This window comes from Amycolatopsis halotolerans, from assembly GCF_042647905.1.
GTDB classification, from domain to species: Bacteria; Actinomycetota; Actinomycetes; order Mycobacteriales; family Pseudonocardiaceae; genus Amycolatopsis; species Amycolatopsis halotolerans.
In genome coordinates, this window is sequence record NZ_JBHRWI010000028.1 from 53,829 (window position 1) to 110,594 (window position 56,766).

Sequence of the window (56,766 nt, forward strand, 5' to 3'; positions counted from 1 at the left end):
GGCGTCGGTGAGGCGCGCCGCGTTCTGGCCGTTCGCTCTTCGCATCGCGTCCGCCAGCGCGTCTCGCGAGAAGAACAGGAACACGGCTCCGGCGACGCCGACGAGGGTCGCGGCCACATACGCCCAGAAGGCGCCGGCGATCGCCGCCGGACGCGGCCGCGCTCCGGCCGGATCGGCGGAATGTCCAGCGGAAGGGGATGGATAGGCAGGGAGATCAGTCATGGGGAAAAGGTGGCACAGCTCGCGGAACTTCGCGCGGCAAAGAACGGAAAAGTGGACCGGAAAACCTCGCTGAGGGTCCGTTGGATCTCATTTCCCGCAGTTCTGGTTTGGCGCCTCCGGCCGGTGGGTAGTCGATATTCTCAGGCAAGGGGAACGGACGACGTGCATTCGAGCAGGGGGCTCGCCGGGGGAGCGACTGGGGTGGAGCGGGCCCAGGAGGAGGTCAAGCGTGAGTGTCGACGAGGCTCAGCACAGCCGGTCGCCCGCGGGAGCGGCGCCGCTGCGCTTGGCGTTGGACCAGGATTTCGCGATGCTGCGAAGGATCCGGGACCGGGCGGCGGCGTTCGTGCGGCGTCATCTCCCGCACGCCGGCGCGGACGCGGTGGCCGACGTGCGCCTGGTGCTCGACGAGATGGCCTGCAACGCGCTGCGGCACGCCCGCCCGCCGTGCGAGCTGACCCTGTCGTTGCGGGGAGACCGGATCCTGATCGAGGTTTCCGACTCTCTCGCGGACCTCGCCAGGTACCGGGAAGGCTACGAGGGCGGGGGACGCGGTTTGGCCTTGATCGACGCTATCGCCGACCGCTGGGGCCAGACGCCGCTGCCCCGGGGCAAGACCGTCTGGGCCGAACTGGCTCTCTGCTCCGATTCCCGCCGGACGGAGTCGCCGGAGCCGCGGTGAAGCTCAGCGCGCGCCGGACGGGACGGCGGATGTGCAGCTCGGCAGGGGGTTCCGCCTGCCCTGACTGTCCACTGTGGATTCTCCCGTTCGCCCGGACACCGCCAAGCGGGGCGGAGCTCACGAGCTGCGGGCCCTGTCATCGGCCGTCGCCCGCCCGGTTCGGCCCGGTTGGCCCGTTACGCCGGTTCAGGGGCGGGTAGCGGAAGCACGACGGAAACATTCCGGTAACACCGCGCGGTTAGCTTGATCGGCCGGACGAGACGACGAGGAGAGTCCGACCGTGGTCGATACCGGAAGCACGGCGTGGTTGCTGGTCAGTGCCGCACTGGTCATGCTGATGACACCGGGTCTCGCGCTGTTCTACGGCGGGATGGTGCGCGCGCGGAGCGTGCTGAACGTGATGGCGATGACGTTCGTCTGCCTCGCGACCGTCGGCCTGGTCTGGGTGGCTTACGGGTACTCGCTCGCGTTCGGCCCCGACTGGTTCGGCGGCCTGCTCGGCACCTTGGGGCTGGCCGGGCTGCACGGGCTGGCCGACCAGACGACCGGGCCCGCGGGAAACCAGGTGCCGTTGTTCGCGTTCGTCGCCTTCCAGATGATGTTCGCGGTCATCACGGTGGCGCTGCTGGCCGGCGCGATCGCCGAGCGCGCCCGGTTCTGGACCTGGACGGTGTTTTCCGTCGTGTGGGTCACCGTGGTGTACCTGCCGGTGGCGCACTGGGTCTTCGCGCCCGACGGGTGGATCGCGGCGAAGCTGCACGTGCTGGACTTCGCGGGCGGCACCGTCGTCGAGGTGAACTCCGGGGCGGCCGCGCTGGCGCTCGCGATCGTGCTCGGCCGCAGGCACGGCTGGCCGAAGCAGGCCGTCCGGCCGCATAACCTGCCGTTCGTGATGTTCGGCGCCGGGCTGCTGTGGTTCGGCTGGTTCGGGTTCAACGCCGGTTCCGCGCTGGCCGCGAAGAACCTCGCGGCCACCTCGTTCCTGAACACCACTGTCGCGGGAGCGGCCGCGGTGCTGGGCTGGCTGGTCGTCGAGCAGTTCCGCGACGGGAAGCCGACCACGCTCGGCGCCGCGTCCGGGGCGGTGGCCGGGCTGGTGGGGATCACGCCCGGATGCGCTTACGTCGAGCCGATCGGCGCGATCGCGATCGGCGTCGCGGCGGGCGTCGTGTGCTCGTTCGCGGTGGGCCTGAAGTACCGGTTCGGCTTCGACGACTCGCTCGACGTGGTCGCGGTGCACGGTCTCGGCGGGTTTGTGGGAACGCTGCTGATCGGCCTGTTCGCGACCGTGGGCGTGGCTCCCCAGGGCGCGAACGGCCTGTTCTACGGCGGCGGGTTCGACCAGCTGTGGCGCCAGACGGTCGGAACGCTGGCGGTACTAGGGTATTCGCTGGCGATGACCTTCCTGATCGGCTGGGTCATGCACAAGTTCATGGGATTCCGGATCGACCGCGAAGCCGAGATCGACGGCGTCGACGAGGCCGAGCACGCCGAAGGCGCGTACGAGCTGGCAGTCCAGTCCGGACGCCGGGGGAGCGCGCCCGCCGGTGTGCTCGGATCGCACCGGCCAGCGCGCGAGGAGAACCGATGAAGCTGCTGACCGCCGTCGTCAAACCGTTCGTGCTGGACGACGTCCGGATCGCGCTGCAGGAACTCGGCGTCGCGGGGATGACCGTCAGCGAGGTCCGCGGATACGGCAGGCAGAAGGGCCACACCGAGATCTACCGGGGCGCGGAGTACGCGGTCGACTTCATCACCAAGTACCGCCTGGAGATCCTCCTCGACGACGACCAGGTCGACGCCGCGCTGCGGACGGTGCAGGACACCGCGCACACCGGCAAGATCGGCGACGGCAAGATCTGGGTCACGCCGGTGGAGACCGTCGTCCGCGTCCGCACCGGAGAACGCGGCCGCGACGCGCTGTAGCTCGCGCCGGACGGTCAGTCGCCTTGGGGCACGCGCACGACCTCGCCAGGGCGGATGAGGTTCGGATTGGTGATCGTGCCGGGGTTCGCCGCGACGAGCCGGTAGTAGAGGTTGCCGGAGCCGTAGTACTTCCTGGCGATGCTCCAGAGCGTTTCGCCTTGCGCCACGGTGTGTTCCAGGTAGTTGCGGTAGCCAGGAACGATTTTCGGGCCGAGGACGACGGGCGTGACGGCCTTGTCCAGTTCGGCGCCGTCCTTCGGGGAAACGTGGAAGACCTCGACGAAGAGTCGGTTGAGCTGGAAAGCCGCGCGGCTGACGTCGACGACGTGCTGGAACTGGTTGTGCCCGCCCGAACCGTCGCCGGCCAGGAAGCTGCCGGTCACCTCGTCGTGGCCTTCGTGGACGCGGTAGGCGAAACCGGCCTCGAACGCGCCGCCGGCCACGTGCCGCTCACGAGCTTTCCGGTCGGTGAGGGGAACCCCGAGGGAATCAGAGTCCCTCGGGGTTCCCCTCACGGACGGCGTCAGGAGCGGGCCAGGTACTCCGCCGCGGCGCGCAGGCTCACGTAGGAGCCGCTGAAGGTGTCGAGCCGCGGCCCGGCACCGGTTTCCGGCCCGGGGACCCCGGTTTCGACCCGGATGTAGTCCACAGTGGACAGGCCGGCCAGGAACTCCCGCACCGCCGGATGCCGGTGCGCTTCCCGGGTCACCACCACGACGCTCTCCACCGACGAAGCCTCCGCCACGACCGTCGAGACGTCGTCCGGCGAAACCGACAGTGTCCGAGTGCCTGGCACCAGCTCCGCCAGGTGAGCCCCCAGTCCCCACGGCATCGGCCCAGCGGCGATACCCGGTTCGGTCTGCACATCCACCACGAGCGCGCGGCCCTTGAGCCGCGGCTTGCCGGTGACCCGCAAGGCGGCCCGCGCAGCGGACAGACCGAGCGAGTAGTCCACCGGCTGCACCGTCGCCGGAGCCGGGGCGGTGCCCAGCGAAGCTGTCCGGACAGCGGCGTCGGCCAACCGCTCCAGGGGAAGCCGCCCGCTGGCCACTGCGGCGACGATCGCCGCCGCGGTCCGGTCCAGCGTCTCGGCGTCGAACGGGGCCCCGCCGAGGCAAAGCGCGTCAGCGCCGCCCAGGAGAGCCCGGACCGAAGCCTCGCCGATCCCGTCGTGCCGCCCGTACGCCCCGGAGATGGCCCCCATCTCCAACGCGTCCGTGATGACCGTCCCGGTGAACCCCAGTTCGCCGCGCAGCACGTCGACGAGCGCGGTCCGGTTGAACGTCGCCGGCTCGTCGCCCCATTCCCGGACCACGAGGTGCCCGGACATGACCGTCCGGACGCCCGCCTCGATCGCCGCGGCGAACGGGACCAGTTCGACTTCCCGGAGCTCGGCCGCGGTCCGCGGCAGCACCGGCAGCGAGAGGTGCGAATCCTCGGTCGCCGCGCCGTGGCCGGGGAAGTGCTTTGCGCACGCGGCGACGCCGTACTTCTGCATGCCGGTCACGAACGCCGCGACGTGCGGCGAAGCCGCCACCGGATCCGAGCCGAACGCCCGCACGCCGATGCCCGGGTCCTCCGCGGCGAGCGTGAGGTCCGCGCACGGCGCGAGGTTGACCGTCACGCCGCACGCCGCCAGCCGCTCGCCGAGAGCGGCCGCGACGGACGCGGTCAGCTCCGGGTCCCCGGCCGCGCCCAGCGCGAGCGGGCCGGGCACGAACGAGCCCTTGCCGACGTCGAGGCGGGTGACGTCGCCGCCTTCCTCGTCGATCCCGACGACCACGTCGTCCCGCTCGGACCGCAGCGCGGACGTGAGCGCGGCGACCTGCTCGTCGTCGACCACGTTGCGGCCGAACAGGATCACGCCGCCGAGGCCCTCGGCGAGCCGGCGGCGCACCCAGTCCGGCGCCGTGGTGCCGGCGAATCCGGGCAGCAGCACGGCTTCGGCGAGCCTGCGGGGGTCGGACACCCCGGACACCTCGGAGAGGTCAGCCACCGTCATCCCTTCACCGCGCCGGCGGTCATGCCGGACACGAGTTTCCGTTGCACGATCAGGAAGAAGATCACCGCGGGGATCGCGTAGATCACCGAGGCGGCCATAACGCCGCCCCAGTCGATCGAGAACGCCGTCTTGAACGACGACAGCCACACCGGCAGCGTCTGCTTCGACTGGTCCCGCATGAACACCAGCGCGAACAGGAATTCGTTCCACGCCGTGATGAAGCTGAACACCGACGTGGTCACCAGGCCCGGGCCGAGCAGCGGCAGCGTGACCCGGCGGAACGCGCCGGCCCGGCTGCAGCCGTCGATCATCGCGGCTTCTTCGAGGTCGTACGGGATGCCGTTGACGAACCCGTAGAGCATCCACACGGTGAACGGCAGCGTCGTCGCGAAGTACATCAGCAGCAGCGACGGCAGCGTGTTCAGCAGCCCGATGTCGCGGATCAGCAAGTACATCGGGATGAACAGCGCCGAAAGCGGGGCCAGCTGCGCGATCAGGATCAGCAGCAGGAACCCCTTGCGGCCGCGGAAGCGGAAACGGGCCAGCGGGATCGCCGCCAGCACGCCCACGATCAGCGCGGCCAGCACCGCGCCGAGCGTCACGATCAGGCTGTTGGTCAGGTACGTGACGAATCCGGGCTTGGTGAGCGCCGACGCGAAGTTCGACAGCGTCGCCGAGGTCGGGATCAGGTCGTACTTCGACGACAGCACGTCGCCCGGCGTCTTCAGCGACGTCGTGAACATCCAGTACGTCGGGAAGAGGAACAGCAGCGCCACGAGAACGCCGGCGACCGACACCAGCGTTCGGGCGGCCAGGGACTTTTTCACGCGATCTCCCCGTCCTTCGTCCGGACCAGCAGCTGCACGTACCGGCCGGTGACCAGCAGGAGCAGCACCAGCATGATGGTGGCGATGGCCGCGGCCGAGCCGAAGTGGCTGCCCGCGATGCCCTTGAGGTACTGCAGGATCGCCAGCGTGGTGCTCGCGCCGTCCGGGCCGCCCTGGCGGATGGCCCACACCTGGGCGAACATGTTGAAGTCCCACAGGATCGACAGGAACGTCACCATCGTCAGGATCGGCCGGATGGCGGGCCAGCTGACCGCGCGGAACGTCTGCCACGGCCCGGCCCCGTCGATGCCCGCCGCCTCGTACTGCTCGCGCGGCACGCCGAGAAGGCCCGCGTAGAGCGTGAACGCGACGAACGGCACGGCCTGCCACAGCACCAGCAGCCCGATCACCACGAGCGTGCTCGTGCCGGTGGAGAACCACGAGTAGCCGATGAACGAATGGAAGCCCAGCCGGTCCAGGGTTTTGTTGAGGATGCCGTACTGCTGGTCGAAGATCCACTGGAACACCGTGGTGGTGGCGATGACCGGCACCGCCCACGCGAGCACCAGGGAAATCTGCACCAGGATGCGCAGCACCGGGTTGAGGTGCCGCATCAGCACCGCGATGAACAGCGCCGCCAGCAGCGTGCCGGCGACCATCGCGCCGGTGAAGAGGACCGTGCGGACCGTGACTGCCCAGAACTCGGGGTCGGACAACACGTCGGTGTAGTTCTTGAAGCCGATCCACACCATCTTGCCGGTCACCAGCTCGCGCAGGTCGAGCTGGCGCAGGCTGATGCCGAGCATCTGGACGGTGGGCCAGCCGAGCAGCACCAGCACGGCGGCGAGCGCGGGAAGGATCAGCAGGTACGGCATGAGCCGCTCGCTGAACCAGCCGTTGCCACGCCGTCGTGCTGCCCCGACGTGCGCCGATGCCGGCGGGGTGGCCCCCGCCGGCATCGGCTTGTCCTTCGTCGCGGTCATCCGCCGATGATCTTGTCGAGGGCAGTGTTCGCGTCAGCCGCGGCCTGGTCGAGGGTCTTCTTCCCGGTCAGGTAAGCGGTCAGCATGTCCTTCAGCGGGTTCTGGCCGGATTCGACCTCGCCCCACTTCGGGCTGGCCGGCATCGCGTGGCCGGTCTTCGAGGCCTTCGCCATCACCGAGCCCAGCGGGTCCTTGTCGAGCGCGCTGAGGTCGGTGGAGGTGCCCGGCACGTAGCCGCCGGCGGCCAGCTGCGTCATGTACTTGGTGCTGGTCAGCAGCTTCAGGTAGTCCTTCGCGAGGTCCTGGTGCTTGCTGTTGAGCGGGACGACCAGGTTCGAGCCGCCGAGGAACACCGGCGCGCCCTGGCCAGCGGTCTTCGACGGGATCGGGAACGCACCGGTCTTGGCGGTGATGCCCGGGTCCGTCTTGGCCGCGGTGGCGACCTCGTTCGGGGTGCCGATGAACATGGCGACCTTGCCCGCGGCGTAGATGCCGGCCTGCTGCGGAGTCGCCTCGTCGTTGTCCTTCGGCGCGGTGGTGCCCGAGCTGTCCACGAGCTTCTTGTAGAACTCGAGGCCCGCCTTGGCTTCCGGCGTGTTCAGCGAGGACTTGAAGGACTTGCCCTCGCCCTTGGCGATGTCGCCGCCGTTGTCCCAGATGAACGACGACAGCGCGTACCAGTTCTGGCCCGGCATGTAGAGCGGCTGGAACTGCGGGTCGCTGCCGAACTTCGTCTTCAGCTTCGCGATGTCGGCGAGCCATTCGTCGTTCGACGCGGGCGGCTGGGTGATGCCTGCCTGCTCGAACATGTCCTTGCGGTACATCACGACGCGGTTCGCGGCGTAGAACGGCACGCCGACGGTTTTGCCGTCGTACTGGCCGGATGCCTTGAGCCCGGCGAGCCACTGCCCGCCGTTGAGGTTGTTGACGTCGCCGGAGAGGTCGGCCAGCACGCCCTGCGCGGCGAACGCGGGGGTCTGGGTGTTGCCGACCTCGATGACGTCCGGCGGCGTGTCGCTCGCCAGGGCGGTGGTCAGCTTCTGCTGGATGCCGTTCCACTGCTGGATCTGGTAGTCGACCTTGACGCCGGGGTGGGCGGCCTCGAATTCCTTGTTCAGGGCGGCGGTCAGGCTGTCCGGCGCGGAGCCGGTCATCAGCCAGACCGTCAGCTTGCCGTCCTGCGCGCCCCCAGCGCTCGAGGCGTTCTCACTCCCGCCGGAGCCGGCACACCCGGCCGTGGCGAGCGTGATGGCGGCGGCTCCCGCCGCCAGCTTGAGCCAGCGCTTCACGTGTCTCGTCCTTTCGGTGCCCGGTCGTCGGCGACCGGGGCTGAATGACAAATGGTGTAGACCAATGTCCTGCAGGGTGGTCCGGACCACAGCCGGTGTCAAGCCGGTTGCCAAGATGTTGCGAAGACGTCTGCCTGGTTGACGCTGTGTGGCCGGGCGATTACCGGCGTCCGGGCGGAAAGTGCTGGTAGCGGCCGGTTTCCGCAGTGCGGGCAAGGGTTTCCGGCGCGGGGGAGTTGTTCGTGAACGGCTCGCCGGGCCGGGCGTGTCGCACTGCCCGGGCGAGTCCCCGGCGGCGCCGGACGACCGACCTTCGGCCCTTGTGCGATGACAAAACCGCGCGCACGCGGTGTCCGCCGTTCGGCTCACCGGCGTTGCTCCGTTCCGGCCGCGGCACCGTGATTACCCACTGCGACGAGTACTGGGCTCACTGCCGACAGTGACCCGGGGTGGGTGAGTTTCATCCCGCCCCGCAGCGTGCGTACCCCCGGTGACCTCGGAAAACCTCGTGTGTACCACGCGTCACATCACTCCCAGTGGTTTACAGCCGTCCCGCGTGTCACACACACTGGGGCTCGCCCAGGTGATCCGGTTCCGCTCTTGGGGAAGAGACGCGGACGGCCGGAGCGCTCCCAGGGCAGGAAAAGAAGAGGGAGTAGAGGATGACGGGCTCCGGGCGGATAGCGGCTCGGGCGGGTGCGATCGTCGCGGCGGCAGCGGTAGCTGCGGTCGGAGCGTTGGGGCTGCTGCACGCGCCCCAGGCGGCGGCAGCGTCTGCCGAGGTGCCGGGCATGGACGTGTCCGGGCACCAGGGCAATGTGGACTGGAAGGGCGCCTGGAACGCGGGCGCGCGCTTCGCCTACGTCAAGGCGACCGAAGGCACCGGGTACCTGAACCCGTACTTCGCGCAGCAGTACAACGGTTCTTACAACGTCGGGATGATCCGCGGCGCGTACCACTTCGCGCGTCCGGACGTGTCCGACGGCGCGACGCAGGCCGACTACTTCGTCGCGCACGGCGGCGGCTGGTCCGCGGACGGCCGCACCATGCCGCCGATGCTGGACATCGAATACAACCCCTACGGCTCGACCTGCTTCGGCCTGTCGCAGTCGGCGATGGTGTCGTGGGTGCGGTCGTTCTCCGAGCGGCTGCACGCGAAAACGTCGCGCTGGCCGATGCTCTACACCACGACCGACTGGTGGAAGACCTGCACCGGCAACTCGAACGCGTTCGGCGACACGCATCCGCTGTTCATCGCCCGGTACGCGCAGAGCGCGGGCCCGCTGCCCTCGGGCTGGCGGTACTACACGGTGTGGCAGTACTCGGATTCCGGCGCCAAGCCCGGCGACCAGGACTCGTTCAACGGTTCGATGGAGCAGCTGATCAAGTTCGCCGGCGGCGAGGCTCCGAAGAGCGAGGCCCCGGCCCCGCCGAAGCCGACGACGTCGACGAAGCCGCCGACTTCGGCCACGCCGACCACGAGCGCGCCGCCGAACTCCTCGGCGACCAAGACTCCGACCAAGACGCCGACGAGTTCGGCCACCACGTCGCCGTCGACGACCACGAAGACGAGCCCGACGACGTCCAGCAGCCCGGCGTCCTCGAGCACCTCGGCGAGCAAGCCGCCGACGTCGACTTCCTCGGCCACGCCGAAGAAGGACATCAGCGGTCTCGTCTGGGCGGGCGGCAAGCAGGCGAACCCGCCGGGGTCGCTGTCGGATGCCAAACACGCCGACTCGCTCACCGCCTGGGTCCACGAAGTCGCGAAGGTGACGCCGAAGGCCTCGGCTCCGGAGAAGGTCACGACCAGCCAGCCGACACAGACCTCCGCGCCGGAAGCTTCGCAGCCGAAGCAGCAGGCACTGGCGAAGACCGGCGTGAGCACCCCGCGGCTCGCTGTGTTCGGTGCGGCGCTGCTGGTGTTCGGAGCGATCCTGATGACGCTGTCCCGAATGGTGGCCCGACGCTGAGTGCGGCCGGGTCCGCGACTCCGCGCACGGAGCGCGGGCCCGGCCGTTAGGCTCCCAGCGTGACCACCACTCGACCCGAATTGCGCGGTTTCCCCGGCGCGGTGCTCGTCATCCGCTTCCTGACCGAACTGGCGCTGCTCGCCGGTCTCGCGGTCGCCGGTGCGCGGCTCGGCGGGAATGTGTTCCTCGACATCCTGGCGGCAGTGCTGTGGCCGGCGCTGGCGGCGGTGATCTGGGGGCTCGTGATCGCGCCCCGGGCGAAGCGGCGCAGTCCGGAGCCGACGCGGTTTTTCCTGGAGTTCGGGCTGTTCGCGGTGGCCGCGCTCGGGCTGATCGCGTCCGGGTTGCTGGTCGCGGGGATCGTGCTCGGCGTCGTCGGGATCGCCGTCGCGGTGGCCGTGCGGGTGTGGGCGAAGGACGGCTGAGCGGATTTCCGGCGGGGATCGCTTGTCCGGGCAGTGCCGCGATGCGCGGCTGACCGGTCGTCTGTCCACTTGAGATCGCGCAAGCCGCCTGCCCGCACCGCGCCGAAGTCTCTCGCTGCCGGTCCTGCTTGCGCACGCCGCGCCCGTGGATGAGACTCCCGCTATGCCGAGCCCGTTCAGCGCCGAAACGGCGGAAGCGATCCAGCACGCCCGCCAGCATTCCGTCGGGGATCTCCTGCGGCGCACCGCGTTGCGCCACCCGGACAAGCTCGCGATCGTCTCCGGCGAACGACGCGCGACCTACCGCGAGTTCGACGCGGCGGCCAACCGCTGCGCGCACCGGCTCGCCGAACGCGGCCTCGCGAAGGGCGACCGGCTCGCGCTGCTCAGCCGGAACTGCTGGGAGTACGCGGTGCTCGTGTTCGCCACGGCCAAGCTCGGCGTGGTGCTGGTGCCGGTGAACTTCATGCTCGGCGCGGAGGAGGTCGCGTTCATCCTCGGCCACGCCGGGGTGTCCGGGCTGATCGCCGAGGGCGCGCTGCTCGACACCGCTTCGGAGGCGTTGAAGCGCTCCGGCCGCACCGACGTCGTCCGCGGACGGATCGGCGGCGAGGGCGACTGGGAGAGCGTCGCGGACTGGATCGACCGGCCTGGCGACGAAACCGCCCCGGCGGTGCTGGTCGCGGACGACGATCCGCTGCGGCTGATGTACACCTCCGGCACCGAATCGCGGCCGAAGGGAGTGCTGCTGTCGAGCCGGTCGCTCATCGCGCAGTACGTGTCTTGTGCGATTGACGGCAGCATGACCGGCGACGACATCGAGGTGCATTCCCTGCCGCTCTACCACTGCGCGCAGCTGGACTGTTTCCTGTCGGTCGACGTCTACCTCGGCGCGACGAGCGTGATCCTGCCCGGCCCGGACCCGGCGGCGCTGCTGGCCGCGGTGGAACGCGAACGCGCGACGAAGCTGTTCGCGCCGCCGACGGTGTGGATCTCGCTGCTGCGGCACCCGGCGTTCGACACGACGGACCTGTCCAGCCTGCGGAAGGGCTACTACGGCGCGTCGCCGATGCCCGCCGAAGTGCTGCGCGAGCTCTCGCGGCGGCTGCCGGACGTGCAGCTGTGGAACTTCTACGGCCAGACCGAAATGGCCCCGCTGGCCACGATCCTGCGCCCGCACGAACAGCTCGCGAAGGCGGGTTCGGCGGGCCGGGCGTCGATCAACGTCGAGACCCGGATCGTCGACGAGGACGGCCGCGAGCTGCCGCCCGGCGAGGTCGGCGAGATCGTGCACCGCAGTCCGCACGCGACGCTCGGCTACTACGAGGACGAGGAGAAAACCGCCGCGGCCTTCGAGGGCGGCTGGTTCCATTCGGGCGACCTCGGCGTGCTCGACGACGAGGGCTATCTGTCGGTCGTGGACCGGAAGAAGGACATGATCAAGACCGGCGGCGAGAACGTCGCGAGCCGTGAGGTCGAGGAAGCGCTGTACCTGCTCGACGGGATCGCCGAGGTCGCCGTGTTCGGGGTCTCGCACCCGCACTGGATCGAGGCGGTCACGGCGGCGATCGTGCCGCGCGAGGGGGCCACGCTCACCGAAGCCGAGGTACTCGCGCACGCCCGCGAACACCTGGCGGGCTACAAGTGCCCGAAGTACGTGGTGTTCGTGGACGCGCTGCCGAAGAACCCGAGCGGGAAGATCGTCAAGCGCGCGCTGCGGGAAGGACACGCGGCACTGGCGCAGGGATGATTCCCGCGGGAAAATGAGCTGTGTTCCTGACGATCGGCAGCGAGACTGGGCCGATGATCCGTCTCGCTGAGTCGCCCCGTCTTGTCCTGCCCACGGTTGAGGTGCGGACGTCGTACCTCGTCGGCGAGCAGGTGGACTGCCTGCTCGAAGGCCGCCCGACGGAGTGGCTGGACGCGGCGAGCGCCGACTTCGCCGAGTTCGTCGCCGCGCGGCGCGGGGTGCTGCCGCGATGGGGAGTGCCTTCCACGCTTTTCTGGTACGTCTCCGGCGAGTACTACCTGGGCACTTTGGTCGTCCGGCACGAACTCACCGCCGACCTCGCCGAGGCGGGCGGCCACATCGGGTACCACGTGGTGCCCCCGTGGCGCGGACAAGGCCACGCCACGCGAATGCTGACGGCCGGGCTAGCGGAGTGCCGCCGCCTCGGGCTCGACCGCGTGCTGCTGACCTGCGAGACGGACAACGAGCGTTCCCGCCGGGCGATCCTCTCGAACGGCGGCGTGGCGGACGGCCGGAGACGCGGCGAGGACCGGTTCTGGATCGAGCTCGGCTCGGACGCCGCCGCGTAGCCGATCAGCGGATGCGTCCCGCTCGGGCGCGCGCTGCGCGAGGGGCACGCCGGACTGGCGCAGGCGTGACGTTTCTGGGTCGGTGCCCGGTCGTCGGTCGTGAGGGGAACCCTGAGGGACTCTGCTTCCGTCAGGGTTCCCCTCACGGACAGTCGCAGCGCCGGACCGGGCACCGTCGGCACCGCGCCTGCTGTGGGAAAGCCCCAATGCGGCATTGGGTGCGTGCGACGCACCCAATGCCGCATTGGGGCGCTGGCCCGACATTCGCGGTCCCCGGCCCGCACGGCCGCAGTCAAGCCACTGGAGCAGCCACCTCGCTGCGAAGCCGAACCGCCGCTGTCGTACTCAGCTTTGGCCTGTCACCGTCCCGAGAAGTCCGTGAGGGCCACCTTCACGGACTCTGATTCCGTCAGGGTTCCCCTCACGGACCCGAAGATCAGGCGAGCGTGGCCCCGTAAGCGGCGAGCACCGGCGGCAACGGCTGGAAGAAGCTGACCTGGTTGTTCCCGCCGGACAGCACCCCGTACCCGACCCCGGCGTAGAACAACGGGCCGCCGCTGTCGCCCGCCCCGACCGGGATGTCGGTGGCGATCGTGCCGACGACCTGCTTGCCGTCGCCGAAGTTCACGGTCTGGTTGAGGCCCAAGACCTTTCCGCAGGTCTTCTTCGTGGTCATGCCGCTCCGGCACACCAGCTGTCCCACCGCCGGGGTGCCCGCGCGCAGGATCCGCTGGGTGCCGCCGTCGTAGAGGTCGACCTGGCTGTGCCCGGAACCGGACGGGTTCTCGACGCGGCCGTAATCGGTCACCGGGAAGTGGCTGTCCACGTTGCGGCCGATGTCTTTCCAGTCGAGCCCGTGCTCGGTGCAGTGCCCGGCGGTGAGGATGTACCGGACCTCCTTGACGAGGATCGCGAACCCGGCGGAGCAGTAGTACGGCTCGCGGCCGGGCCCCGGCGACACGGTGTACATCGCGTCGCCGCCGTTCACCGCCGCGGTGACCGCCGAGGCGGGAGGGCTGACCAGCAGGGCGGCCGCGGCCGCGGCGATCAGCACTCCGGTCAGCTTGCGGCGCGAGCAGCGAGACATCGGCAGGTCCTTCCGTCCACATGAGACTGGCTACGTCCGGCCAGTCCAGCGCCGAGCGGGCGGACGCACAAACGGAGTCAGCCGACGGTCCCGGGAGTGCCTCCGAACGGGTGACAACAACACTGGCCGGACGTCTGTCCGCACGGCACACTGACCCGGGCCGCGCGACTGCCGGTGACCTGCGCGAACAGTGCGAACTCCAGGGGGAGGTGCGAAGTCGGCGATGTCTCACGATCCGGGACGGGCACCGCCGTCGTGGTGAATTTCCTTCAGGTTCTTTACTGTCACGTCGTCAAGTAACGCTGATCTGCATAGGGAACCGTTGTCCGACATCCTGTCCCCGGGCGGTGCCGGGGTCCCGGCGGCCGCACCGGCCTCCCGGAACCTGTGGCGCGCGCTGCGGCACGACCGCTGGGCCCAGGCCAGCGCGGTCGTCATCGTGCTGGTGATCGTCACCGCTCTAGCGGCTCCTCTGCTCGCCCTGATCGAGGGCCAGGATCCGTACACGTACCACACTGAACTGCTCAATCCGGCCGACGGCACCGGCGCGGGATTCCTCGGCGGGATCAGCGGAAGCCACTGGTTCGGCGTCGAACCGCTGACCGGGCGGGACCTCTTCGCGGTCGTCGCGTACGGCGCGCGGACGTCGTTCCTGATCGGGCTCGCCGCGACCGCGGTGTCGATGCTGCTGGGCGTGCTGCTCGGGGCGAGCGCCGGGTACGTCGGCGGCTGGTGGGACACCGTGGTGAGCCGGGTGACCGACGTGCTTCTCGGGTTCCCGCAGCTGATCTTCATGATCGCGCTCGGCGCGGTCGCCCCGCAGTCGATCCCCCGGCCGCTGCTGCTGATCGCGGTGATCGGCCTGTTCGGCTGGCCGCGCGTGGCCCGAGTGGTCCGCGCGCAGACGCTGAGCCTGCGCAACCGCGACTTCGTGAAGGCGGCCCGTGCGCTCGGCGCGGGCGGCGCGCACGTGTTCCGCCGCGAGCTGCTGCCGAACCTGTGGGCGCCGATCATCGTGCTGGCGACGGTGAGCATCCCGGCCAACATCGGCCTGGAAGCGGCACTGTCGTTCCTCGGCGTCGGCATCCCGCCGCCGACACCGAGCTGGGGCCGGTCCATCAGCGACGCGATCAACTGGGTGCAGACAGATCCGATGTTCCTCATTTTCCCCGGCGCCGCGCTCTTCATCGCGACGCTGGCGTTCAACATGCTCGGCGACGGGCTGCGCGACGCGCTCGACCCGAAGACGGCGGTGCGCCGGTGAACCGCACTCTGCGTTTCGTGGGCGTCCGCCTGCTGGGCATGCTCGGCGTGCTGCTCGTGGTCAGCTTCGGCACCTTCGCGGTGTTCTACCTGCTGCCCACCGACCCGGCGTTCATGTCCTGCGGCAAGCCGTGCACGCCGGAGAACCTGGCGCTGGCGCGGGAGTTCATGGGCTTCGACAAGCCGTGGATCCAGCAGTACTTCGACTTCCTCGGCGGCATCTTCACCGGCCGCACGTTCGGCACCGGCGTGACCGCGATCGTCTGCTCCGCGCCCTGCTTCGGGTATTCGTTCCAGCAGAGCGAACCCGTGCTGGCGCTGATCGGGGACCGGTTGCCGATCACGGTTTCGCTGGCCATCGGCGCGTCGGTGATCTGGCTGATCGCCGGCGTCGCGACCGGCGTGTTCTCGGCGCTGCGCCGAGGCAAGTTCGCCGACCGGGCCGCGATGACGGTGACGCTCGCCGGGGTGTCCGCGCCCGCGTATCTTGTGGGGCTGCTGGGAATTCTGCTGTTCGGCTTCACGCTCGACGTGGTGCCGGTGAGCGGTTACGTGACCTTCGCGCAGAGCCCGGTCGACTGGGCTTGGCACCTCGTGCTGCCGTGGCTGGTGCTGGCGTTCATCAACGCCGCGGTGTACGCCCGGCTCTCGCGCGGCCAGATGCTCGAAATCATGGGCGAGGACTTCATCCGCACCGCGCGGGCGGTCGGCCTGCCGGAACGGACCGTCGTCGGGAAATACGCGCTGCGCAACGTGTTGCTGCCGGTCGTGACGGTGTTCGCGGTCGACCTCGGCGCGCTGCTCGGCGGCGCGGTGATCACCGAGCGGGTGTTCGCGCTGCCCGGTCTCGGCGGGCTGCTCGTCGACGCCGTGCACCAGGTGGACCTGCCGGTGCTGATGGGCGTCAGCCTGTTCGCCGCCTTCTTCGTCGTCCTCGCGAACTTCGCGGTGGACGTGCTCTACGGGGTCCTCGACCCCCGTGCTCGGCTCGGTTCTTGAGAAAGGGAACGGAAAAACCATGGATCGCAGGGACTTCCTGAAGGCGCTGGGCATCACCGCCACGGTCACCGGGGCAGGGGCGTTCCTCGCCGCGTGCAACGCGAACGAGCAGTCCGCCGGCGGGGGCGCGGTCGAGGCGGCGTCCGGCGGGACGCTGTACATCCTCAGCGACACCACGTCGCAGCACCTCGACCCGGCGAAGAGCCAGAACCTGGCGATCACCACGATCAGCCTGATCCACCGGCGGCTCACCGCGTGGAAGACCGCCGAGGACGGCCCGGCCACCGTGGTCCCGGACCTCGCCACCGACACCGGCCGGGCGAGCGCGGACGGCAAGACCTGGACGTACACGCTCAAGGACGGCCTGAAGATGGCCGACGGCACGCCGATCACCAGCGCCGAGATCAAGTACGGCATCGAGCGGTCGTTCGACTCCGCGTTCTCCGGCGGCCTGAGCTACCACAAGAACCTGCTCGCCGGCGGCCCGGACTACAAGGGCCCGTTCAAGGGCGGCGAACTGGCGTCGATCGAGACGCCGGACCCGAAGACGATCGTGTTCCGCCTGGCCCGCCCGTACGGCGACTGGCCGTGGATCGCGAGCATGCCCGCGTTCGCCCCGGTGCCGAAGGGCAAGGGCACCGACGCGACCTACGACACGAAGCCGGTCGCGTCCGGTCCGTACCAGGTCGAGTCGTACCAGAAGGGCGTGCAGGTCAAGTTCGTCCGGAACCCGAACTGGGACGGCAAGACCGACCTGGCGCGCACCGGCCTGCCGGACGCGGTCGTGATCCAGATGGGCCAGGACACCGGCGTCGTCGCGAAGCGGCTGCTGGCCAGCCAGGGCAACGACGCGTTCGCGTTCGGCTCGTCGTTCGTGAACCCGGCGCAGCTGGCGCAGATCCGCACGAACCCGGCGGCGAAGAACCAGCTCGTCACGTCGAAGTCCGGCGCGCTGGCCTACCTCGCGCTGAACACCAAGCGCGGCCCGTTGGCCAATCCCAAGGTGCGCCAGGCGTTCCAGTACGCCGTGGACAAGACCGCCTACCAGGTCGCCGCCGCGGGCAGCGCGGATCTGGCCGGTCCGATCGCCACGACGCTGATCACCGAGGGCATCGCCGGGCGCGAGGCGTACGACCTCTACCCGGCCCCGCCGAACGGCGACGTCGCGAAGGCGAAGCAGCTGCTCGCCGAGGCGGGCTTCCCGAACGGCATCGACAACCTGGACTTCCCGGTGTCGACGGCGAACAACGAGGCGGACAAGGCGCAGGCGATCCAGGCCGCGCTGCAGCGGGCCGGGATCCGCACGAAACTGCGCCCGCTCGACGACGAGGCGTGGACGACGCTGGTCACCGGCAACGACGGCAACTACGACCTGACCCTCGGCTCGTGGCAGCCGGACTTTCCGAGCGCCAACGCCAACATCGAACCGCTGTTCGGCACCTCGGAGATCGGCAACGGCGGCTACAACGAGGCGCGCTACTCGGTGCCCGAGGTGGACGCGCTGATCGCGCAGGCGCAGGGCACGGTCGACCCGGCCGCGGCCGGGAAGCTGTGGGCGAAAGCGGACAAGCGGATCATGCAGGACTCGCCGGTGATCCCGCTGATCTACACGCGCAACTCGTTCCTGCACGGCGCGAAGGTCGGCAATTTCGCGATCGGCGCGTTCCCGGCGTACCCGAACTACCTCCAGATGGGCCTGGCGAAGTAATCCCGTGTCCGAGCAGCTGCTGTCCCTGCGCGACGTCTCGATCCGGTTCGGCGACACCGCCGCGGTGCGCGAGGTGGGCTTCGAGGTGAACCCCGGCGAGGTCGTCGCCCTCGTCGGGGAATCCGGTTCCGGCAAGTCGGTCACCGCGCTGTCGCTGCTCGGCCTGCTGCCGGACACCGCGACGGTGACCGGCTCCGCGGTGCTCGACGGCCGCGACCTGTACACAGTGGACGGTCCGGCGCTGCGCGCGGTGCGCGGCGGCGAGATCGGCATGGTGTTCCAGGAGCCGATGAGCGCGCTGAACCCGGTGTTCCGGATCGGCACGCAGCTCGTGGACGCGGTCCGGGCGCATCGCAAGGTGTCCCGGGCGGTGGCGCGGGAACGGGCCCGGGAGCTGCTGGAGCTCGTGGAGCTGGACGCGCGGCGCGTGCTGCGGGCCTACCCGCACGAGCTGTCCGGCGGGCAGCTGCAGCGGGTCGTCATCGCGATCGCGCTGATCCACGACCCGAAGCTGCTGATCGCGGACGAGCCGACCACCGCGCTGGACGTCACCGTGCAAGCCGGGATCCTGCAGCTGCTGCGGTCGCTGCGGGACCGGCTCGGCACGGCGATCCTGCTGGTGACCCACGACATGGGCGTCGTCGCGGACGTCGCGGACCGGGCCGTGGTGCTGCGGGAGGGCCGGGTCGTCGAGCAGAACACCGCGGCCGGGCTGTTCGCCTCGCCGCGAGCCGACTACACCCGGGAACTGCTGGATTCGGTGCTGTCGCTGGGCTCCGCTCCCGCGGGTGCGGTGCGGCCGACGTCGGCTCCGCTGGTTTCGGTGACGGATCTGGCGGTGACCTACCGGGTCGGCGGCGGCGCTCCGCCAGTGCGCGCGGTCGACGGTGTGTCCCTGACCATCGGGACGGACGAGGTGCTCGGCCTCGTCGGCGAGTCCGGTTCGGGCAAGAGCACGATCTCGTCCGTGCTCACCGGCTTAGTCTCGCCGTCGGCGGGCACCGTGCAGGTCGCCGGCGTGGATATCGCGCGGGCGTCGGCCCGGCAGCGGCGGGAGATCCGGCGGCAGATCGGGATCGTGTTCCAGAACCCGGCCTCCGCGCTCAACCCGCGCGCGACGATCGGCGCGAGCATCGCCGAGCCGTTGGTGGTGCACGGCGAACGCGGCGAACACCGGGAGCGCGTCGCGGAACTTCTCTCCGCCGTGCGCCTGGATCCGAGCTGGAGCGGCCGGTACCCGCATGAGCTGTCCGGCGGGCAACGGCAGCGGGTCGGGATCGCGCGGGCATTGGCGCTGCGGCCGCGGCTCCTGATCGCGGACGAGCCGACGAGCGCGTTGGACGTCTCGGTGCAGGCCTCGGTGCTCGACCTGCTGGCGGACCTGCAACGGGAGCTGGCGTTCGCGTGCCTGTTCATCAGCCACGACCTGGCGGTGGTGGAGCGGGTCGCGGACCGGGTCGTCGTGCTGCATCACGGCAAGGTGGTCGAGGAGGGCCCGGTGGCGTCGGTGCTGGGCTCGCCGCGGGAGGACTACACGCGGCGGCTGGTCGCGGCGGCGCCGGTCGCGGACCCGGAACGGCAGCGGGAACGCCGCGAGGCCTGGCGCGCGCTGTCCGGCTGACCGATGAGTTTTCGGGTCGCCCGGAGTCGGTACCGGGAAACCGACACGGAAGGCACGACATGGGAAAGCTGCTGTACTCCGCCGCGATGTCGCTGGACGGGTACATCGCCGGGCCGGGCGGGGACATGGGGTGGCTCGCGCCCTACACCGGGGACGCCTCGGCGGACGAACTGGCCGCCGAGGTCGGCGCGCTGCTGGTCGGCCGCCGGACCTTCTCCGGCGACGACCCCTATCGCGGCACCGAGGCCGAGGGCAAGGCTTTCGGCGGCTTGTGGGACGGGCCGCAGGTGGTGCTGACGCGGGGTGTCGCGCCAGCGGTGCCCGGGGTGACGTTCTGCTCGTCGTTGGCTGAAGGCGTCGCGGCAGCTCAGGCGGCGGCGGGGGAGAAGACGGTGAACGTGCTGGGCGCTTCGGTCGGGCGGGCTTGCGTGGAGGCCGGTCTGCTGGACGAGGTCGCGGTGATGGTGATGCCGGTACTGCTCGGCGATGGGGTGCGGTTGTTCGAGCGGGCGGGTTCGCCGGTGCGGTTGGAGTTGCTGGCGCAGGAAGGGACGAGCCTCCGGTACCGCGTGCTGCGGTGAACCGTCAGCGTTCCCCGAACCGGGCGATCGCTTCCAGAACCGCCGTTCCCATCGACGGGCTGCCAGTGTGTCCGGCGTCTTCGATCACGACCAGTTCGGCGTCCGGCCAAGCCTGCGCCAGCTGCCACGCCTTCCGCAGCGGGGCGCTGAGATCGGCCCGCCCGTGGATCAGCACCGCCGGAATGCCATGCAGCAGGTGGATGTCGCGCAGCAACTGGTCGTCCTCGAGCCAGCCGTGGTGGCCGTAGTAGTGCGCGCAGAGACGGGCGAGCGTGATCAGCTCGTCGTCGGTGCCCTCGCTGAACTGGCCGGTGCGGCCGCCGACCCACTCGTGCGAGATCACCGCGTCTTCCCAAGCGCACCAATCCCGCGCGGCGCGCAGCTGCACGGCGCGGTCCGGGCTGGCCAGGAGCTGCGAATACCCGGCGAGGAGGTCGCCGTCCGGGTCGGGCGCGCCAGCGCGGAACGCTTCCCACTGCGCGGGCAGCAGCCGCCGGATGCCGCGGTAGAGCCAGTCGACCTCGTCCGGCGAGGAGGTGAACGCGGCGACCAGCAGGATGCCGCTGACGCGTTCCGGATGCCGCTGCGCGTAGGCCAGCGCGAGGGTCGCGCCCCAGGAACCGCCGTAGAGCAGCCATTTTTCGACGCCGAGGTGGACGCGCAGCTTCTCCATGTCGGCGATCAGGCGGTCGGTGGTCTGGTGCTCCAGGCTCACCGCCGGGTCCGCGACGTTCGGGGTGCTCCGTCCGCAGCCGCGCTGGTCGAACACGATGACGCGGAACTGCGCCGGGTCGAAGCCGGTCCGGCCGAAGTTGCCGCCGCCTCCGCCGGGGCCGCCGTGCACGGACAGGACCGGTTTGCCCGCGCCGCTGGCGTCCCAGTAGATCTGCTGGCCGTCGCCGACGTCGAGCATGCCGCTGGCGTCGGTTTCGACCGAAAACGGCCGCATCGCGGGCCTCCTCTCCGTGGCGGAAACCCGTCGAGCGTACTGGATCACGCTCGAGGCGGGTCTCCAGCGCCAATGCCGGGAGCTTGAGCCGCGTGACCTCGGCCTGCTGACCGTCCACAAAGGACGACAACGGCACCGGAATGCCCGATGTGGGACCATCTGACCGTTTGCTGAAGTCCGTGAGGGGAACCCTGAGGGAATCAGAGTCCCTCAGGGTTCCCCTCACGGACGCCTGGGCCCGCCCAGATCCTTCGACCTGGGCATCTTGCACGCGGAGCGTGCAACCGCATCGGCAGCGCCGCCTTGAGTCCCTGGCATGGGACCACTGCCCGGCGTCCGTGACCGGGGCCGCGGCCCACCGCGACCCGCCCTCACCCGGATCGAGCCAGCCGAGTTGGGGAGACACGGCAGCAGTGCGTCCACATCACAACCTTGAGTTCCCGGCATCGGGTTTACAGCGCGGACCGGGGGTCCCTAGGATCTGCGGCGCCGGAAGTGCCGCGGACGCGCGGCCCCGGCGGGGTGGAGGTCTGGATGGGGAACCCGGAGTCCGGCAGCGACCTCGAGTCGGTCGCGAATCTCGTGCGGCTGTCCGAGACGGCGCCGATGCCCCGGATCGACGGCAGCGAACCCCCGCCGCTGGTGCGCCGCCGGGCCGAGAGCGCCGCGGAAACGACCTCGGCGTTCGGCGGGGTCCTCGACGTTTCGACCGGTTCGCCGGCCGAACAGCTCGCCAAACGCGGCCCGCTGCCCGCGGCGGATCCGCCCGCGCAGACCGCGCCTCCGGCCGAGCGACGGCCCGTGCGCTACGGCGTCTTCGCCGGGGCGGCAGTAGTGCTGTGCGCGGGGCTGGGCTCGTGGGCGTTGTGGCCGTCGGCGTCCGGCGGGACCGGCCCGCAGCCGGTGCAGCCGCCACCCGCTCCGGTTCATACTTCGTCGTCGGCGCCGCCCGCGGTGAGCACGCTGAGTGCGTCCCCGGCCCCGGCCAGCGGCCAGGTGCGCGACACGATCGTCCGGGCCAGCAGCCGTCCCGCGACGACCGCGCCGCCGCCGCGCGTCCAGCCGACGCAGAACCCGCGGCAGGACGGCGGAGACCAGCCGCGCGACCCGATGGGAGACGCGTTCCGCTCGGCGGTCAGCTCGTACATGGAGCACTGGGGCGGCGACAACGGCGACAACGGCGACCAGCCGCGTCGCTGGCACGGCTGAGCGGCGGCAGTACTACTCTGAGTAGGTCACTGCCGACCGACTGCTCCGCGAGGTGTCCATGACCGGCCCGTCGTCCCCGTTGTCGCCCAGCCAGGTGCCGGTGGGGGTGGACCCGAACCGCCCGAGCATCGCGCGGATCTACGACGGGTTCCTCGGCGGGAGCCACCACTACGAGGTGGACCGCGCGGTGATGGAGAAAATCAGCACGGCGGTGCCCGAGGCGGTGCACATCGCGCGCGGCAACCGCGGCTTCCACAACCGCGTGCTGCGGATGCTGGCGAGCCAGACCGACATCCGCCAGTTCCTCGACTGCGGTTCCGGCCTGCCGACGGCCGAGAACACCCACCAGATCGTGCAGCGCTACCACCGCGACGCGCACGTGGTGTACGTCGACAACGACCCGGTGGTGCTCGCGCACGGCCGCGCGCTGCTGGAGGACAACGACTTCACGCACATGGTCGAGGCCGACATCTTCGAGCCGCAGGCGGTGCTGCAGCACGAAACGGTGCGCGAATATCTCGACTTCTCGGAGCCGATCGCGCTCCTGCACATCGGCACGATGCACCACTACGAGGGCGACGGCGCGGTCGACGTGATGCGCGAGTACATCGACGCCCTCGCGCCCGGTTCGTATGTCGCGATGGCGCATTTCTACGACCCCGAGGTGCCGGAGCTGACGGCGGTGGCGAAGCGGATCGAGGAGATCCTCGTGTCCGGCCCGCTGGGCGCGGGGCGGTTCCGGACGCGGGCGGAGATCGAGGCGATGCTGCCCGGTCTGGAGCTTCTCCCGCCGAGCCGGACGGACGGGCCTGGTCTGTCGGTCGCGGACGAGTGGTGGCAGGACGGGCCCCGCCTGAAGCCGCTGAGCGACGCGGCCCGATGTGTCGCGGGCGTGGTGGGCCGGAAGGTCTAAGCCGTGGTCGGCTGGGGGATTTCCGCGGCCGGCGCGGGTTGCCGACGGGCGATGAGATACCCGACGAACCCGAAACCGATCAGCACCGCCAAGGTTCCGGCCGTGAACAGCTCGAAGGTCAGCCGCGACACACCCCACGTCGCCTCGAAGTCGTACGGCACCCCGAGTGCCCGGTCGAGCACCCCGGGCACCACCGTCTGCCAAGCGCCGAGCAGGATCCACGCGTAGATCAGCACCGAACTCACCCACAGGCCGACCCGTCCGCCCGGCACCCGGAACGGACGCTCGACCGACGGGTATTTCCGCCGCAGCACCAGGATTGTCGGGAAGATCAGCAAGTACGACAAGAGCAACGTGCTCACCGCGATGTTGAGCACCACCGCGAACACCGCCGAAGCCGAACTGCTCTGCACGATCGTCGCCACCACAGTGAACACAGTCGCGACCACGCCGGAGAGCAGGTTGACCCGCAACGGCGTGTTCAGCTTCGGATGAAAAGCCCCGAACCACCGCGGAAACGCACCGTCGACGGCGGCCATCGCCTGAATGCGGTCCGAAGCGATCATCCACGAGCAGCCCTGGTTCAGCAGGACGAAGACGAACACGACAGCGGCGAGCGTCAGCATCGCGCCCGAAGCGCCGCCGTACACAGAGAACACCTGCCGCACCGCGTCGAGGAAACCGCCGAGCCCGTTGATCTTGTCCGCGGGCATCACCAGCACGATGCCGAACACCGGCACCAGGTAACACAAGGCCGACACCAAGCCCGAAACGCCGACGGTGACCGGGACATCGCGCCGTGGGTTGTGCATCTCCTCGGCGGCGCCATTGGGCGCCTCAAAACCCACTAGGGCGAACATCAAAACCGGGACTACGGCGAGGAATCCGCCGATGGTCGGCGAGAAGGCCAGCGAGCCGTGGACGCCATGGCGGGCCGCATAGATCGCCGCGGTGACCGCGAAGAGCACCACGAGACCGACCTTCAGCAGCGCCCCGGCGGCGATGAACCACTTCCCGTACCGCAGGCTCACCACCGCGCCGAGGATCGCCAGCCAGATGAAAACCAGCTTGAACGCGTAGTCCGCGAACCCGCCCGGCGAAGCGGGAACCAGATACTGCTGCCAGGTCGCCGCGGCGAGGAAGGTGATCGATCCGCCCAGCCACACCGGGTTGGTGATCCAGTACAGCAGCGTGCCGAGCGCGGCGGGCAGCTTCCCGAAGGCGAGCCGCAGCCAGACGAACGGCCCGCCTTCGGCCGGGAACGCGCTCCCCAGTTCGGCCATGACCAGCCCGTACGGGAACAGGAACAGCACCAGGAGCACGGCGGTCCAGGTGACCGCCTCCGCCCCCGAGGTCGCGATCTGGCCGATGGTGTCCACCGAGATGATGGCCGCGATCGCGAGGAAGATCGAGTCGATCCGGCGCAGATTCCGCCGCAGGTTTCCGGATTCGCTGTTGACGAAGGTGGGTTCGGACACGCTTCACCGCCTTTGGTGAATCGGGAGGGGGGAGGAGTCAGGCTTCGGTGTTCTCCAGGTCTTCCTTGTGCAGCAACGGAGTTCCGACGGTCTCGCGCATCGAAAACGCGGCGATGAGACCGACCGCCGCCGCGACCATCAGGTACGGCCCGGGCACGAGAGTGCTGCCGGTAGCGGAAATCAGGACCGTCATCAGGTACGGCACGGTGCCGGCGAACAGCGCGGCGGTGATGTTGTACGCGATCGAGAGTCCGCTTTGCCGGGTGCGCGTCGGGAAGATCTCCGCGGACCACACCGCGTAGGTGCCGAGGATCGCCGCCAGGATGGCGCCGAGCGCGAGCCCGCCGATCCAGGTGCCGACGAGCCCGGTGCGCATCAGCAGGTACGCGGGAGTGGCGAGGACGAACAGCGCGATGCCCGCGCCGATCAGGATGGGCCGTCGGCCGACTCGGTCGGAAAGGCGGCCGAAGAACGGTACGAGGAACAGCCCCACGAGCGAGATCACCGTGGACAGTGCCGCCGCGCTGCCGGACGAGTGGCCGAGGTAGTCGGTTTCGTAGGTGACCAGGTAGGTGAGCACGGCGTAGAACGGCACGTGCATCATGGTCATCAAGCCAGCGGCTTGGAGCAGCTGCTTCTTGTTGTGGCGGAACAGTTCCCGGACCGGGCTGCGGGGCACGTTGTCGGTCGCTTCGAGCGCCCGGTACTCGGGGGTGTCCTCGATCTTGCTGCGGATGACGAACCCGATGATGCCGAGCGGCGCGGCGATCAGGAACGGGACGCGCCAGCCCCACGACGCCAGCTGCGCGTCCGTCAGGCCGACCGACAGCAGCAGGAACACGAACGAACCGGCGAGGAATCCCAGCAGCGAACCGACTTCCAGCCAGCTGACGCCGAACCCGCGACGCCGGCGCGGCGCGTACTCGGCCAGGAAGCTCGCCGCGCTGCCGAACTCGCCGCCCGCCGCGAGGCCCTGCAGCAGGCGCAGCAGCACCAGCAGGATCGGGGCCGCGATGCCGATCGTCGAGTAGCCCGGCAGCAGGCCGATCACCAGGGTCGCGCCGGACATCACGAAGATGACCACCGACAGCGTGCGCTTGCGGCCGATCTTGTCGCCCAGCGGCCCGAAGATCAGCGCGCCGACCGGCCGGATCCCGAACGACACCGCGAACACGCCGAACACCGCGAGCAGCCCGGCGGTCGAGTTCCCCGCCGGGAAGAACACCGACGCGATGGTGCCGGCGAGGTAGGCGTAGGCGGCCCAGTCGAACCAGTGCACGAAGACGCCGACGGCACCGGCCGCGACGCTGCGGCGCAGCGTGGCGGGATCGGCGCTCTGTTCGGCGAGGTCTGGCGCCGGAGAGGCGTCGGGTGCGGTCATGAGTGGCCTCCTTGGACCGGTTCTCCGGGAGGACGCTAAGAGCGGCCCACGGCATCTAACAAGAAGTAATAAGCAAAGCAATGCATCTGTTCGGCTTATGCAGAAGCGCTGAGCTGCGCCGACACGAGGGTCTGACGGCGGCGAAACACAGCGTTCACGTGCGGGACGGCCCGCCGGTGAGGGCTTGCGGGGTGGTCAGCGCGACGACCTGGGCGTCGGTGAGCAGCTGCCGTTCCCGCACCAGTTCCAGTGCCGGACGGCCGGTCTGGTGCGCTTCCAGCGCGAGCGTGCACGCGGTTTCGTAGCCGAGCGCGGGGCTCAACGCGGTGACCAGCCCGGTCGAGGTAGCGACGAGGTCGGCCAAGTGTTCTCTGCGCGCGGTGATGCCGCGTACACACTGCTCGGCGAGCACTCGGGCACCGGCCGTGAGGTGGTCGAGCCCGGCGGTCAGCGCCCGCGCGATGATCGGTTCGAAGGCGTTGAGCTGCAGCTGCCCGCCTTCGGCGGCGAGCGTGATCGTGACGTCGTTGCCGATGACCTCGAAGGCGATCTGGTTGACCGCCTCCGGGATCACGGGGTTGACCTTGCCCGGCATGATCGACGACCCGGCTTGCCGTGCGGGAAGCGTGATCTCGCCGAACCCGGCTTGCGGTCCGGACGAGAGCAACCGGAGATCGTTGCAGATCTTGGACAATTTGACCGCCACGCGTTTGAGCACGCCGGACAGCTGAACGAACACGCCGACGTCCTGCGTCGCCTCGATCAGGTCGGGTGCGGAGACGAGCGTCGTGATCCCGGTCAGCTCGCGCAGGTGCGCAACAGCCCGTTCTCGGTACCCAGGACGCGCGTTGAGGCCGGTGCCGATCGCGGTGCCGCCGAGGTTCAGCTCGTGCAGTAGCAGCCGGGCTTCGGCGAGCCGTTGTTCGTCCTCGCCGAGCGTCGCGGCGAACGCGCCGAATTCTTGGCCGAGTGTCATCGGGACGGCGTCCTGTAGCTGAGTGCGGCCCATCTTGAGGACGTCGGCGAACTCGATCGCCTTGTCCGCGAACGCTTCCCGCAGTCCGGAGAGCGCGGCGAGCAGTTCGGCGAGATGCCGGTCGAGCGCGAGTTTCACCGCGGTGGGGTAGACGTCGTTGGTGCTCTGGCCGAGGTTGACGTGGTCGAGCGGGTGCAGGCGCGCGTAGTCGCCGCGGGCGTGCCCGAGCAGTTCGAGGGCGCGGTTGGCGACGACCTCGTTGGCGTTCATGTTCGTCGAGGTCCCGGCCCCGCCCTGGATGAGGTCGACGACGAACTGGTCGTGCAGGCGGCCGTCCCGGATCTCCGCGCACGCCTGAACGATCGCCGCGGCCCGTTCCGGGGAGAGCGCGCTGACCTCCGCGTTGGCGCGCGCGGCGGCTTCCTTGACGGTGGCCAGCGCGGTGACGAGATGCGGCCGGTCGGCGAGGGTTTCGCGCGTGATGGGGAAGTTGACCAGCGCGCGGGCGGTGTGCGCGCCGTAGTAGACGTCGTCGGGCACGCTGATCTCGCCGAGCATGTCGTGCTCGGAACGGGTGCTGGACATCGGTGTCCTTCCCGGTTCAGGGGGTCAGAAAGTACAGTCCACGCCGGTCCACGCCAGCGCGATCGCTCCGTCGAGCAGGGCCCGTTCCGCCGTGCCGCCGACGCAGTGCGCGGCGAACTCGCGCTGGTGGTTGATCGCGGGCAGCGACCCGATGCCGATGTAGGGATGAATGGCGGGCACGACCTGCGAGACGTTGCCCATGTCGGTCGACGCGCGGTTCATCCGCGAGGCCGTGCCGTCCGGAGCGAACTCGCGGCCGAGTTCGAGGGCGTTGGCGCGATAGGCGGCCAAAGCGTTTTCGTCGGCCCGGAATTCGGCGTACGGCTTGCTTTCCGGCTCCACGCTCAGCTCGCAGCCGGTGGCCAGCGCCCCGGCCTCGAAAGCCCGCATCACGCGTGGCTCCAATGCGGACAGTTCCGCCAGCGTTTCGGCCCGCACATACCACCGGCCGGACGCGTGCTCGGGGATCGCGTTGGGCGCGTCCCCGGCATGCGTGACGATGCCGTGTACCCGCGCCGAGGCCGGAAGTTGCTGCCGCAGAAGGCCGATCGCGACCTGGGCGACGGTGAACGCGTCGGCCGCGTTGATGCCGGCCTCGGGGTAAGCGGCGGCGTGCGCGGACTTCCCGGTGTAGGAGATCTTCGAGTGGCTGACGGCGAACGGCCGCGCTTCGGCGACGTCCACCGGTGCCGGATGCACCATCATCGCCAGGTCTACGCCAGCGAAAGCGCCGCGTTCCAGCAGCTCGATCTTCCCGCCGCCGCCCTCTTCCGCCGGGGTCCCGTAGACCTCGACGGTGATCCCGAGGTCGTCGGCGACCGTCGCGAGTCCCAGTGCGGCACCGATGGAGCTGGCCGCGATGAGATTGTGCCCGCAGGCGTGGCCGAGGCCGGGCAGCGCGTCGTACTCGGCACACAGCGCGATCCGCTGGGGCCCGGAGCCGAAGCTGGCGTGGAACGCGGTGTCCAAGCCGAGGTACTTCGAAGTGACGGCGAATCCGTTCCGGTCGAGCAGCTCCGGTACCGCGGCCGCCGCGCGATGCTCTTCCCACGCGGTCTCCGGATCGGCGTGCAGCCGCTCGGACAGCTGGATCAGCTCGTCGGCATGCCGTTCGACCGCGGCGCGGGCCGCCGCTTTGGGGGCGGCCATCACTCGTCTCCCGGCACGCCGTACGACGGCGCGGCGGCGGGGTTCAGGCCGCGGGTGACGTAGTCGTCGCGCTGGGGGAGCCAGACGTCGACGAGTTCGGCGAGTGCCTCGATCGGCTCGTCCGCCCAGTCCACGCGCAGATCCGTGACCGGCCACTCCGCGGCGGACACCACGACGAGCCCGGCGGACCGCACCGGACCCTCCTCGCCGCCCGCCGCGAGCCCGGCCCGCATCGCCGCGACGAGGCGCTGTTCCAGCTCGCCGGTCGCGTCAGCGAAAGCGTCCGCCATGGACTGGGGGATGTGCTCGCCAGCCAGCATGTTGCCCGCCACGACCACGCCATCCGCCGTCGCCGACGCGTGCGTGCCCAGGGTTTTCGAGCCGCTGTAAGCAAAACCGGGCCCGGTCTGGCCGAGCACGGTCAGCTGCCGGTACTCGATGTGGTCCGCCGACGACGTGACCTCGGCCAGTGCCTTCTCCGGATCCCCGTGTTCGGCGAGCCGGTCCAGCAGCCGCCCGCCGAGCCGCGGGTCGGTGATGTTCTGCGAGGCCGCCGCGCCGAGACCCGGGCGCAGGTGCGCGACACGGGCGACGACTGCGGGGCTGGACGAACTGGCCGCGATGCCGAATCGGACGGTGCCGCCGGACGTGTCGCGGGCGACGATCGAAAAGGTCACTTCTCCTCCTCCGGGATCACCGCGATGGCGTCGATCTCGCACAGCCATTCCGGCCGGGCGAGCGCGGACACGACCACGCCGGTCGAGATCGGGTGCACGCCCTTGGTCCAGCGCCCGACGGTGCGGTAAACGGCCTCGCGGTAGCGCGGGTCGACCAGGTAGATCGTGAGCTTGACCAGGTGTTCCATCCGGCTGCCCGCTTCTTCGAGCAGCATCCCGATGTTCGCCATCGCCTGCTCGGCCTGCGCGGCGACGTCGCCGATCCCGACCGATTCGCTCGTGTCGAGGTCCTGCCCGATCTGGCCGCGGACGTAGACCGTGCCGTTGGCGACGACGGCCTGGCAGAGGTCGTTGTCGAGGTTCTGCTCCGGGTAGGTGTCCCGCGTGTTGAACGGGCGGATGCGACGGTGGACAGTCACTGCGTGGCCTTCCCTGCGGCGGTCGTCGGACGCCTCAGCCTGACCGCGCGGCCGAGGTTCTGTCCAGTAGATCTTTCCGGACCAATGCATCTGTTCTGCTGATGCACTCTGCATCGGGAAATCAGATCTTGAGTGCCGGAAACATCTGTTGGACACGAGCAGTGCGGGCCGTGAGGATCCGGGGAGACGGCGCTGAACCGCGCTGAAGCCGGAGCGGAGGTCTGGGATGTCGAGCGAACAGGTGGAGGCCCTCGTCGTGGGCGGGGGACAGGCCGGCCTGGCGATGAGCGAGCACCTGAGCGAGTGCGGGGTGCCGCACGTGGTCCTCGAACGGAACCGGATCGCCGAACGCTGGCGCTCGCAGCGGTGGGACTCGCTCGTCGCGAACGGCCCCGCGTGGCACGACCGGTTCCCCGGCCTGGAATTCCCGGACGTGGCCCCGGGCGAGTTCGCGTCGAAGGACCAGGTCGCGGACTATTTCGCGGCGTACGCGGAGAAGATCGCCGCGCCGGTCCGCACCGGAGTCGAGGTGACGTCCGTGCGGCGGCACGAGGGCAGGCCCGGATTCCGCGTCGAAACCTCGGACGGAACCGTCGACGCCCGGTTCGTCATCGCCGCGACCGGCCCGTTCCAGCGCCCGGTGATCCCGCCGATCGTGCCCGCCGACGCCGGTCCCGCGCAGCTGCACTCCAGCGGCTACCGCAATCCCGGGCAGCTCCCCGAAGGCGCGGTCTTGGTGGTCGGCGCGGGCTCGTCGGGCGTGCAGATCGCCGAGGAACTCCGCCGCGCCGGACGCGAGGTGTACCTGTCCGTCGGCCCGCACGACCGCCCGCCGCGCAGCTACCGCGACCGCGATTTCTGCTGGTGGCTGGGCGTTCTGGGCAAGTGGGACGCCGAAACGCCGCCCGCCGGGGCGGAACACGTGACCATCGCGGTCAGCGGCGCGCGCGGCGGGCACACCGTGGACTTCCGCGCGCTGGCCGGGCTCGGCATCACGCTGGTCGGCATGACCGGCGCGTATGCCGACGGCAAGCTCAGCTTCGCGACGGACCTGGCGAAGAACATCGCGGCGGGCGACGAGAATTACCTTGCCCTGCTTGACGAAGCCGACGCTTATGCGGCGCGCAACGGACTCGACCTGCCGGAGGAACCGTCCGCCCGTGAGCTGGGCCCGGACCCGGAGTGCGTCACCGATCCGGTGCTGGAACTGGATCTGGCAGCGGCTGGGGTGACGTCGATCGTGTGGGCGACCGGCTTCGCGGTCGACTACAGCTGGCTGCGGGTCGACGCCTTCGACGAGAACGGACGGCCGAAGCACCGCCGCGGGGTGTCGGTGGAGCCTGGGGTGTACTTCATCGGCCTGCCGTGGCTGGCGCGGCGGGGGTCGAGTTTCATCTGGGGGGTGTGGCACGACGCGAAGTTCGTGGCCGACCACGTGGCGATTCAGCGCGGGTACCAGAGCCACTCCGCGACCGCGGACAGCCAGCGATCCGGTGCCCTGGAATGAATCCGGTGCCCGACGCCGATCGTCACCGTTTTCGCCTCCGGTAGTGCCTGTTCGAGCAACGCGTACCGGGATTGGTCGAGGTGACTCCGCGGCCCGCCCGCCAGGATCAGCGTCGGGGCGGTGATCGACGCGAGGCCGGTCCACCACTCGGGCTGAGGAGCGCGAAGGCCGGCGAGCACGTCCCTCGTCATCGCCGGGTCGAACTGCTTGCGGCGGAGGAAGGCGAGCGCGCGCAGGGCGGTCCGGCGTCGCGACGGCGGCAGGTCGCCGGCGTCGCGCGGGGGCACCGGCATCTCTTCGAGCACCAGCCGCTCGATTCGGTCCGGTTGTTCCGCGGCCACCGTGGACGCGACGAACGCGCCGAGCGAATGCCCGGCGAGCGTGAACCGCGCGAGCCCGTCGAGCGAGCGCAGGACCTCGTCCCGGAACGACGTCAGGGGATAGGACTGGAGCCGTTCGCCGCCGCGATGGCCAGGCAATGCCGGGGTGTGCAGGCGGAACCCGAGTTCGGCCAGCCCGGGCCGCAGCGGATCCCACGTTGCCGGGCCGCTCGCGGCGGCGTGCAGGCAGACCAGGTCTTTCACGGACAGGCCACGACCTGGCCCGCCCACGAGAGACCGCCGCCGAAGGCGAAGAGCAGCACCGGTCCGCCCGGCGGCAGCTCGCCGCGCGAGACCATTGTGGACAGTGCGAGCGGGACGGACGCCGCCGACGTGTTCCCCGAGTCGACCACGTCCCGGCCGATCACCACGTCCTCGCGCAGGTCGAGCCGGCCGGTCAGCGCCTCGACGATGCGCAGGTTGGCCTGGTGGGTGACGACTCCGGCCAGGTCGGTGGTGGCGATGCCCGCGCGGCGGCAGGCCTCCGCCGCGACGGCGGGCAGTTCCTGCGTGGCCCAGCGGAACACCGCCTGGCCGTCCTGGGCGAACGCGGGCCGCCATTCGTCCACGAGCCGGACCAGGTTCCTGCGTGCCGGGTCGGAGCCCCAGACGACCGGCCCGACCGCCGGGACGTCGGCCGCGCTGAGCACGGCCGCGCCCGCGCCGTCGCCGAGCAGGACGCAGGTGCCGCGGTCGGTCCAGTCGGTGACGTCGGACATTTTCTCCGCGCCGACGACCAGCGCGTGCCGGGCGGCTCCGGCCTGGACGGCGTGGTCGGCGGTGGCCAGCGCGGTGCAGAAGCCGGCGCAGCCGTTGTTGAGGTCGAAACAGACCGGGGCCGGGATGCCCAAGCGGCCCGCGACCTGAGCGGCGATCGACGGGCAGCGGTCGATCGCGCTGCAGGTGGCGACGGTGACCAGGCCGATGTCGCCCGGTTCGAGACCGGCCGCGGCGAGTGCCTTCGCCGCGGCCTCGGTGGCCAGATCGGCGACCGAGCCGTCCGCGATGTGCCGGGTGGCGATGCCGGTGCGGCGGCGGATCCACTCGTCGGTCGTGTCGACCATGCCTTCCAGGTCGGTGTTGGTCAGAACGCGGGCGGGCCGGTGGTGGCCGAGCGCGGTGACGCGGGAGCCGGGCATCTGTCCCTCCTCAAGGTCTGATCGCACTATAGCGACCGATCGTTCGTAATCTATAGTGATCCCATGAGTCCCCGGAAGTCCGTGGCCGAGTCGCGCTCGACCCGGCAGCGCATCCTCGACCTCGGCCTGGCGACCGCCTCCGCGGAGGGCTTGGAGGGACTGACCATCGGGCGGCTCGCCGCCGAGCTGGGGATGAGCAAGGCAGGCGTGATCGGGCATTTCGGCACCAAGGAGAGCCTGCAGCTCGCGGTCGTCGAGGCCGCGGCCGAGCTGTTCGTCCGCGAGGTGCCCGAACACGCCCGCGGGGTGCCGCGCGGCCTGCCGTACCTCCGCGCGGCCTGCGAGGCATGGATTTCCTACCTGGAACGCGAACTGCTGCCCGGCGGCTGCTTCTTCACCGCGGCGGCGGCCGAGTTCGACGGCCGGGACGGACCGGTGCGCGACGCCGTCGTCAGGATGAGCGCGTTCTGGCAGCGGGAGCTGCGCGTCAACATCTGGCGTGCGGTGAGCCTGGACGAACTGCCCGCGGACACGGACATCGACCAGCTGCTCTACGAGATCGTCGCGATCATGTTGGCGCTCAACCATTTCCTGCAGCTGCACGGCGACCGCCAGGCCCCGGCCCGCGCGCGCCGTGCGCTGGAACGGCTGTTGTGCCGCCGGGTCAGCGAGTTCCCGGGGCGGAGTACAGCACGCGGCACAACTCCCGGAACTCCTGCGCCCGCCGAGTGAGCCGCACCCCGCGCATGGCGACCAGGACGATCTCCAACGACGGAACCTCATCCGTCAGCGCAAGCGGCACCACACTCGCCCCCGCATAAGTCGTGTCAGCAGGCGGACGCTGGTTGAGCAACGCGAACCCGTGCCCGGAAGCCACCAGCGCCCGCACAGTCTCGTAACCACTGGTCCGATGCCGAACCTGCGGCGCCACCCCTGCGTCGCTGAGGATCGACTGCAGATACTCCCTGCTGTGCGGCAGATCGAGCAGCACCATCGGCTCCTCGGCCAGCTCCCGCAGCGACACCTTGCGGCTCTTCCGCCGAGCAAGCCGGTGGTCCTCGGAAACGAGCGCGTACGGCGCGGCCGTGCCGACCACCTCGCGGTCGATGTCGTCGTCGAGGTCGTACCCGTACAGCATCGCCAGCTCGGTCTCACCCGCCCGCAAGGCACTCTTGAGCGCCTTGTGCTCGCCCTCGCGCAGCGACACGTGGACGCGCGGATGCCGGGCCTCGAACTCGGCCAGCAGGCTCGGCAGGCGGAACGGCGCGAGCGTGGTGAAGCAGCCGACGGTCAGCGTGCCGACCAGATCGGTGCCGGATTGCCGTGCCGTCTCGACCAGCTCCGCGCCGTGCGCCAGGAAATCCAGTACGCGCTTGTAGAACTCCTCGCCGGCGGTGGTCAGGCTGAGCCCGCGGGCGTGGTGGCGCAGCAGGAACTGCACGCCCATTTCTTTCTCCAGCTGCGCGATCGCCGTCGAAACAGCCGACTGCGACACCATCAGCTCCTTCGACGCGGCGGTCATGCTCAAGTGCCGCGCCGCCGCCTCGAAGTAGCGCAGCTGCACGAGGGTGAAGGAGGGCTCGCTCATGCCGACATCCTGCCTCAGTGACAGCAATCCGGATGCCGCGGTTTCGGCGCGGGCGTGTCCAGCGCCGGGTTGGCGTCGAAGAATCCGCTCGGCTTCAGGGTGAATCCGGTGTGGTCGACGGGCATGATCGGCCAGTCCTCGGTGCGCGGGTAATGCGTGAGGCCGAAGGTGTGCCAGACGACGAGGTCGGCGCCGTCGAGGTCGCGGTCGGCCTGGACCCAGGTGTCGATGCCGGTCTTGCCGTCGTTCTGGTTGACGTACTCGCCCGCCGGGAAACGCTCGTCCTCGGCGTACGCGGTGACCCACAGGTGCTTGCGGGTGAAGGCGGCGCGGCGGGCGATCGATGACGCGTCGTCGGCGAGCAGCGGCGGCAGGCCCTCCGGATGGAGCGTGTAGCCGACGGGTTTGCCGAGCGCGTTGCGCGACTCCGGGTTGCTGATCCGCCAGGTGCGGCCGAGGTTGCCGTCGGCGAGCCGGGCGGCGTCGGACTCCTTGGCCAGCCTGGTGATCTTGCGGGTGAAGGCGTTGCCGTACGGGTTGTCCGGGCCGATCGGGACGCGCTGCGCGTCGATCTCGTCGACGGCGTTGGCGGGGCCGTCGACCATCATGTCCAGCCGCGCGGAGAACAGGTGCTGGTGGAACGGCGCGCCGATGCCCGGGGCGATTTCGGCGGCCCACGGATACTCCTGGTCCTCAGCCGGGAAGGCCGACGTGAAGACGATGCCGGTGGCCTTGCACTCGAGTTCGATGGTGCCGTCGAGGTAGAGGTACCAGTAGAAGCCGTAGTCGTAATTCCCGACCGTGACGAAGAACGAGATGACCAGCCGCCGCTGCCGACGGGTCGAGACACTCCCGTTGTAGTGGTCAGTGTGCTTCCACAGCACGCCAGCGTCTTCCTCGTGCATGCAGATCGCGTTCGTGACGGTGTGCGGCTGGCCGTCGTCGTCGTGCAGGACCGCGTCGAAGTAGCGGATCTCGCCGAGGCAATCACAACCCAGGGTGAGCGAGTTGGCTTCCTTGCCCAGCGAATACTCGCCCGCGTCGAAGTAGTTCTGCCAGAACCGGACCGGGCTCGGATCGCCGTAAGGAACGACCATCTCGGCCACCGAAGCACGGTAGACCACCGGACGGAGCCGGTCGCCGTCCTGGAAGCCGATTTGGTGCAGGGTAAGGCCTTCGACCGCGTTGAAGCCGACCCGGAACTGCCACTTCTCCCACGTGACGACATCGCCGTCCACGGTGAAGCTCGGGCCCTCGGGCTGGGTGATCACGATGGGTTTCTGGGTGTCTCGCGTCGGGCCGTCGAGGTGGTAGTCGTAGGCGGTGCGCGGGATTTCGGCCGGACCGTCGTCGATGAGGTCGTGCACGCGGCCGGCGATCAGGTCGACGTAGGCCACGACGCCGTCGATCGGGTGCGCCCAGAGGTTGTCGTCCTTGTTCAGCTGCAGGAACGCCAGGCAGCGCACGAGCCGGAGCCCGGTTTCGCCGGGGATGTCGAAGCACCCGGCGCTCAGCGCGGAGATCCGGACCGAACGCGGTTCGTCGATGCCGCGGCGGCGCATGGCCGCATTCCACGCCTCGTCCTCCCAGAGGATCTTCTCGACCAGGTCGAACTCCTCGTGCAGGATCGGCGGCTGCCCCTCGGCCACGACGTCCACCGCCCGGTCGGCCACGACCTCGCCGCTGGTCAGCGACACGACCACCTCGCGCACGGCACCGGTCTGCCGGTCCAGCAGCAGCGAACGGACGCGCCGGTCCACCGGGTCGCCCGGCCGCCAGGCGAGCACCGCCGCTTTCGCCGGTTCGAGCAGCGAGACGAGCGCGAACCGGGTGCTCTCGGTCGCGATCCCGGCGCCGACCAGCAGCGCGCGGTTGCGGGCGACCTCGTCTTCGGTCAGGCGCGAGAGGGGGTGGGCCATGCGCGTCTCCTCATTCTTTGCGGTCTATCGCAAAGAATGCGTCGTGGCAGTCTGCCTGGCAAGGCCCTTACGGGGGTGTGTTCCCCGGAACCCGTGCTGGGTTTTTCGATGCACGTCATCAATAATCCTGGACGTGGCACGACCCAAGGACCAGGAGCGGCGGCGCGACGAGTTGGTGGCGGCGGCCGGGCGCGCGATCCGGACCCGCGGGCTGGCCGGCCTCCGCGTGCGCGACGTCGCCGAGGAGGCCGGGCTGTCGGCGGGCTCGGTCAGCTACTACTACCCGGACCTCGACGACCTGCTGTTCGAGCTGCACCGCGACGCGGTCGACCGGTTCTACTGGGCGCGAGCGCGCGCGGCGGAGGCGGAGGACGACCCGGCCCGGCGGCTCGTGCGGCTGGTCGACGCGGGGCTCCCGGCCGGGGAGGGGGATCCGCTGAGCCGGGTGCTGTACGAAATGCACGTCCACGCGGCGCGCAATCCGGCGCACGCGGTGCTGATGACGGCGCTCTGGGACCGCGAGGTGTCGCTGTACTCGGCGGCACTGGCGCACGGGCGGGACACAGGCGCGTTTCAGTTGCGGTCGCCAGCGGCGGACATCGCGGCGAACGCGGTGGCACTGGAGGACGCGTACGGTCTGCACCTCGCCGGGCGCAACACCAGCTTGTCCGCGGCCAGGGTGCGGGCGCTGGTGCTGGGATATCTGGCCGCGGAAACCGGGCGGGACCTCGGTCAGTAGGCCGTCCAGACCGTCTTGAGGCCGGTGTACTTGTCGAACGAGTGCAGGGAGAGGTCGCGGCCGAAGCCGGACTGCTTGAAGCCGCCGAACGGGGTCGCGGTGCTGAGCGCGTCCACTGTGTTCACCGAGACGGTCCCGGCGTGGATTCCGTCGGAGACGCGGTGTGCGCGGGCGAGGTCGCGAGTCCAGACTGACGCGGCGAGGCCGTACGGGGTGTCGTTCGCCAGCCGGATCGCGTCCGCTTCGGACTCGAAGGGCTGCGTTGTGAGGACCGGTCCGAACAGCTCCTCGGTGACGAGCGAGTCGTCGGCGGCCAGGTCGGTGACGATGGTCGGGTCCAGGAACGCACCTCGACGGGTGCCGCCCGTGACGACGGTTCCGCTGCTGGCTTCGACCGAGGCCAGCACTCGGACAGCTGCCGCCTCGTCGATCATCGGGCCCAGTTTCGTGGCCGGGTCCAGCGGATCCCCGGGCACCCACGCGGCGGCCTTTTCGCGCAGCCGGGAGAGGAATTCGTCGGCGACCGGCGCTTGGACGAGCAGCCGGGTGGTGGCCGAGCAGACCTGGCCGGAGTTCGCGCAGAAACCGAAGGCGACCAGGTCTGCCGCGGCGTCGAGGTCCGCGTCTGCGAACACGACGACCGGGCTCTTGCCGCCGCATTCGAGCCAGACCTGCTTGAGATTCGACTCCCCGGCGTAGCGCAGGAACAGCCCGCCGACCGGCGTCGATCCGGTGAAGGCGAGCACGTCGACGTCCGGATGCCGCCCGAGCGCCTGGCCCGCGGTCTCGCCGAAGCCCGGCACGACGTTGAGCACCCCGTCCGGAATTCCGGCCTCCGCAGCCAATTCCGCCAACCGCAGCGCGGACAGCGGGGATTGCTCGGCGGGCTTGAGGACCACGCTGTTGCCCGCGGCCAGCGCCGGGGCGAGCTTCCACCCGGCGATGTCGAGCGGGAAATTCCACGGCACGACCGCACCCACCACTCCGAGCGGCACCCGCCGGATCGCGGCGAAGTTGCCCGGAGGGGTGGGTGCGACCTCGTCGTAGCGCTTGTCGAGAGCTTCGGCGTACCAGGCGAAACACTCGGTGGTCGCGGGCACGTCCTGGCCGAACGTGTCGGAGATCGGACGGCCTGCGTCGAGGGTGTCGCAGAGCGCCAGTTCCGGTCCGTGCGCACCGATGAGGTCGGCCAGTTTCAGCAGGCGCCTCTTGCGTTCGGTCGCGGCGAGCCGGGACCAGCGGCCGTCCTCGAACGCTCGGCGCGCGGCCGTGACCGCGGCGTCGATCTCGTCTCGGCCGCCTTCGGCCACGTGCGCGACTGGGTGCCCGGTGGCCGGGTTGACGTCGGCGAAAGTCTTGCCGGACTTGGCATTGAGCCAATCACCGTCCACAAAGGCCGCCGTACGGGGCTGCAGCTGCGCGGCCTCGCGCACCCAGTCGCCGTGGTTCATGCTCGGAACCGCCTCTCGTCGCTTCCGTTCACTATCGCCAGCCGCAGTGGTCCGCGAAAGCAGAGCTTTTCGCTGCGCTGCATCTGGCGGATCGATGCAGGGTCACTGCGCCAGGTTCCACAGGGAGGCCCACTGTTCGGCGGTCAGATCGCGGGGGAGCGCTTGCGGGGACAGCCTTTGCCGGGCAAGCCAAGTCCGTGCCGCGCGGACGCTGAGGCGGCCGGTACGAGGCAGGATCCCGCCCAATCCGCGGCCGCGTCCGGTGAAGACTTCGCGGACGAACTCCTGGTAATCCGCCTGCTCGGCGACCAGCGGGTGCGGGCGGCGGGTGATCACGAGGATTCCGCCGTCCACGGCCGGGCGCGGCCGGAACGCGTGCGCCGGGACCCGCGCGGGCACGGCGAACTCGAACCACGGCCACCAGGCGGCGGTCATCTGGGACGCGCCGCCGATTCCGGCGCGGCGGCGGGCGACTTCCCATTGCACCAGCAGCACCGCGAGTTCCCAGTGCCGCTGCCGGAACAGCCGGCGCAGGGTCGCGGTGGTCAGGTGGAAGGGAAGATTGCCGACGACGGTGTGCGGGACCTCGGGCAGCCGGTGCCGGAGCAGGTCGCCGTGGACGACCTCGACGTTCTCCCCGGTCCGCAGCGCCAGGCGGCGGGCGCGGCGGGGATCGAGTTCGACCGCGGTCAGCGGGCGGCCGGTGCGGCTGAGCGGGACGGTCAATGCGCCGTCGCCCGCGGCGAGTTCCACGAGGGGACCGTTCGTGCGGGCGGCGGCGGTGCAGACAGCGGCGATGACGGCGGGGTCGGCCAGGAAGTTCTGGCCGAGCTCGTGCCGTCCGCCGAAGGGCTGGGCAGACATGGGGTGCGGACTCCGCGCATGAGGAAGCGACCCGGGTGCCAGGAAAGGCGGCCCGGACGGACAACGGGAGAGCGCGACGGAGCGGTGTGCTTCCGGCGCTCAGGCGTTGCGCAGGCGTGTCAATGCGTACGCGGCGAAAGCGGCACCCATGGGCGGGAGCCTAGCCGACTGGTGCGTCCGGACGCATCCGGGTTTTCCGGCAGCACTCCAAAAAATACGCCGCAGCCTTTCCTGATCCGGCGGCCGGGAAATTCTTCTCCCATTCCGCCGGACCGGGTCCAGAACGGTCCTCTTGCGACGGAAGTACCCGGTGAATCGGGGTCGCAAACTGACACGAAACGGGGTCGCTCGGCTGAGGGGTACGAAGCTTGCGCGGCTCTGTGACCAGCCGGAGAGTGGGGACCCGAGAACGAAATCCGATTCGGGGAAATGGAGTGGATCCATGGTACGCGCAATGCAGCCGAAAGATCTCGTCGACAGCACCGTGATGGACAATTCGGGCAGCAAAATCGGCAAGGTCGGCACGGTCTATCTCGCCGACGACACGCGGCGGCCGGAGTGGGTGACGGTGAAAACCGGGCTGTTCGGCCAGAAGGAGAGCTTCGTGCCGCTGTCGGGTGCTGGCCTGGAGAACGACGGCTTGCACGTGCAGGTGGCGAAGGACCAGGTGTCCGACGCGCCGCGCATCGACGCCGAAGGCCACCTGTCCGAAAAGGAAAGCGTCGAGCTGTACAAGTACTACGGCTTGCCGGCTCCGCGGGCCGGGAACGGCGAAAACGTCAGTGGCGGCCGGAACACCGGGCGCGACATGGCGGCGGGCGGCATGGCTGGCGGTATGGCCGCTGGCGGTGCGGCGGGCGGTGCCGCTGGCCGAGGGCGCGACGCGGCGGGAGGCGGCGCCGCAGGCAAGGAACACGCGACCGGTCACGACACCGCCGCGGCCAAGGGCGGCCGCCACGAGACGACCGACCCCGGCGACGTGGTGCGCTCGGAGGAGCGGCTGAGGGTCGGCACCGAGGAGGTCGAAACCGGCCACGTCCGGCTGCGCAAATACGTGGTGACCGAAGAAGAGCAGGTGACGGTGCCGGTCACGCACGAGGAAGTGCGCGTCGAGCGGGAGCCGATCACCGACGCCAAGGCCGCGGGCAAGACCGAAATCGGCGAGGCGGAGCAGGACGTCGTCCTGCACGCCGAGAAGCCCGTGGTGCAGAAGGAAACCGTCCCGGTTGAGCGGGTGCGTCTCGGCACCGAGCAGGTGACTGAGGAACAGACCGTGCAGGGGAAGGTCCGCAAGGAGCGGATCGACATCGACGACGACAGCGGGCGGGGCAAGAAGTCCTGACGCGAGGTCCGTGAAGGGAACCCCGAGGGAATCAGAGTCCCTCAGGGTTCCCCTCACGGACTTCTCGGCTACCGCCGCGAGCGGCTGGCTTTCATGAACTCGCGGTTGAGGTTCGCGATGCTCGTCAGCGGAATCCCCTTGGGACACGAGGCGACGCATTCGCCGGTGTTCGTGCAGCCGCCGAAGTCCGCCGCGTCCATGGTCTCCACCATGTCCAGCACCCGCTGGGCGCGTTCCGGCTGGCCCTGCGGCAGCGAGTTCAGGTGCGCCACCTTCGCCGAGGTGAACAGCATCGCCGACCCGTTCGGGCAGGCCGCCACGCACGCGCCGCAGCCGATGCAGGTCGCGTTGTCGAACGCGAGGTCCGCGTCCGGCTTGGGCACCGGCGTCGCGTGCGCTTCGGGCGCGCTGCCGGTCGGGGCGGTGACGTAGCCGCCCGCCTCGATGATCCGGTCGAACGCCGAGCGGTCCACCACCAGGTCCTTGATCACCGGGAAACCCTTGGCGCGCCACGGTTCCACGTCCAGCACGTCGCCGTCGCGGAAGGACCGCAGGTGCAGCTGGCAGGTCGTGGTGCGTTCCGGGCCGTGCGCGCGGCCGTTGATCACCACGCCGCACGAGCCGCAGATGCCCTCGCGGCAGTCGTGGTCGAAGGCGATCGGCTGGGCGCCGTCCTCGATGAGGTGCTGGTTGAGGACGTCGAGCAGTTCCAGGAAGGACATGTCCGGGCTGGCGTCGCCGACGGGGTATTCGACCAGCCTGCCGTCGTCGTCCGGACCGGACTGGCGCCAGACCCGCAGGGTGAGTTTCACGTGTAGCTCCGCTGGGTGGGGTGGACGTGCTCGAAGTTCAGGATCTCCTGGTGCAGCACCGGCTTCTCGCCGTACTCCCAGGCCGAGACGTACGAGAACCGCTCGTCGTCGCGCTGGGCCTCGCCGTCTTCGGTCTGGTGTTCCTCGCGGAAATGGCCGCCGCACGACTCCTCGCGCACCAGGGCGTCGAGCAGCAGCAGTTCGGCGAGCTCGAGGAAGTCCGCGACGCGACCGGCCTTCTCCAGTTCCTGGTTCAGCTCCGCCCCGGTGCCGGGGACGCGGACGTCGCGCCAGAATTCCGCCCGCAATTCCGGAATCCGGTCGAGTGCTTTCCGCAGGCCCTCGGCGGAGCGGGACATCCCGCAGTGGTCCCACATGAGGTGGCCCAGCTCGCGGTGGAACGAGTCCACGCTGCGGGTGCCGCGCACCGACAGCAGCCGTTCGAGCCGGTCGCGGACGGCGGTTTCCGCTTGCGCGACCTCCGGATCCGCCGGGTCGAGCGCGGGGAAGCTGCCGCGGGCGATGTAGTCGTTGAGGGTGGCCGGGAGCACGAAATAGCCGTCGGCGAGGCCTTGCATCAGCGCGGACGCGCCGAGCCGGTTCGCGCCGTGGTCGGAGAAGTTCGCCTCGCCGATCACGAACAGGCCGGGCACGGTGCTCTGCAGGTCGTAGTCGACCCACAGGCCGCCCATCGTGTAGTGGATCGCCGGGTAGATCCGCATCGGGACCTGGTACGGGTTCTCCGCGGTGATCCGCTCGTACATGTCGAAAAGGTTGCCGTACTTGGCTTCCACCGCCGGACGGCCCAACCGCTCGATCGCGTCCGCGAAGTCGAGGTACACGCCGAGCCCGCCGGGACCGACGCCGAACCCGGCGTCGCAGACGTTCTTCGCCGCCCGCGAAGCGATGTCGCGCGGGACCAGGTTGCCGAAGCTCGGGTACATCCGCTCGAGGTAGTAATCCCGCTCGTCCTCCGGGATGTCTTGCGGCGGACGGGGGTCGCGCGGCCGCTTCGGGACCCAGATCCGGCCGTCGTTGCGCAGCGATTCGCTCATCAGCGTCAGCTTCGACTGGTGTTCGCCGGACCGGGGGATGCAGGTCGGGTGGATCTGCGTGAAGCACGGGTTCGCGAAGTACGCGCCGCGTTTGTGCGCCCGCCAGATCGCGGTGGTGTTGGAGCCCTTCGCGTTGGTGGACAAGTAAAAGACGTTGCCGTAGCCGCCGGTCGCGAGCACGACGGCGTCCGCGAGATGCGTGGTCACCTCGCCGGTCACCAGGTCCCGCGCGACGATCCCGCGCGCCTTGCCGTCGGACACGATCAGGTCCAGCATCTCCGTCCGCGGGTGCATTTCCACGCCGCCCGCGTCGATCTGCCGCGCCAGCGCCTGGTACGCGCCGAGCAGCAGTTGCTGTCCGGTCTGGCCGCGCGCGTAGAACGTGCGCTGCACCTGGACGCCGCCGAACGAGCGGGTGTCGAGCAGCCCGCCGTACTCCCGGGCGAACGGCACGCCTTGCGCCACCGCCTGGTCGATGATCTGCGCGGACACCTGCGCCAGCCGGTACACATTGGACTCCCGGGACCGGAAGTCGCCGCCTTTCACTGTGTCGTAGAAGAGCCGGTAGACCGAATCGCCGTCGTTGCGGTAGTTCTTCGCGGCGTTGATGCCGCCCTGCGCGGCGACCGAGTGCGCGCGCCGCGGCGAGTCCTGGAAGCAGAACTGGACCACGTGGTAGCCCTGTTCGGCGAGTGTCGCCCCGGCGGACGCACCCGCGAGACCGGTGCCGACCACGATGATCCGGTGCCGCCGCCGGTTGGCCGGGTTGACCAGCTTCGCGCCGAAGCGGCGGCTGTCCCAGCGGGCCTCGATCGGGCCGTCCGGCGCCCGGGTGTCGGCGATCGGCTCGCCGAGCGTGTAGTCGCTCATGTCAGGCCACCCATCCCGCCATCACGGCGATCGGCACGATCAGGAAGCCGCCGGTGATCACGACGGCGAGCACGGAGCCCACGGTTTTCAGCGCCCGGTCGCGGGTTGTGCTGGTGATGCCGAGGGTCTGCGCCGCGCTCCAGAAGCCGTGGTTGATGTGCAGGCCGAGCATCAGCAGCGCGACGATGTAGATCAGGTTGACCCACCAGACCTGGAAGTCCGCGACGATGTTGTGGTACGGCTGGCCGTCGCGGAAGTCCTGGTTGGCCACGCCGACGGTGAGGTCCAGGATGTGCCACACGATGTAGAGCGCGAGCGTCGCGCCGCCCCAGCGCATGGTGTGCGTCGCGAAACTGGCCTTGCGCCGCTGGCCGTGCGCGTACTTCACCGGGCGCGCTTGACGGTCCCGTTTGGACAGTTGCACCGCCGCGACCACGTGCAGCACCAGCGCGATCAGGAGCACGGTCCGCTGGATCGAGAGGTACCAGGCGTTCTGCAGCACCGGTTCGCCGATGGTGCGCAGCCAGGCCGCGTAGTCGTCGAAATGCCGCGGTCCCAGGAAGACCTTCAGGTTCCCGGCCATGTGCACGAACAGGAACGCGACGAACATCAGCCCGGTGACGGCCATGACGGCCTTCTTGCCGATGGTCGAACGCCAGAACGTCACGAGCGCCGGGCGACGGCGGGGCGGAGCGGGTGCGAGTGCCACGGAACCGACGGTAAGTCGGCTCTGACGAGAGGGCAAACACATGATTTCTCTCGACACGAAAGGCAACGCCTATGCTGGCTTGCATGCAGTTCCAGCAGCTGGCGTATTTCCTGGCAGTGGCCGAGACGCGGCATTTCACCCGCGCCGCCGAACGCATGCGTGTGGCGCAGCCCTCACTGTCGCAGCAGATTCGCGCGCTGGAACGGGATGTCGGCGCGGGGCTGTTCCACCGGATCCGCGGGAACGTCACGCTCACCGAGGCGGGGGAGACGCTGCTGCCGATCGCGCGCCGGATCCTCGCCGAAACGGAGACCGCGTACCGGGCGATCCGCGAACTGGACGAACTGGGCCGCGGGCGGGTGCGGCTCGGCGCGACCCCGAGCCTGTGCACCGGCCTGCTGCCGGTGATGCTGGCCGCGTTCCGCCAGGACTACCCGGGCATCGAGCTGGTGCTGCACGAAAGCGGGTCGCGCGACCTGCAGACCGCGCTGTCGGAAGGCGGCTTGGACCTGGCGATGATCGTGGACAGCCGCGTCCACGACGATTCCCGGCTGGAGAGCCGCGCGCTGTTCGTCGAAGACCTCGTGGTGATCTCGCCGAAGGAGGCGCCCGCCCCGGTGCGCGGCCGGATGCCGATCGCCGCGCTGCGGGACCGGCCGCTGGTGATGTTCCGGCAGGGCTACGACCTGCGCGAGGCGACCGTGGCCGCGTGTCGCGCCGAGGGGTTCGACCCGCTCTTCGCGATCGAAGGCGGCGAGATGGACGCGGTGCTGGAGCTGGTCCAGGCCGGGCTCGGCTTGGCGGTGGTGCCGAGCACCGTGGTCGGGGAGCGGTTCCGCCGCACGCGGTTCACCGAACCCGGGCTGAGCCGCGTGGTGCGGCTGGCGTACCGGCGGGACGTCGAGCAGCCGCGCGCCGTGCGGGCGCTGCAGGAGGCGGTGGTGCGGTACCTGGGCGGCGGCGTCGCGCAATTGCCGCCCGGCACGCGTCCCCTCGTCGGCGGGTGATCAGCCCAGCACCAGGTCGATCAACCGTTGCGCCTGCGGTGCGCTCACCGAACGCCCGAACCGCCTTGAGTCGCGGGACCTGGCCGTGTCGGTAGCTTTCTGGCTACATCCCGACCGACTGCCGCTCCGGTTCGATCAGGCCGACCACGCGCACCTGCTCCCGCGTGTACGGCTGCCCGATGTACTTCTTGGCCACCGCGTCGACGATCTCCCACGCCGGGTCGCCCTCGATCCATTCGGTCACCCGGCCGCGGATGGTGACCGGCTCGAACGGATTGTCCGGCGGCGTAAGGGAAATCGCCACGCGGGGGTCGCGGCGGAGGTTGCGGGCCTTGCGGCTGTCCGGGCCGGTGAGGAAGACGATCCGGTCGCCGTGCGTGCCGATCCACACCGGGACGACGTGCGGCGATCCGTCCGGGAGGACTGTGGCGAGGTGGGCGATCGGGGTGCCGTCGAGGATGCGGCGGACATCGGGGTTGAGCATGGGGGTTTCCTTTCAGCGGAGGATTTCGTAGTGAAGATGGGTGACGCCGGGCGCCGGGACGGCCTCGACCAGCCTGAGCTGGACGTGCTCGGGCAGCTCGCCGAAGAAGCTCCGCCCGCCGCCGAGCAGGATCGGCACCTGGTGGAGGACGACTTCGTCGACCAGCCCGGCCTTGATCGCCTCGGTGACCAGAACCCCGCCCATGAGCGCGACGTCCTTGTCACCCGCCGCTGCCCGCGCCCCGGCGACGGCCTCTTCGACGCTGGTCGCCTGAGTCTGCGCCGCGCTCAGCTCCGGCACCGGCTGGTGGCTGACCACGAACAACGGAGCCGTCGGATGCGGACCACTACCGCCGAAGTGGCTTGAATGGTCGTAAGTCGCGTGCCCGACCACCGACGCCCCGACCCTCGCGGCGAGTTTGTCGAAAACCCGCGCGCTGGGCTCAGACAGGGTAAATCCGTCGAGGACTTTGCTGGGCGTGTCGCCGGTGAAGTACCAGTCGAACAGCGCTCCCGCGTCGCCGAGCCCGCTCCCGACCTCGTCGGCCCCCTCCGGGAGGCGGCCGCTGATGTAGCCGTCGACCGAGACGGAGAGGGCGCTGAACACTGTGGTCATGACGATCCTTAATAGTCGCTTACAGGGCTTGGGGAAAGTCGAAAACCCGATGCGGGTCGTAGCTTTTCTTGAGCGCCGCGAGCCTGGGGAAGTTGCCCGCGTGATACGCCTGGGCTGGATCCTCGAGCGCGAGATCGGGAAAATTCGGATACACCCGGCCGGACCCCTCCTCGTGCGCCTGGTGCCACGCCTCGTCCACCCACGGATCGCCCGGGTCGCCGACCTGCTCCAGCAAAAACCGCTCACCCCGATGAGCAAACGCGGTCGCCGCCTCCGCGACCCGGTTGTACGCCCCGCCCATCGCCGTGAACGCCAGCCGCCGATTGCCGGTGAGCCCCTTCAGAAGCTCGCCCACAGTGCACTCCGACATCGCTCTAGCGAAGAACTCCGACCGACCCCGGCTCGTCGCGGCCGGTCCGATCGCGCTGAATGTCGGCTTCACCATGCTGTAGGGAACATCCAGTCGGATGTCTATTGCATACAGAACACCGGCCCGCGCGGTGAACTCCCTGAGCAACTCCCGGGTCTGCGCTGGCGGCAGGGTGGAGACGCCGAAAAGCCTCGCGTGTCCGGCTTGGACATGGAGATTCACCGTCATCCCGTCAGGCGCGTCGGGTGCCCAGTCCTGCCACGCCTCGATCAGCTTGCTCGACTCCGTCCAGCGCCCCTCGATCAGCTTGCCCGGCTCGCTCCAGCGCCCGTCGATCCGGCAGACCGACGGCTCCGGCACAGTCGCGAACCGCAACTCCGTGACGATGCCGAACTGCCCGCCGCCCGCACCTCGCAACGCCCAGAACAGGTCAGAGTCCCGGTGCTCGTCGCACTCCACGACGCTCCGGTCCGCGAGCACCACCTGCGCGCCGACGAGCCGATCGCAAGTCAGCCCGTACTGGCGGCCGAGGAGCCCGATCCCGCCGCCGAGCGTCAGCCCCGCGATGCCGACGGTGTCGCCGCACCCAGCCGGAATCGTCCGGCCGCACCCGTGCAACGCCGCGTACACCGCCCCCAGCCGGGCACCAGCGCCGATCGTCGCCACGTCATTCTCGTCGACCGCGATCCGGTCCATCCCGGACAGATCCACCACGATCCCGTCGACTGGGCACCGGTCCACGAAACAATGCCCACCACCACGCGGCACCATGCGCTGGCCGGTCTCGGCCGCGTAGGCCATGACCTGAACGACGTTCGAGACCGAATGACAACGAACGACCAGCCGAGATTTCGGGCTGGCCTCGTAACCCGGCGAACCGGGGGAGAGGATGTCAAGCGCGGTCAGGTCGATCACGGAGCCGACGCTACGGAGTTCGAGGCCGCCGTTCTTGAACAAAACGCGCACGGGAGGCGCTCAGGGCCGGACGGCTCCGAGCGGCCGTCGTGCCCGCCAAGCGCGCCGGGGTGGGCCAGAGCGAGGAAGCCCTGAAGCTGCATCGTCCGCCGGAGTCTCCTCGGGACTCGTTCCCGCCGGGCGGAGGCACCGCGTCGCGCGCGTGGGGGATGGCGGGTTGATCGTGCCCGCGCACTCCGGGGTGCGCCAGCGCGTGAACCCTCGGGCGTCGCTTCGTCCGGAGTCCCCTCGGGACTCATTCCGGCCGCGCGGAGACACGCCCGCATCGGGGTGGCGGGTTGATGGTGCCGCTCCCCGAGTGGGCCAGTGCGTGACCCCCGGGAAGTCGCCTCGGCTGCCGGGGTCCCTTCGGGATTCATTCCCGCCTGGAGACACCGCCCGCTCCGGAGAGCGCAGCTGGACGGAGGGGAATGGCAGGTTGATCGTGTCTGCGCGGCCCCGGACGGGCCCGGGCGCGAAACTTGGGAACCGCATGGTCCGTTGGAGTCCCCTCGGCACTCATCCCCACCGCGCGGAAACCCCGCCATGCACCGGAGAACGCCTCCGGGTCGCCAAAAACGGCGCGTACGAAGCGGAATGATCATGCCCGCAAGCGCACCGGTCAAGATCGCCCCCGAGCAGCTGCCTCGGTGTCACCCCGGTCAGCCGAAGACATTCGCGGCTGAGATGAGCCTGGTCGGCATAGCCGGCGTCGACCGCGAGGCTCGCCATCCCGTCCGCGCCCCGCCGCCCGGACGCGGTCGCACCGGCCTGGGCCAGCGCGAGAAATCCTTGGAACCGCAACGTCCGCTGGAGCACCTTCGGGCTCATCCCGACCGCCTGCAGACACCGTCGGCGCAGCTGGCTCGCAGAGAGCGCGAGGTGCGCGGCAACCGCGTCGACGCCGACCGGGTCCCACGGCATGAGCACCTGCACCGCTTCCGCGACCAGCGGGTCTAGCCCGCCAGTCCGGCAGAACTCCCGCACGAGGTGCGCCTGCAGCGCGGCCAGCCCGAGCTCCGGCGTCGCGGCGGCGGCCACCGCCTCCACGAGCCGGTCCGCGGTCCGGCCCCACAGGTCGGCCAGTCCGAGGTGCTGGTCGGCCAGCTCGTCGAGCCCGGCAGGCAGGGGAGGCGCGGCCCCGGGCCGGAACCGCACCCCGACGACGGTCGTGTGCGCCGGAATGACCTCGATCCGCGGCCCGGTCAACGGCCCGAGCAACTGCGGACGCCCACCGACCGGGAAGTGGATCTCGACACCGCCGGTCGGCAGATGCCGCTGCACGTACGGCGCGTCCCCGGTGCGCTGGATCCACACCGTGCGCACGACTCCCGCCAGTCCCGGCACCGGCGGACGCTCCACATACGCGTTCATCCCCGTACCGAAGCGTCCCGCCGGAGGCGCGTCAAGCACCGGCGGGGATTGTCGACCCCTTCTCTCGCCCGGAAATGCTTTTCCCCGCGAGAACGCAGTTCGGGAATGTGTCGCCGCAGTGGTCGTTCGCCCGCGGGCACCGGGTCACAAGTCCCTGGACCGGAAGACCTTCTCCCGTAGTCGTCAGACGTCCGGCCCGGGATTCTCGCTGTCTAAAGCTGGGAAACAGCGTGCTACCGAAGGAGGCGCCCGGTCATGCCGACGTTGCTCATCATTCTGCTTGTCCTGGGCGCGGGTCTTTTCGTGGGAGGGCTGCTGGACAGAGCCAGCCAGACCCACGCGCGCTTCAACAGCTACCGGCAGCGCACCGCCACCGGCCTGGTCACCTGGGTGCGCAGCGCGGTCGCGGCTGTCTTCGGCGTTGCCGGGTTGCTGCTTTTCCTTTATGTGGTGGTGACTTTCTCCTCCGCACGGTAACCAACTGCCCGGCGCTCTCGCCCTGACGCTCGAGGGCGTGGGGCCCGGGTTTTCCCTGCCGACCGGCGAATCCGGCACCGGGACGCGACGGCCTCAGCAGCGGGCCAGCCACAGTCCCGCTGCTGCGCCGGGAAAGTCCGCGCCCGGGACGCAACTGCCCGGGCATCGTCACGGCCCCGCGACCGTCCCGGCATCGGCACCAGGCCCTGCATCGACACCGGACCGGTGCCGGGCACCTGCATCAGCACCGGGGCCCTGCATCGGCATCGGTGCCAGGCACCCGCACCGGTATCGGCACCGGCATCGACACTTGCAGCGGCACGACACTGTCACCGGTCGCGGCACTGTCACCAGCTGCGACACCGACACCGGCACCGGCACCGGCACCGGCATCGGCATCGGCGCGGGCATCGGTGCCGGGCACCTGCATCGACACCGGCGCCATCGCTGGTATCGGCCCCGGCACTGGTATCGGCATACGCCCCGTCGCTGGCATCTGCTCCAGCATCTGCCCCGACGCTGACCCCGGCACGGGCGTCGACACCAACCCTGTCACGGGCGTCGTCATCTGTTCCGGAATAGACCCCGCCACGCGACCGCCCCCGAACCCGGACCGCGGAGAATCCTGTCCACTGTGAACCACAGGCACCATTCAGCCGACCGGCACACCAGCGACTAAATACTGCATACAAAATTCTGCCGAACGAAGACCGTAGACCCGCCAGACCCGCCTCAGATGTACCCGCAGGCATCCATCGCCGCGACCACCTTCCGGAACCCCGCGATATTCGCCCCGCTCACGTAGTCCCCGGCGACCCCGTGCTCGTCGGCGGTTTCGACGCAAGTCCGGTGGATGTCGGTCATGATCTCGCGCAGCGTCCGGTCGGTGCGCTCGAACGTCCACCGCTCGCGCGCCGCGTTCTGCTGCATCTCCAGCGCCGACACCGCGACCCCGCCCGCATTAGCGGCCTTGCCGGGTCCGACCGCGACCCCGGCCTCGCGGAACACCTGCAGCGAACCAGGCGTGCACGGCATGTTCGCGCCCTCGGCGACCGCGCGGACGTTGTTCTTCACCAGCCGCAACGCGGACTGCTCGTCCAGCTCGTTCTGCGTCGCGCACGGAAGCGCGAGGTCGCACGGCACATCCCACGGCGTGCCGTCGGTGACGTACTTCGCCGACGGTACAAGATCGACGTACTCCGAAAGCCGCCCGCGCCGCGCGACCTTCAAGTCGTGCAGCACTTCCAGGTCGATCCCGCGAGGATCGTGGATGTAGCCGCCGGAATCCGAGCACACGATCGGCCGCGCGCCGAGTTCCTGGAGTTTCGCGATCGCGTGGTAGGCGACGTTGCCCGAACCGGACACCACCGCGGTGCGGCCGGAGAACGAGTCGTCGCGCGCGCCGAGCATCGCTTCGAGGAAGTACACAGTCCCGTATCCGGTGGCCTCCGGACGCGCCGGGATGCCGCCCAGCAAGGGGTTCTTGCCGGTGATCGTGCCCGCGTCATAGCGGTTGGTGAGCCGCTTGTACTGGCCGAACAGGTAGCCGATCTCGCGCCCGCCGACGCCGATGTCGCCCGCCGGGACGTCGGTGTCCGGGCCGATGTGCCGGACCAGTTCGGTCATGAACGCCTGGCAGAACCGCATGATCTCGCCGTCGCTGCGGCCGGCCGGGTCGAAGTCGGACCCGCCCTTGCCCGCGCCGATGCCGAGGCCGGTGAGCGCGTTCTTGAAGATCTGCTCGAAGGCGAGGAACTTGACCGTCCCGAGCGTGACGTCGCCGCGGAAGCGCAGCCCGCCCTTGTACGGCCCGAGCGCCGAGCTGAACCCGACCCGGAAACCGCGGTTGACGTGCACCGCGCCCGCGTCGTCGGTCCAGACCACCCGGAACATCACCTGCCGCTCCGGTTCGCACAGGCGCTCCAGCATCGCCGCGTCGCGCAGGTCCGGGTCCCGCTGCAGCGCGGGCCGGATCGCTTCGAGCACTTCGAACACGGCCTGGTGGAACTCCGGCTCGGCCGGGTTCTTCCGGACGATGTCCTCGTACACTTCGCGCGATGTCCTCTCGAGTGCCATCTGCCGATGATGCCGTCCGAGTGCCGGATTTCGCACCCCCGACGGGGTTTGCGAGGTTAGGGGGTGACCAGGCTCACGCGTCGAGCACTACGTCGGCAGTGGGTACCGCCTGGCAGGCAAGGCACTGGTCAGCGGGCAGATCGTCGGCGATCGCGACCAGGTGCGCGACCGTTCCGTCGAGCACCGGCACCGCGCAGCTTTCGCACTGCCCGAGCCGGCATCCGCTGGGCAGCGCGACCCCGGAAGCCTCGGCGAACCGCAGCAGGTCCCCGTCGCCCGCCCGCCAGGTGACCTCGCGGCCGGACCGCGCGAACCGCACGGTGGCCGTGGCGCCGTCCGGGATCTGGACCGGTGCGGCCGCGGCGTGGAACTTCTCGGTGAAGATGTCGAAGCGCGGCACGCCCCGCCCCACCAGGTCCGCGGTGAGTTCGTCCAGCATGCTTTCGGGACCGCACAAGTAGAACCGGGCGCGCCGCCGGATCAGGCCGGCGTCGATCCGGTCAGCGGTCACCCGGCCGGTGAAATCGCAGTGCTCCTCCGGACCAGGACGACTGTAGTGGTCCACGATCTGGACGGTGGGCAGGCGGCCCGCCAGCCCGGCGATGCGCTCGCGGAACGCGTGCCGAGACCGGTCGCGGCTCCCGTGGTGCAGCACGATCTCCGGTGCCGACGCCGGGTCGAGGGTCTCCAGATAGCTCAGGAACGGCGTGATCCCGATCCCGGCGGCCAGCAGCACGATCGGTCGCGAATGGACAGTCGGCAGCGCGAACCCGCCGGACGGAGCCGTGACCAGCAAGCGAGTCCCCGGCTGAACCCGGTCGTGCACGGCTGGCGAGAACTGCCCGCCCGACACCCGCCGCACCGCGATCGCGTACCCGTCGTCCGGCACTTGAGCGGACCCGGTAAGCGAATAGCTGCGGGCCAGCCCAGGTGCGTCCGGCCAGGCGACCGTGATGTGCTGCCCGGCGCGGAACTCCGGCACCGCGCGGCCGTCGACCGGCTTGAGGTGCACCGACCGGATGTCCTCGGTCTCGAACTCCGCGCGCTCGACCACGAACTCCCGCTGCCCGGTCCACGGCTCCGCCTCGTCGGGCTGGATGTCGCAGAATGTCGAGCGCAACGGGACCGATCCGCTCACCGGGTCATGGGCGTCGTCGCCGACCAGCAGGTTGTAGTTGGTCCCGCCGTCCTCGAGCGGATCCGAACCGGGCAGCGCGAGGTCGGGCGCCGGCTGCCACCAGCCGTACTCCGCCACGACCACGTCGCGATGCAGCGCGGGGTCGATCCGCGCCCGCATCCGGACGTCCGCGGCGGCGGTCGTGATCCGGACCCATTGCCCGTCCTCGATTCCGCGCTCGGCGGCGAGTTCCGCGCTCAGGTCGACGGCCGGTTCGGGAGAACGCTTGCGCAGCGACGAAATCCCGCGATGCTGGCTGTGGCAGAAGTACCCGTTCTTCGCGCACGTCAGCACCAGCGGGCGCCGGGGATCCGGCGCGGACGGATCCGCATTCGGGACGGCGGGCTGGCCATGCTCGGCGAGTTGCTCGGAATACAGCTCGACTCTCCGAGTCGGCGTCGAAAACCCAGTCACCGCGCCATTTTCCGCGCACTGGGCGTATTTGCGGTACTCAGTCCGCAACGGCAGATCGACGCCGCCGGGCCGCTCGCGCAACTCCGCAGCGGTGAGGCCGAGCGGTGCCAGCTGATGGTCCCAGCCGTCCTCGATGCGGCCGTCGAAAAACTCCGCGCCCAGCCCGAGTCGCTCGGCCAGCTCGAACACGACCTCAGTGTCCGAACGCGACTCGCCGATCGGATCCGTCATCCGCGGCCGAAGCTGCACGTGTTCCTGCGCCGCCCGCGTGATTTCGAAACCCGCCTTGACCGCCTCGTGCTCCCACGGCGTCTGGACCGGCAGCAGAAGGTCGGCGAACCGCGCGGTCGGGTTCTCGAACAAGTCGAGATGAACCGCGAACTCCAAGCGCCGCAACGCTTCCGCAGTCCGCCGGGGGTCCGGTTGCGACAGCAGAAGATTCCCGCCGAACGACACCAATGCCCGGACCGGATAGGGCTCCCCATCGAGCACCGCCCGGCAAAAGTCGCGCGCAGTCACCCAGCCCTGTGCTGGCGGTCCGAGCGGAAACTCCTGAATGCCAAGTGCTTTCGCGCGCTGCTCAGGCGCGAGCTGATCCGGCGACGTGACGGGCGCGACCGGCAGTTTCGGCAGAACGACGTTGCCGCCAGGGGAGTCGTAACTGCCGGTGAGCGCGTAGAGGGTGGCGATCGCGCGCTCGGTCTGCGTCGCGTTCGCGTGCTGGCCGACGCCCGACCAAGCCGCGTACGTCACGGACTTCGCCTCGGCGAGATCTGCCGCGAACGCTTCGATCGCCGCGCCCTCGACGGTCGTCACCGCCTCGGTCCGGTCGAGCGGCCACGCGGCACAGGCCTGCGCGTAATGCTCGAACGCGGGAACACAGTCGACCGAACCGGCCACCGTGCGCACGCGGCGCTTTCCGTACAGCGCAAACCTTTCCGGCCCGCCTGCTGGATAATCCGGGTCGTACGGCTCAGCTTGACCAGCCGCTTCGTCCCATACCGCAAAACCGGCCGCCGCGGGATCAATCTCCGCTGCCCGCAAAAACCGGCCAGTGTCGACGCGGACCAGCAATGGAGCGTTCGTCCACGACCGCACGAACGCTTCGTCATGCCCGCGACGCTCGAGCAACGTCCGCGCGACCCCGAGCGCGAGCGCACCGTCGGTACCTGGCCGGACCCGGAGCCAATGCTCGGCCTGCACCGCGCTGGCAGTCCGCCGCGGATCGACAACCGCCAGCTTCGGCGTCCGCGCTCCCGCCAGCGCGGCGGACTGCGCAAGCCACGCCTTGGCCGGATTATGCCCCCACAGCACCGCGAACTCCGTACCCGCGTAATCAGGGGCGGGCAATCCCGAACCGAAGGTGAACGCGTGCGCGAAATCCTTGTGCCAGTTGCAAATCTCGGTCGAGTACAGCGTGTTGGGGCTGCCGAAGAGCCGGATGAACCGCTCGACCCAGTCGATCGAGTCGGACATCGGCGTGCCGCTGGGGGAGGTGACCGAAAACGCGACCGCCTCCGCCCCGCTGGCCGCGCGGATGTCGCCGAGCCGCCCGGCGATCTCGGAAAGCGCCTCGTCCCAGCTGATCTCGCGCCACTTCGGATCCGGATCGGACTTCGGCGTCGTGCGGCGCAACGGCCGACGCAGCCGTTCGGGGGAGTGCACCAGTTCAGGCGCGGCCCGGCCCTTCGGACACAGCGCGGCCCCGGTCGGATGCGCGGAATCCGGCCGGACGCCGCGCAGCGAGCCGTTCTCGATCGTGTAGATCGCGCCGCAACGCGACCGGCACAACGTGCAGTAACCTCGGACCTCGGGCATAAGTTACTCCTTAGTAACCGGCTACCGGTTACTCCTGTACGATGCGGGACAGGAGCGGGTGAAGTCAAGCCCGCGAGAGCGGAGGAGCGCCCCGTTGACGCAGCTGCAGCGCACGAACCTGCGCGAACAAGTGCTCGAAGTGGTGCGGCAAGCGATGGTGTCCGGCGAACTGCGCCCCGGCGACATCTATTCGGCCGCTGCCCTCGCGACGCGCCTGGGCGTGTCGAGCAGCCCGGTGCGCGAGGCACTGCTGACCCTGGTCAACCAGGGCCTCCTGGAACCGGTCCGCAATCGCGGCTACCGGGTCGTCGCGATGACCGAACGCGACCTGGACGAAATCTACGAGATGCGGCTGCTGCTCGAGGTCCCCGCGACGCTGTCCGCCGCCGCAGCCGCAGGCCCTGACGACCTCGCCCGGTTGGACGGCCTGGCCGCCGAGATCGAGGCTGCGGCTGGGGACGGCGATGTCGCGCGCTTCCTGGAGGCCGACCGCCGGTTCCATCTGGACTTGCTGTCCCTGGCGGGAAACGGACGCCTGACGGACGCCATCGCGAACCTGCGCGACCAGACACGCTTGTACGGCTTGGAAAAACTCGCCGAGCACGGTCGGTTGACCGATTCGGCCCGGGAACACCGCGAGATACTGGCGACGGTGGCGGCGCGGGATTGGGGCCGGTTGGAGGGGCAGGTGCGGGCGCATCTGAAGCACATTCGGGCGGATTGGGCTTCTGGCTGAGCCGGGTTTGCCGGACGTCGTTGGGTCGCCAAGGCGGCCGGATACGGGTGTCGTCGGGTTGCAGGGGCGTTGTATTGGGACGGATCGCTTAACGCCGGGCCTGGGCTTGACGATGCGAAGCCGGGATTGCCGGGCGCGGCCTCGTGTCTGCAAGTGAAGCAGCGTGGACTTGATGAGGTCGGGCGTTGCGAAGCCGCCATCTCTGGACGCGGGTTGCCAGCGTGGGGTGCCGCGATGTTCGAGGTCTGCTGTGAGTGAACCGTCGTCTGGTCAGGCGCAGCAACATCGCTGCCCTCTCCGGCGGCTGATAGCCAGCGTGTGTCGCGATGGTGTTCCGCCCCGCTGCGTCTGGTCAGGTTCCACAACACCGTCACCACTGCCTGATGCGGCTCGCCGTGATACTCGAGGTCGGGCTGTTGCAGATGCCCCACTGGGCGCTCAGGTCAGATGCCGCAAGACCGCAGCTACTGCCGGTCGGGGGTCACTGGCGTGCGTGGCCGTGATGTTCCACGTCGGACCGCCGCGGGTGAAGCGGCGGCCGGTCAGGTCGGGGAATTGCGCGGCGACCGACACCGGCAGCACGCACCCGCCGAGATCGTGTCGCACAAGGTCGGCCGCGGAGGGTGCGTCGGTGACTTCGTGCACGACGGTCCGGCGCACTCGTGCTGACTGGAACGTCCGGTCGGTCGCCTCCCGGATCGCCCAGCCCGGCGCGAAATCCACCACCGCGGTGCCGGCTGCCTCGGCGGCCGAAACTGGCCGATCCGCCGAGCCGGCCCCGGCGGCGGTGACCAGCACCATCTCCTCTCGCCGGACTGGACGGCTCACCAGTCCGTCGCCCGGGGCACAGCCGGCGACCGCGACCACTATGTCCACAGTGGATGTCACGACCGCCTCGCGCAGCTGGTGCGGCGGCGCGGTCCGCACCAGCACGCGCACCCCGGGATGGTCCCGGCGCAACGCGCTCAGCGCCCGATGCGGTTCCGGCCAGGCCCCGGGCATGACGCCGATCCGAACCTCCCCGGTGACCTGCCAGCGCGCCCGGTCGACGGTCGCCCGAGCCTGGCTCGCCGCCTCCAGCGCGACGCGCGCAGCGGGGAGAAAAGCTTTGCCCGCAGGCGTAAGCGCGACCCGATGAGTGGTGCGCTCGAACAACTCGGCGCCGAGATCCCGTTCGAGCGCACGGACCACTGTGGACACAGTCGACTGCACCGTATGCAGCCGCCGCGCGGCAGCCGTGAACCCGCCT

Annotated in this window: 51 protein-coding genes and 1 pseudogene (2 of these 52 running past the window's edge); 21 read left to right on the forward strand and 31 right to left on the reverse strand. The window is 69.9% G+C overall.

The genetic code is table 11. The features are described from left to right. Positions 1 to 222, reverse strand: partial view of a hypothetical protein gene (locus tag ACFORO_RS24125; protein ID WP_377875279.1) — the 5' end (the start) only. It extends 297 nt beyond the left edge of the window; only the first 222 of its 519 coding nucleotides appear in the window; its start codon is at positions 220 to 222; its stop codon lies beyond the left edge, outside the window. 229 nt (positions 223 to 451) lie between these two features. On the opposite strand from ACFORO_RS24125, the gene ACFORO_RS24130 reads away from it, so the two are divergent. From ACFORO_RS24130 to ACFORO_RS24140, 3 genes are all read left to right on the forward strand, one after another. After that, positions 452 to 904, forward strand: a complete 453-nt coding sequence (locus ACFORO_RS24130) for an ATP-binding protein (protein ID WP_377875281.1) — start codon at positions 452 to 454, stop codon at positions 902 to 904. Between the two features lie 280 nt (positions 905 to 1,184). Then, positions 1,185 to 2,495 (forward strand): ammonium transporter, encoded by a 1,311-nt coding sequence (locus ACFORO_RS24135; RefSeq protein WP_377875283.1) that lies wholly within the window; start codon positions 1,185 to 1,187, stop codon positions 2,493 to 2,495. Then, positions 2,492 to 2,830, forward strand: coding sequence for a P-II family nitrogen regulator (locus tag ACFORO_RS24140; protein WP_344275778.1), 339 nt, complete (start codon positions 2,492 to 2,494; stop codon positions 2,828 to 2,830). Before ACFORO_RS24135 ends, ACFORO_RS24140 begins: the two co-directional genes overlap by 4 nt. A gap of 14 nt (positions 2,831 to 2,844) precedes the next feature. Here ACFORO_RS24140 and ACFORO_RS24145 read toward each other — a convergent pair whose 3' ends face one another. From ACFORO_RS24145 to ACFORO_RS24165, 5 genes are all read right to left on the reverse strand, one after another. Further along, the gene (locus ACFORO_RS24145) at positions 2,845 to 3,273 is read right to left on the reverse strand and encodes a LysM peptidoglycan-binding domain-containing protein (RefSeq protein WP_377875286.1); all 429 of its coding nucleotides are present in this window, start codon (positions 3,271 to 3,273) and stop codon (positions 2,845 to 2,847) included. Positions 3,274 to 3,353: 80 nt separating this feature from the next. After that, positions 3,354 to 4,832, reverse strand: a complete 1,479-nt coding sequence (locus tag ACFORO_RS24150) for a glycoside hydrolase family 3 protein (protein ID WP_377875288.1) — start codon at positions 4,830 to 4,832, stop codon at positions 3,354 to 3,356. Further along, positions 4,829 to 5,659: a carbohydrate ABC transporter permease gene (locus ACFORO_RS24155; protein ID WP_377875290.1), complete on the reverse strand. Its 831-nt coding sequence runs from the start codon at positions 5,657 to 5,659 to the stop codon at positions 4,829 to 4,831. The genes ACFORO_RS24150 and ACFORO_RS24155 overlap by 4 nt, the downstream gene beginning before the upstream one ends. After that, positions 5,656 to 6,642 (reverse strand): carbohydrate ABC transporter permease, encoded by a 987-nt coding sequence (locus ACFORO_RS24160; RefSeq protein WP_377875292.1) that lies wholly within the window; start codon positions 6,640 to 6,642, stop codon positions 5,656 to 5,658. The genes ACFORO_RS24155 and ACFORO_RS24160 overlap by 4 nt, the downstream gene beginning before the upstream one ends. Next, the gene (locus tag ACFORO_RS24165; protein ID WP_354734822.1) at positions 6,639 to 7,931 is read right to left on the reverse strand and encodes a sugar ABC transporter substrate-binding protein; all 1,293 of its coding nucleotides are present in this window, start codon (positions 7,929 to 7,931) and stop codon (positions 6,639 to 6,641) included. The genes ACFORO_RS24160 and ACFORO_RS24165 overlap by 4 nt, the downstream gene beginning before the upstream one ends. Positions 7,932 to 8,593: 662 nt before the next feature. Here ACFORO_RS24165 and ACFORO_RS24170 point away from each other — a divergent pair. The 4 genes from ACFORO_RS24170 (at position 8,594) to ACFORO_RS24185 (ending at position 12,645) form a co-directional block, all read left to right on the forward strand. Next, entirely contained in the window at positions 8,594 to 9,901 is a 1,308-nt protein-coding gene (locus ACFORO_RS24170; protein ID WP_377875295.1) for a lysozyme, read from the forward strand. A 59-nt stretch (positions 9,902 to 9,960) separates the two neighbouring features. After that, positions 9,961 to 10,326 carry a YrdB family protein gene (locus ACFORO_RS24175; protein ID WP_354734820.1) on the forward strand — a complete coding sequence of 122 codons (366 nt, stop codon included), beginning with the start codon at positions 9,961 to 9,963 and terminating at the stop codon, positions 10,324 to 10,326. A gap of 163 nt (positions 10,327 to 10,489) precedes the next feature. Beyond that, positions 10,490 to 12,076, forward strand: a complete 1,587-nt coding sequence (locus tag ACFORO_RS24180; protein WP_377875297.1) for an acyl-CoA synthetase — start codon at positions 10,490 to 10,492, stop codon at positions 12,074 to 12,076. A 53-nt stretch (positions 12,077 to 12,129) separates the two neighbouring features. Continuing rightward, positions 12,130 to 12,645 (forward strand): GNAT family N-acetyltransferase, encoded by a 516-nt coding sequence (locus tag ACFORO_RS24185; RefSeq protein ID WP_377875299.1) that lies wholly within the window; start codon positions 12,130 to 12,132, stop codon positions 12,643 to 12,645. Between the two features lie 436 nt (positions 12,646 to 13,081). Here ACFORO_RS24185 and ACFORO_RS24190 read toward each other — a convergent pair whose 3' ends face one another. Then, positions 13,082 to 13,732, reverse strand: a complete 651-nt coding sequence (locus ACFORO_RS24190; protein WP_354734817.1) for a S1 family peptidase — start codon at positions 13,730 to 13,732, stop codon at positions 13,082 to 13,084. Positions 13,733 to 14,054: 322 nt separating this feature from the next. Between ACFORO_RS24190 and ACFORO_RS24195 the strand changes: the two genes are divergently transcribed. Genes ACFORO_RS24195 through ACFORO_RS24215 form a run of 5 tightly spaced genes read left to right on the forward strand, consistent with a single transcriptional unit; the run spans position 14,055 to position 19,904 of the window. Continuing rightward, positions 14,055 to 14,996 carry an ABC transporter permease gene (locus tag ACFORO_RS24195; RefSeq protein WP_377875302.1) on the forward strand — a complete coding sequence of 314 codons (942 nt, stop codon included), beginning with the start codon at positions 14,055 to 14,057 and terminating at the stop codon, positions 14,994 to 14,996. After that, positions 14,993 to 15,994, forward strand: coding sequence for an ABC transporter permease (locus ACFORO_RS24200; protein ID WP_354734815.1), 1,002 nt, complete (start codon positions 14,993 to 14,995; stop codon positions 15,992 to 15,994). The genes ACFORO_RS24195 and ACFORO_RS24200 overlap by 4 nt, the downstream gene beginning before the upstream one ends. Before the next feature lie 19 nt (positions 15,995 to 16,013). After that, on the forward strand, positions 16,014 to 17,702 hold the full coding sequence (locus tag ACFORO_RS24205) for an ABC transporter substrate-binding protein (protein ID WP_377875304.1): 1,689 nt from the start codon (positions 16,014 to 16,016) through the stop codon (positions 17,700 to 17,702). A 4-nt stretch (positions 17,703 to 17,706) separates the two neighbouring features. Further along, positions 17,707 to 19,323, forward strand: coding sequence for a dipeptide ABC transporter ATP-binding protein (locus ACFORO_RS24210; RefSeq protein ID WP_377875306.1), 1,617 nt, complete (start codon positions 17,707 to 17,709; stop codon positions 19,321 to 19,323). Positions 19,324 to 19,382: 59 nt separating this feature from the next. Beyond that, the gene (locus tag ACFORO_RS24215) at positions 19,383 to 19,904 is read left to right on the forward strand and encodes a dihydrofolate reductase family protein (protein ID WP_377896632.1); all 522 of its coding nucleotides are present in this window, start codon (positions 19,383 to 19,385) and stop codon (positions 19,902 to 19,904) included. 4 nt (positions 19,905 to 19,908) lie between these two features. Here ACFORO_RS24215 and pip read toward each other — a convergent pair whose 3' ends face one another. After that, complete coding sequence (gene pip, locus ACFORO_RS24220) at positions 19,909 to 20,853, reverse strand: prolyl aminopeptidase (protein ID WP_377875310.1); 945 nt, start codon at positions 20,851 to 20,853, stop codon at positions 19,909 to 19,911. 534 nt (positions 20,854 to 21,387) lie between these two features. Between pip and ACFORO_RS24225 the strand changes: the two genes are divergently transcribed. Together ACFORO_RS24225 and ACFORO_RS24230 are read left to right on the forward strand one after the other, a co-directional pair. Further along, the gene (locus tag ACFORO_RS24225) at positions 21,388 to 22,062 is read left to right on the forward strand and encodes a hypothetical protein (protein ID WP_377875312.1); all 675 of its coding nucleotides are present in this window, start codon (positions 21,388 to 21,390) and stop codon (positions 22,060 to 22,062) included. A 58-nt stretch (positions 22,063 to 22,120) separates the two neighbouring features. Further along, the gene (locus ACFORO_RS24230; protein ID WP_354734809.1) at positions 22,121 to 22,975 is read left to right on the forward strand and encodes an SAM-dependent methyltransferase; all 855 of its coding nucleotides are present in this window, start codon (positions 22,121 to 22,123) and stop codon (positions 22,973 to 22,975) included. On the opposite strand, the gene ACFORO_RS24235 is transcribed toward ACFORO_RS24230, so the two are convergent. From ACFORO_RS24235 to ACFORO_RS24260, 6 genes are all read right to left on the reverse strand, one after another. Next, entirely contained in the window at positions 22,972 to 24,453 is a 1,482-nt protein-coding gene (locus ACFORO_RS24235) for an APC family permease (protein ID WP_377875315.1), read from the reverse strand. The genes ACFORO_RS24230 and ACFORO_RS24235 overlap by 4 nt on opposite strands. A 37-nt stretch (positions 24,454 to 24,490) precedes the next feature. After that, a complete protein-coding gene (locus ACFORO_RS24240; protein ID WP_354734807.1) occupies positions 24,491 to 25,834 on the reverse strand; it encodes an MFS transporter in 1,344 nt (447 codons plus the stop codon). 154 nt (positions 25,835 to 25,988) lie between these two features. Then, the gene (locus ACFORO_RS24245; protein WP_377875317.1) at positions 25,989 to 27,395 is read right to left on the reverse strand and encodes an aspartate ammonia-lyase; all 1,407 of its coding nucleotides are present in this window, start codon (positions 27,393 to 27,395) and stop codon (positions 25,989 to 25,991) included. A 24-nt stretch (positions 27,396 to 27,419) separates the two neighbouring features. Next, positions 27,420 to 28,544 (reverse strand): M20 family metallopeptidase, encoded by a 1,125-nt coding sequence (locus ACFORO_RS24250; protein ID WP_377875319.1) that lies wholly within the window; start codon positions 28,542 to 28,544, stop codon positions 27,420 to 27,422. Then, positions 28,544 to 29,221, reverse strand: coding sequence for a DUF1028 domain-containing protein (locus ACFORO_RS24255; protein WP_377875321.1), 678 nt, complete (start codon positions 29,219 to 29,221; stop codon positions 28,544 to 28,546). The genes ACFORO_RS24250 and ACFORO_RS24255 overlap by 1 nt, the downstream gene beginning before the upstream one ends. After that, entirely contained in the window at positions 29,218 to 29,640 is a 423-nt protein-coding gene (locus tag ACFORO_RS24260; RefSeq protein ID WP_354734803.1) for a RidA family protein, read from the reverse strand. Before ACFORO_RS24260 ends, ACFORO_RS24255 begins: the two co-directional genes overlap by 4 nt. A 226-nt stretch (positions 29,641 to 29,866) precedes the next feature. Here ACFORO_RS24260 and ACFORO_RS24265 point away from each other — a divergent pair, with 226 nt between their 5' ends. After that, complete coding sequence (locus ACFORO_RS24265) at positions 29,867 to 31,147, forward strand: flavin-containing monooxygenase (protein ID WP_377875324.1); 1,281 nt, start codon at positions 29,867 to 29,869, stop codon at positions 31,145 to 31,147. On the opposite strand, the gene ACFORO_RS24270 is transcribed toward ACFORO_RS24265, so the two are convergent. Both ACFORO_RS24270 and ACFORO_RS24275 read right to left on the reverse strand, forming a co-directional pair. Beyond that, entirely contained in the window at positions 31,084 to 31,731 is a 648-nt protein-coding gene (locus tag ACFORO_RS24270; protein WP_377875326.1) for an alpha/beta fold hydrolase, read from the reverse strand. The genes ACFORO_RS24265 and ACFORO_RS24270 overlap by 64 nt on opposite strands. Further along, positions 31,728 to 32,666 carry a beta-ketoacyl-ACP synthase III gene (locus ACFORO_RS24275; protein ID WP_377875328.1) on the reverse strand — a complete coding sequence of 313 codons (939 nt, stop codon included), beginning with the start codon at positions 32,664 to 32,666 and terminating at the stop codon, positions 31,728 to 31,730. Before ACFORO_RS24275 ends, ACFORO_RS24270 begins: the two co-directional genes overlap by 4 nt. A 63-nt stretch (positions 32,667 to 32,729) precedes the next feature. Between ACFORO_RS24275 and ACFORO_RS24280 the strand changes: the two genes are divergently transcribed. After that, complete coding sequence (locus ACFORO_RS24280; RefSeq protein ID WP_377875330.1) at positions 32,730 to 33,398, forward strand: TetR/AcrR family transcriptional regulator; 669 nt, start codon at positions 32,730 to 32,732, stop codon at positions 33,396 to 33,398. Here ACFORO_RS24280 and ACFORO_RS24285 read toward each other — a convergent pair. Both ACFORO_RS24285 and ACFORO_RS24290 read right to left on the reverse strand, forming a co-directional pair. Then, a complete protein-coding gene (locus tag ACFORO_RS24285) occupies positions 33,331 to 34,254 on the reverse strand; it encodes a LysR substrate-binding domain-containing protein (protein ID WP_377875332.1) in 924 nt (307 codons plus the stop codon). The two genes, ACFORO_RS24280 and ACFORO_RS24285, sit on opposite strands and share 68 nt — an antisense overlap. 14 nt (positions 34,255 to 34,268) lie before the next feature. Next, positions 34,269 to 36,179 (reverse strand): annotated as a pseudogene (locus ACFORO_RS24290) (primary-amine oxidase); the annotation flags it as partial. A gap of 127 nt (positions 36,180 to 36,306) precedes the next feature. On the opposite strand from ACFORO_RS24290, the gene ACFORO_RS24295 reads away from it, so the two are divergent. Beyond that, positions 36,307 to 36,912, forward strand: coding sequence for a TetR/AcrR family transcriptional regulator (locus tag ACFORO_RS24295; RefSeq protein ID WP_377875334.1), 606 nt, complete (start codon positions 36,307 to 36,309; stop codon positions 36,910 to 36,912). Here ACFORO_RS24295 and ACFORO_RS24300 read toward each other — a convergent pair. Then, positions 36,906 to 38,363, reverse strand: coding sequence for an aldehyde dehydrogenase (locus tag ACFORO_RS24300; protein ID WP_377875336.1), 1,458 nt, complete (start codon positions 38,361 to 38,363; stop codon positions 36,906 to 36,908). The genes ACFORO_RS24295 and ACFORO_RS24300 overlap by 7 nt on opposite strands. A gap of 102 nt (positions 38,364 to 38,465) precedes the next feature. Beyond that, positions 38,466 to 39,227, reverse strand: coding sequence for a 23S ribosomal RNA methyltransferase Erm (gene erm / locus ACFORO_RS24305; protein WP_377875338.1), 762 nt, complete (start codon positions 39,225 to 39,227; stop codon positions 38,466 to 38,468). 442 nt (positions 39,228 to 39,669) lie between these two features. Here erm and ACFORO_RS24310 point away from each other — a divergent pair, with 442 nt between their 5' ends. Continuing rightward, positions 39,670 to 40,569, forward strand: coding sequence for a DUF2382 domain-containing protein (locus ACFORO_RS24310; RefSeq protein ID WP_377875340.1), 900 nt, complete (start codon positions 39,670 to 39,672; stop codon positions 40,567 to 40,569). A gap of 68 nt (positions 40,570 to 40,637) precedes the next feature. Here the strand turns inward: ACFORO_RS24310 and ACFORO_RS24315 are convergent, their stop codons facing one another. Genes ACFORO_RS24315 through ACFORO_RS24325 form a run of 3 tightly spaced genes read right to left on the reverse strand, consistent with a single transcriptional unit; the run spans position 40,638 to position 44,015 of the window. Continuing rightward, a complete protein-coding gene (locus ACFORO_RS24315; protein WP_377875342.1) occupies positions 40,638 to 41,381 on the reverse strand; it encodes a succinate dehydrogenase/fumarate reductase iron-sulfur subunit in 744 nt (247 codons plus the stop codon). Beyond that, a complete protein-coding gene (locus ACFORO_RS24320) occupies positions 41,378 to 43,306 on the reverse strand; it encodes a fumarate reductase/succinate dehydrogenase flavoprotein subunit (protein WP_377875344.1) in 1,929 nt (642 codons plus the stop codon). Before ACFORO_RS24320 ends, ACFORO_RS24315 begins: the two co-directional genes overlap by 4 nt. 1 nt (position 43,307) lies before the next feature. Further along, complete coding sequence (locus tag ACFORO_RS24325; protein WP_377875346.1) at positions 43,308 to 44,015, reverse strand: succinate dehydrogenase cytochrome b subunit; 708 nt, start codon at positions 44,013 to 44,015, stop codon at positions 43,308 to 43,310. Between the two features lie 83 nt (positions 44,016 to 44,098). Here ACFORO_RS24325 and ACFORO_RS24330 point away from each other — a divergent pair, with 83 nt between their 5' ends. Further along, on the forward strand, positions 44,099 to 45,022 hold the full coding sequence (locus tag ACFORO_RS24330; protein WP_377875348.1) for a LysR family transcriptional regulator: 924 nt from the start codon (positions 44,099 to 44,101) through the stop codon (positions 45,020 to 45,022). Between the two features lie 103 nt (positions 45,023 to 45,125). Here the strand turns inward: ACFORO_RS24330 and ACFORO_RS24335 are convergent, their stop codons facing one another. From ACFORO_RS24335 to ACFORO_RS24350, 4 genes are all read right to left on the reverse strand, one after another. Continuing rightward, a complete protein-coding gene (locus tag ACFORO_RS24335; RefSeq protein WP_354734790.1) occupies positions 45,126 to 45,506 on the reverse strand; it encodes a PPOX class F420-dependent oxidoreductase in 381 nt (126 codons plus the stop codon). A gap of 12 nt (positions 45,507 to 45,518) precedes the next feature. Continuing rightward, positions 45,519 to 46,121, reverse strand: coding sequence for a dihydrofolate reductase family protein (locus tag ACFORO_RS24340; protein WP_377875351.1), 603 nt, complete (start codon positions 46,119 to 46,121; stop codon positions 45,519 to 45,521). Between the two features lie 19 nt (positions 46,122 to 46,140). Further along, the gene (locus ACFORO_RS24345) at positions 46,141 to 47,406 is read right to left on the reverse strand and encodes an FAD-binding oxidoreductase (protein ID WP_377875353.1); all 1,266 of its coding nucleotides are present in this window, start codon (positions 47,404 to 47,406) and stop codon (positions 46,141 to 46,143) included. Between the two features lie 558 nt (positions 47,407 to 47,964). Beyond that, on the reverse strand, positions 47,965 to 48,819 hold the full coding sequence (locus ACFORO_RS24350) for a helix-turn-helix domain-containing protein (protein WP_377875355.1): 855 nt from the start codon (positions 48,817 to 48,819) through the stop codon (positions 47,965 to 47,967). 255 nt (positions 48,820 to 49,074) lie between these two features. On the opposite strand from ACFORO_RS24350, the gene ACFORO_RS24355 reads away from it, so the two are divergent. Next, on the forward strand, positions 49,075 to 49,296 hold the full coding sequence (locus ACFORO_RS24355; protein WP_377875357.1) for a hypothetical protein: 222 nt from the start codon (positions 49,075 to 49,077) through the stop codon (positions 49,294 to 49,296). Positions 49,297 to 49,537: 241 nt separating this feature from the next. Here ACFORO_RS24355 and ACFORO_RS24360 read toward each other — a convergent pair whose 3' ends face one another. From ACFORO_RS24360 to ACFORO_RS24370, 3 genes are all read right to left on the reverse strand, one after another. After that, positions 49,538 to 49,804, reverse strand: a complete 267-nt coding sequence (locus ACFORO_RS24360) for a hypothetical protein (RefSeq protein WP_377875359.1) — start codon at positions 49,802 to 49,804, stop codon at positions 49,538 to 49,540. A gap of 224 nt (positions 49,805 to 50,028) precedes the next feature. Further along, entirely contained in the window at positions 50,029 to 51,372 is a 1,344-nt protein-coding gene (gdhA, locus tag ACFORO_RS24365; RefSeq protein ID WP_377875361.1) for an NADP-specific glutamate dehydrogenase, read from the reverse strand. Positions 51,373 to 51,445: 73 nt separating this feature from the next. Then, positions 51,446 to 54,781 (reverse strand): molybdopterin-dependent oxidoreductase, encoded by a 3,336-nt coding sequence (locus ACFORO_RS24370; protein WP_377875363.1) that lies wholly within the window; start codon positions 54,779 to 54,781, stop codon positions 51,446 to 51,448. A gap of 94 nt (positions 54,782 to 54,875) precedes the next feature. Between ACFORO_RS24370 and ACFORO_RS24375 the strand changes: the two genes are divergently transcribed. Further along, positions 54,876 to 55,517 carry a GntR family transcriptional regulator gene (locus ACFORO_RS24375; RefSeq protein WP_377875365.1) on the forward strand — a complete coding sequence of 214 codons (642 nt, stop codon included), beginning with the start codon at positions 54,876 to 54,878 and terminating at the stop codon, positions 55,515 to 55,517. A gap of 438 nt (positions 55,518 to 55,955) precedes the next feature. Here the strand turns inward: ACFORO_RS24375 and ACFORO_RS24380 are convergent, their stop codons facing one another. Next, on the reverse strand, positions 55,956 to 56,766 hold the 3' portion of the coding sequence (locus tag ACFORO_RS24380) for a LysR family transcriptional regulator (RefSeq protein WP_377875367.1). The gene runs 44 nt beyond the window's last position; 811 of the gene's 855 nt are visible here — the last part of the coding sequence; its start codon lies beyond the right edge, outside the window; it ends in the stop codon at positions 55,956 to 55,958.

Bases quoted from the DNA above. Each gene is read 5' to 3' on its own strand.
- ACFORO_RS24240 (WP_354734807.1), bottom strand. From the start codon at position 25,834: ATGACCGCACCCGACGCCTCTCCGGCGCCAGACCTCGCCGAACAGAGC.
- ACFORO_RS24150 (WP_377875288.1), bottom strand. From the start codon at position 4,832: ATGACGGTGGCTGACCTCTCCGAGGTGTCCGGGGTGTCCGACCCCCGC.
- ACFORO_RS24245 (WP_377875317.1), bottom strand. From the start codon at position 27,395: ATGTCCAGCACCCGTTCCGAGCACGACATGCTCGGCGAGATCAGCGTG.
- ACFORO_RS24355 (WP_377875357.1), top strand. From the start codon at position 49,075: ATGCCGACGTTGCTCATCATTCTGCTTGTCCTGGGCGCGGGTCTTTTC.
- ACFORO_RS24360 (WP_377875359.1), bottom strand. From the start codon at position 49,804: ATGCTGGAGCAGATGCCAGCGACGGGGCGTATGCCGATACCAGTGCCG.
- ACFORO_RS24215 (WP_377896632.1), top strand. From the start codon at position 19,383: ATGGGAAAGCTGCTGTACTCCGCCGCGATGTCGCTGGACGGGTACATC.
- ACFORO_RS24140 (WP_344275778.1), top strand. From the start codon at position 2,492: ATGAAGCTGCTGACCGCCGTCGTCAAACCGTTCGTGCTGGACGACGTC.
- ACFORO_RS24300 (WP_377875336.1), bottom strand. From the start codon at position 38,363: ATGAACCACGGCGACTGGGTGCGCGAGGCCGCGCAGCTGCAGCCCCGT.
- ACFORO_RS24265 (WP_377875324.1), top strand. From the start codon at position 29,867: ATGTCGAGCGAACAGGTGGAGGCCCTCGTCGTGGGCGGGGGACAGGCC.
- ACFORO_RS24330 (WP_377875348.1), top strand. From the start codon at position 44,099: ATGCAGTTCCAGCAGCTGGCGTATTTCCTGGCAGTGGCCGAGACGCGG.
- ACFORO_RS24335 (WP_354734790.1), bottom strand. From the start codon at position 45,506: ATGCTCAACCCCGATGTCCGCCGCATCCTCGACGGCACCCCGATCGCC.
- ACFORO_RS24185 (WP_377875299.1), top strand. From the start codon at position 12,130: ATGATCCGTCTCGCTGAGTCGCCCCGTCTTGTCCTGCCCACGGTTGAG.
- ACFORO_RS24225 (WP_377875312.1), top strand. From the start codon at position 21,388: ATGGGGAACCCGGAGTCCGGCAGCGACCTCGAGTCGGTCGCGAATCTC.
- gdhA (WP_377875361.1), bottom strand. From the start codon at position 51,372: ATGGCACTCGAGAGGACATCGCGCGAAGTGTACGAGGACATCGTCCGG.
- ACFORO_RS24350 (WP_377875355.1), bottom strand. From the start codon at position 48,819: ATGAACGCGTATGTGGAGCGTCCGCCGGTGCCGGGACTGGCGGGAGTC.
- ACFORO_RS24250 (WP_377875319.1), bottom strand. From the start codon at position 28,544: ATGGCCGCCCCCAAAGCGGCGGCCCGCGCCGCGGTCGAACGGCATGCC.
- ACFORO_RS24285 (WP_377875332.1), bottom strand. From the start codon at position 34,254: ATGAGCGAGCCCTCCTTCACCCTCGTGCAGCTGCGCTACTTCGAGGCG.
- ACFORO_RS24280 (WP_377875330.1), top strand. From the start codon at position 32,730: ATGAGTCCCCGGAAGTCCGTGGCCGAGTCGCGCTCGACCCGGCAGCGC.
- ACFORO_RS24370 (WP_377875363.1), bottom strand. From the start codon at position 54,781: ATGCCCGAGGTCCGAGGTTACTGCACGTTGTGCCGGTCGCGTTGCGGC.
- ACFORO_RS24180 (WP_377875297.1), top strand. From the start codon at position 10,490: ATGCCGAGCCCGTTCAGCGCCGAAACGGCGGAAGCGATCCAGCACGCC.
- ACFORO_RS24190 (WP_354734817.1), bottom strand. From the start codon at position 13,732: ATGTCTCGCTGCTCGCGCCGCAAGCTGACCGGAGTGCTGATCGCCGCG.
- ACFORO_RS24230 (WP_354734809.1), top strand. From the start codon at position 22,121: ATGACCGGCCCGTCGTCCCCGTTGTCGCCCAGCCAGGTGCCGGTGGGG.
- ACFORO_RS24205 (WP_377875304.1), top strand. From the start codon at position 16,014: ATGGATCGCAGGGACTTCCTGAAGGCGCTGGGCATCACCGCCACGGTC.
- erm (WP_377875338.1), bottom strand. From the start codon at position 39,227: ATGTCTGCCCAGCCCTTCGGCGGACGGCACGAGCTCGGCCAGAACTTC.
- ACFORO_RS24170 (WP_377875295.1), top strand. From the start codon at position 8,594: ATGACGGGCTCCGGGCGGATAGCGGCTCGGGCGGGTGCGATCGTCGCG.
- ACFORO_RS24310 (WP_377875340.1), top strand. From the start codon at position 39,670: ATGGTACGCGCAATGCAGCCGAAAGATCTCGTCGACAGCACCGTGATG.
- ACFORO_RS24160 (WP_377875292.1), bottom strand. From the start codon at position 6,642: ATGACCGCGACGAAGGACAAGCCGATGCCGGCGGGGGCCACCCCGCCG.
- ACFORO_RS24275 (WP_377875328.1), bottom strand. From the start codon at position 32,666: ATGCCCGGCTCCCGCGTCACCGCGCTCGGCCACCACCGGCCCGCCCGC.
- ACFORO_RS24320 (WP_377875344.1), bottom strand. From the start codon at position 43,306: ATGAGCGACTACACGCTCGGCGAGCCGATCGCCGACACCCGGGCGCCG.
- pip (WP_377875310.1), bottom strand. From the start codon at position 20,853: ATGCGGCCGTTTTCGGTCGAAACCGACGCCAGCGGCATGCTCGACGTC.
- ACFORO_RS24340 (WP_377875351.1), bottom strand. From the start codon at position 46,121: ATGACCACAGTGTTCAGCGCCCTCTCCGTCTCGGTCGACGGCTACATC.